Genomic DNA, 57,671 nt, shown 5'->3' on the forward strand with positions numbered 1-57,671 from the left:
CGACCGAGCTTACATGGACGTACTTGCAGCGGCCCCCGCAACCGGACCCACCCCGTCTCCCCACAGGAAATCAGCTTCTGCTGTTGCTGTTGCTCCAGCTCGGAGCGGGTGCAGGGCGCAGCCCTGCCGAACACCCCCCCTCATGCTGCGCCGCAGAATGCATTCGGCTGAACCTGCATGCTCTACTTGAATCGATCTAAATCCACGGTCTGGTGGGTCGGGCGTCATTCCAGGGGGAGCTCTCTGCCAGTTGTGGCGGGACTCAGCGGAACGGTGCCGGACGGCCCCGGCCGTCTGCCTCCGCCTCATCGACTACAGGAACCCGACATGCGTCCAGTGCCGTCCGCTCCCGCCGTCCCAGTGTCCTCGCGCCCGCTGCTGCGCCTGGCCTGCCTGCTCGCACTGTCGTCAGTGCCGGTGCTGCTGCAGGCCGCGCCGGCTGCGCTGGAGCGCGAGGTCAACACCTTCATCGGCAGCAAGGACGACGGCAACACGTTCCCGGGCGCGTCGGCACCGTTCGGCCTGATCCAGGTCAGCCCGATCGGCAGCCACTATTCGGGCTGGCGCTACGACGACGAGAAGATCCGCGGTTTCGGCCACTCCTTCATCTCCGGCGCAGGTTGCTGGGAGCAGGGTGGCCAGGTGTCGGTGCTGCCGGTGACCGGTTCGATCGGTCCCGGCGGCGATTTCGATACCGGCAACGCGAAGAAGTTTGACCACAAGGCCTATGCCGCGTCGTACACGCATGACGGCGAGATTGGCCAGGCGGGCTATTACAAGGTGCGGCTGACCAGCTACGGCGGCATCGATGCCGAGACCACCGCGCGTACGCGTGCCGCCGCCGAGCGCTACACCTTCAGCCAGCGCCAGGGCGATGGCCACGTGCTGGTCAATGTCGGCCAGGCGAACGAGCGCCACTCGGTGATCGGCAGCGTGGTTGATGTGGTCGGCGACCGCGTGGTGGAAGGCAAGCTGGTCACCAAGAGTTTCTGTGGTGGCCATCAGTACACCACCTGGTTCCGCATCGAGTTCGACCGCCCGTTCAAGGCACACGGTACCTGGGGCGAAGGCGGTGGCCTGCCGGGTGCGCGCCACAGCATGGAAGGCGAGCAGAAGCCGAACGGTGCCTGGCTCAGCTTTGACCTGGCCAAGGGGCAATCGGTGACGGCGGTCAGCGCGATCTCGCATGTGGATGCCGAAGGCGCGCGCATCAATCTGCGCGCAGACGGCATGCAGGGTGGGGCGCTGCTCGGTTTCGACCGCATGCGTGCGCTGTCCCAGCAGTCGTGGCGTGAGCAGCTGGGGCGGGTACGTGTGCAGGGCGGTACGGCCGATGACCGCACCGTGTTCTACAGCGCGGCCTACCACGCGCTGCTGCAGCCGATGACCGGCAACGATGCCGACGGCCGCTATCGCGGCTATGACGATGGCATCCACCGTGCCGATGGCTGGACCTACTACGAGTACTTCTCGCTGTGGGATACCTACCGCGCGCAGAACCAGTGGCTGGCGCTGACCCGTCCGGACGTAGCGCGTGACATCGGCCGTACCCTGCTGGCGATCGACGAGCAGGGTGGCTGGCTGCCGCGCTGGGGCTATGCCAACTTCGAGACCAACATCATGACTGGCGATCCCGTCACGCCGTTCATGGTCGACCTGTGGCGCTTCGGTGCGCTCAAGGGCCGCGAATCACAGGCCTGGGACGCGCTGCGTCGCAATGCGTTCGGCACGCCGCCGCTGAACTCGCGCATGGCCGGCCGTTCCGGTAACCCGACCTACCTGGACAAGGGCTATGTGGTCTACGACCGCGCGTTCCCGTCCAAGGGCATGGACGTCGATCCGCACCACGGCGGCTCGGCCACGTTGGAATATGCGCTGGCCGACTGTGCGCTCTCGCAGATGGCCGATGGCCTGGGCCACGCGCAGGACGCGGCGACGCTGCGTGAGCGCGGCCGCAACTGGCGCAAGGTGTGGGACCCGCAGGTGCGTGACGCCGAGTCCGGCTTCACCGGTTTCCCGCGCCCGCGTACCGAAGACGGCCAGTGGTACACGCCGGCCGATGGTCACTACAGCCCGCGCTCGCACCACGGTTTCCATGAAGGCACGGCATGGCAGTACCAGTGGCTGGCGCAGCAGGACGTGCCGGGCCTGGTCGAAGCGATGGACGGCCGCGAACAGGCCGGCCGACGCCTGGATGCGTTCTTCGCGATGGACGCGCTGCAGGCCGATCCGCTCAATGCCGCCCGCAAGGAGTGGGTGGTCGGGCCGTACAGCTATTACAACCAGTTCCGCTACAACCCGAACAACGAGCCGGACCTGCACTCGCCGTGGCTGTACACGCTGATCGGCCAGCCGTGGAAGACCGCCGCCGTGGTGCGCGCCGCGCAGCAGTTGTTCACCAATGCGCCCAACGGCGTGACCGGCAACGATGACCTCGGCACGATGTCGGCCTGGTACCTGTTCAGTGCCATCGGTGTGTATCCGGCGGTGCCGGGCAGCGGCCAGTTCCTGCTGCACACCCCGCGTTTCAGCAAGGTGGAAGTGGACATGGGCAATGGCCGCACGCTGCGCATCGACGCGCCGGGCGCCGATGGCCGCCGCCTGCAGTACGTGCAGGGCGTGCAGGTCGATGGCCAGGTGCATGTACCGGTGTGGCTGGACTGGAACCAGCTGCAGCAGGGCCCGCGCCTGCAGTTCGCGCTCGATGCGAAGGCGCCGGAGCAGGGCTGGGGCACGGCGGTGAAGGACCTGCCGGTGTCCTGGTGTGCGGCACCGGGGAGCCAGCTGCGCTGAGACGGACTGTGCCGTTCGCGGTGACCCAGCGAACGGCACGGCACGACAGGGCCCTGATCCATTAGGCTTGAGCATCCAGCGGAGTCCGGGAAGACGATGAACGACAACGGCAGCAGTCCCAGCAAGCGCGCCGGCAAGGCGGTGACGGTGACCGACATCGCGCGTGCCATCGGCGTGTCACGGGCAACCGTATCGCTGGTGCTGCGCGGCAGCCCGCTGGTCAACGTCGATACCCGCGCCAAGGTCGAGGCCGAACTGCGCCGCCAGCGCTATGTCTACAACCGCGCGGCGGCCAACCTGCGCCGGCGGACCTCGTCGAGCATCGCGCTGGTGATCAACGATCTGTCCAACCCTTTCTTCGCCGAATTCGCCTCCGGTGTGGATGAGGCGCTGGGTGGACGTGGTTACGTGACCCTGCTCGGCAGTACCGGTGAATCGCCGGAGCGCCAGCAGGCGGTGCTGTCCACGCTGATGGAGCACACCCCGGCCGGCCTGATCCTGTCGCCGGCCGAGGGCAGCGATACCGCGCTGCTGCGGCAGGCACTAGGTGCCAATGCCAACGTGCTGCTGTTCAACCGCGAGCTGGACGGGGCCGACTGGGATTTCCTGACCCTGGACAACCAGCACGGCGCCTATCTGGCCACGCGCCACCTGATCGAACGCGGCCATCGCCAGATTGCCTTCTTTGGCGGCCACGCTGCATCGAGCTCGTGCCACCAGCGCCGTGCCGGTTTCCAGCAGGCGCTGGCCGAGGCCGGTCTGTCGCTGCCGCCGGGCTGGATGATCGAGTCGGCGCCGAACCGCCTGGAAGCTGCGGCGCGCACCGATGAGCTGTTTGCCGACGGACATCGCCCGAGTGCAGCGGTCTGCTACAACGACACCGTCGCGCTGGGCCTGATGCTGGGCTTGAACTCGCGTGGCATCCGCCCGGGTGGCGACTTCGCCGTTACCGGTTTCGATGATATTTCCGAGGCGTCGGTCGCGGTGCCGCCGTTGACCACGCTCACTGCCGATCCGCGCGAGCGGGGCCGGCAAGCTGCCGCGCTGCTGCTGCAACGACTGGACGAACCGGATGCGCCGCCACGGCGCACGGTTGCGCCGGTGCAGCTGCGCATCCGCGAAAGCAGTGCCTCACGACCGAACTGATTCCTCCGTACACCCCTTCCACGCAACAACGACCTTCCGCGCATCGAGGCGCGTACCGCATGCCGATCTCCGCAACGCCCCGTCCATCGGGTACCTCCAGCAGCCAGGCGCCGGTCATGAATGTCCGTGCTGCTCTGGCGGTTGCCACCACCATATTCTTCATGTGGGGCTTCCTGACCAGCCTCAACGACGTGCTGATTCCGCACCTGAAGGCGGTGTTCGAACTGAATTACACCCGCGCGATGCTGGTGCAGTTCACCTTCTTCGGCGCGTACTTCCTGATGTCGGTGCCGGCCGGTCGGCTGGTGGCCCACCTGGGCTACAAGAAGGGCATCATCGCCGGCCTGCTGATCGCCGGCGTGGGCGCGCTGGGCTTCTGGCCGTCGGCCGCATTGCGCACCTATGAAGCGTTCCTTGGTTCGCTGTTCGTACTTGCTACCGGCATTACCGTGCTGCAGGTGGCAGCCAATCCCTACGTCGCGCTGCTGGGCCCGGAACAGACCGCATCGAGCCGTCTGACCCTGGCGCAGGCACTCAACTCGTTGGGTACCACTCTGGCGCCGCTGTTTGGTGGTTTCCTGATTCTGAGCACCGCAGTGAAGAGCGGCGACGAGATCAACGCGCTGCCCGTGGCCGAACAGATTGCCTACCGTACCGCCGAAGCGCAGTCGGTGCAGGGCCCGTACGTGGGCCTGGCCATCGCACTGGTGCTGCTGGCAGTGTTCGTCTACCTGTTCCGCCTGCCCAGCCTGACCGAGACCACTGAGCAGGCCGACAGCGGCCACCACACGCTGCTGGATGCACTCAAGCATCCGCACGTACTTTTCGGCGTGCTGGCTATTTTCTTCTACGTCGGTGCTGAGGTGTCCATCGGCAGCCTGATGGTGAACTACCTGGCACTGCCGGAGATCGGCGGCATGACTGAACAGCAGGCCACGCACTATGTGTCGGCCTACTGGGGCTGCGCCATGGTTGGTCGCTTTGCAGGTGCGTGGTTGCTGGCCAAGTACTCGCCGCGCGGCCTGCTGGCCGGATTCGCAGTGGCCAATGTGGTGCTGCTGGGCGTCACGCTGGCGTCGGGTGGCAAGGTCGCGCTGTACGGCATCGTGGCGACCGGTCTGTTCAATTCCATCATGTTCCCGACCATCTTCTCGCTGGCCATCGAACGCCTGGGCCCGCTGACCAACAAGGCGTCCAGCCTGTTGATCATGGCCATTGTCGGCGGCGCGATCATCCCGCTGCTGCAGGGCATGCTGGCCGACCGCATCGGTCTGCACCTCAGCTTCGTGCTGCCGGTGGTCTGCTACGTCTACATCATCTTCTACGGTCTGGTGGGTTCGCGCCCGCCGGCTTCCGCAACGCAGGGAGGCTGAGTCGGAAATGGGTGCCATTGTCTGCTTCGGCGAAATTTTGATCGATCTACTAGCGCAGCCGCCCGCCTCGGCCGATACCCCGCGCGCGTTCCTGCAGTACGCCGGCGGTGCGCCGGCCAACGTCGCGGTGGCGGCTGCGCGGCTGGGGGCGAAGACCCAGTTCGTCGGCATGCTTGGCCGCGACATGTTCGGTGACTTCCTGGCCGACAGTCTGGTCGAGCACGGCGTGGGCACGGATTACATCGTGCGCACCGACGCCGCCAAGACTGCGCTGGCCTTCGTCGCGCTGGATGCCAGTGGCGAGCGCAGCTTCAGTTTCTACCGCCCGCCGGCGGCTGACCTGCTGTTCCGTGACAGTGACTTCCAGGCGGAGTGCCTCGACAGCGCGCAGTGCTTCCACGTTTGTTCCAACAGCCTGACCGAGCCGGCCATCGCCGAGGCGACCTTCGCCGGCATGGAGCGCGCCCGTGCCGCCGGTGCGGTGGTCAGCCTGGACCTCAACCTGCGCCCGGCTCTGTGGCCAGCCAACGAAGATCCGACGCCGCGCCTGTGGCAGGCGCTGGAGCGCGCCGACCTGGTCAAGCTGTCGCGCGAGGAGCTGGATTACCTGGCGGCACCGCTGGGTGCCGATGGCGAGTCAGTGGTGCTCAAGCGCCTTCTGGCCGCGCAGGCGCGCTGGGTAATCGTTACCGATGGTGCGGCCACGCTGCACTGGTACACGCGCGACAACCACGGCACGGTCACCAGCTTCCGCGTGGCCACCGTCGATACCACGGCCGCCGGCGATGCCTTCGTCGGTGGCGTGCTGGTCGGCCTGCTGGAGCGTGGTGGGGCGGGCGCAGGCTTTGCCGCGTTCTGCCAGGACCCGGAGGCGATCACCGCCACGCTGCGCTTCGGTGCCGCCGTGGGTGCGCTGGCTGTTACCCGCAAGGGCGCGTTCGCCGCGATGCCCTCGCTCGATGAAGTGCAGCAGCTGCTGCAGGCCCAGGACATTACCGCATGAGCACCTCGCCCGATTTCCGTTCGCCCGCGTTCCTGCGCGCGCATATCGCCGACACGATGGCGTTCTACCACCCGCGCTGCATCGATCCGGACGGCGGTTTCTTCCACTACTTCCGTGATGACGGCAGCATCTACGATGCCAGCCACCGCCACCTGGTGAGCAGCACCCGCTTCGTCTTCAACTATGCGATGGCCTACCGCGAGTTCGGCAATGCCGAGTACCGGGAGGCTGTCGAGCATGGCGTGCGCTATCTGCGCGAGGTGCACCGCAACCCGGCCACCGGCGGTTATGCCTGGACCCTGCGCGACGGCAAGGTCGAGGACGATATGAACCACTGCTACGGCGTGGCCTTCGTGCTGCTGGCCTACAGTTGCGCGCTGAAGGCGGGCATCGAGCAGGCGCGCGACTGGATGGACGAGACCTGGCAGCTGCTGGAAGCACGCTTCTGGGAGCCGCAGCATGGCCTGTACAAGGACGAGGCTGACGGCCAGTGGAGCTTCACTGGCTACCGCGGCCAGAACGCCAACATGCACATGTGCGAGGCGATGCTGGCCGCGTTCGAGGCCAGTGGCGAGCAGCGCTATGTCGAGCGCGCGCTGCAGCTGGCCGACAACATGACCCGCCGCCAGGCCGCCAAGGCCGGTGGCCTGGTCTGGGAACATTACGATGTGAACTGGGAAATCGACTGGGACTACAACCTGGACGATCCCAAGCACCTGTTCCGCCCGTGGGGCTTCCAGCCGGGGCATCAGACCGAGTGGGCCAAACTGCTGCTGATCCTCGATCGCCATGTACAGGCCGACTGGCTGGTGCCGACCGCGCAGCATCTGTTCGACGTCGCCGTCGCACGCAGTTGGGACGACACCCGTGGTGGCCTGTACTACGGCTTCGCACCTGAATCGCGCCGGCAGCCCGGTATGGACGGCGCCCCGATCGGCGGCGACAGCTTCGTCTGCGACGACGACAAGTATTTCTGGGTGCAGGCCGAAACGCTGGCGACCGCCGCGCTGATGGCCAAGCGTACCGGCGATGACCGCTACTGGCAGTGGTACGAACGCATCTGGGCGTATTCGTGGGAGCACTTCGTCGACCACCAGTACGGTGCATGGTTCCGCATCCTCGATGCCGACAACCGCAAGTACAGCGACGAGAAAAGCCCTGCCGGCAAGGTGGATTACCACACCATGGGCGCGTGCTACGAAGTGTTGAACGTCGTGCGTTGAAGATCGTTCGAATGCAGTAGTGCCAGGCCATGCCTGGCAATCCGAAATCGGTAGCGCTGGGTCACGCCCGGCGGAAAAACAGGAGCGCCACGTGCATCGCATTTCCCTCGTTGTCCGTCTGCTCCTGCTGCTGATCGCAGCGTCCGCTTTCCCAGCAACTGCGGCGCCTCTGCGGGCACAGTGGGAGTTCCGCATGCTGCCCGGCGACGCCGAGGGTGCAGCCCACCCAGGCCTGCAGCAATGGCGGGCGGCGAAGGTGCCGGGCAGCGTGCACACCGACCTGCTGGCGCATGGGCTGATCCGCGATCCGTACGTCGGTGCACCCGAGGCCGAGCTGCAATGGATCGGCCTGGCTGCCTGGGAGTACCGCGCCCGCTTTGACGTGGACGCCACGACGCTGGCCAAGCCGAATGCCGAACTGCGTTTCGACGGGCTGGATACCTACGCCGAGGTCAGCCTCAACGGCAAGCCGCTGCTGCGCGCGGACAACGCGCACCGCACATGGCATGCACGTGTGGACGGGCGCCTGCGCGCGAGCGGCAACGAATTGCAGATCGTGTTCCGCTCACCGATCCGCACGCTGCTGCCGAGCGTACAGGCGATGCCGCACAAGATCGCCGGGAACTATCCGTCGCCCTATGGGGATGAGCCCAAAGACGCGATGGTCGGCAACTTCGCGCGCAAGCCGGCCTATCACTTCGGCTGGGACTGGGGCCCGCGCTATGTCACCGCCGGTGTCTGGCGCGGAGTCGACCTGCAGGCCTGGGACGCGCACCGCCTGACCGATCTGGCCGTGCGTACCGATGCATTGAGCGCGGAGCAGGCGAAGCTGGCGGTGCTGCTGCAGGTGGAGCAGGGTGCTGCAGCGGGTTCGGCCTTGGTGAATGTGGATGTGCGTGATCCGGAAGGCCGCAACGTGGCGCAGGTGCAACGCACGGTGTTGCTGAAGCCAGGCCAGAATACGGTTGAGCTGCCGGTTGAGCTGGCCACGCCGCGGCGCTGGTGGCCGGTGGGCCATGGTGCTCAGGATCGCTATACCGTGCAGGCTCGCCTGGATGGCGGCGGCGATGCAACGCTGGCGCGCGAGCAGCGCATCGGCCTGCGCACGGTCGAACTGCGCCGCGAGGAAGACGCCAGGGGCGGGCAGGGCTTCGCCTTCGTCATCAACGGTGTGGAGATCTTCGCCAAGGGCGCCAACGTCATTCCGTTCGATGCCTTCCCCGCACGTGTCGATGCCGCACGACTGCGCCAGGTGCTGACCGCCGCGCGCGACGCCAACATGAACATGCTGCGCAACTGGGGCGGCGGCTACTACGAGGAAGATGCGTTCTTCGACATCGCCGATGAGCTGGGCCTGCTGGTCTGGCAGGATTTCATGTTCGGCGGCGGCATGCAGCCGGGCTACGATCCGACCTTCCGTGCCAGCGTGGTGGCCGAGGCGCGCGACAACGTGCGCCGGCTGCGCCATCACCCCAGCATCGTGCTGTGGTGTGGCAACAACGAGGAAGAAACCGCCTGGAAGGACTGGGGCCACGGCCGCGACCTGAAGGCGGCTGACCCGGCGTTTGCAGCGAAGGTCTGGCAGGGCTACGTCGACCTGTTCGGCAATGACCTGCGCCAGGTGGTGGGTGAGGAAGGGCTGGGCGTACCGTACTGGTCCAGTTCGCCCAGCAATGATCTGGATGAGAAGGCCAACGACTCGACCCGCGGCGACAAGCACTACTGGCAGGTCTGGGGCAATCCGGCGTTGCCGGTGCAGGCCTACCTGCGCGAAACGCCTCGCTTCATGTCCGAGTACGGGCTACAGGCGTGGCCTTCGGTGGCGACGGTTGACCAGATCGCCACCCGCGCCGAGCAGCGCATCGACAGCCCGGTGATCCGCGCGCACCAGAAATTCATGGCCGGCGAGGGCAACAGCCGCCTGCTGCACTACATCGAACTGGGCTACGGCACGCCGAAGGACTTCGAGGACTTCGTCTACCTCAGCCAGGTGATGCAGGCCGATGGCATCGCGCTGGCGGCGCTGCACCATCGCGCCTCGCGGCCGTACACGATGGGTTCGCTGTACTGGCAGCTCAACGATGTCTGGCCCGGTGCCTCGTGGTCCAGCGTGGATTACTTCGGCCGCTGGAAGGCGCTGCACTTCGCCGCGCGGCGCTTCTTTGCGCCGCTCACGCTGGCGGCATTGCGTGATGAGGGCAGCACGCGGGTGCGCCTGATCAATGATGGCGCCGCGCTGGATGCACGTTGGCGGTTGCGGGTGATGGATGTGGACGGCAAGGTGCTGCGTCGTCGCGAGGACGCGGTGACCCTGGCCGCTGCCGGTGTCACTTCGATCGGTGATTTCCGCGATGCCGAATTGTTGGCCGGTGCCGACCCGAAGCGCACGGTGGCGGTGTTCGAACTGCTGCAGAACGGGGCGGTGAGTGCCCGCCAGGTGGTCGGTTTCGTCGAAGCGAAGGACCAGGTATTGCCCCGACAGAAGCTGAAGGCTGCCTTGAGCATCGAGGGCGACCACTATCGCCTGCGGCTGGAAAGCGCGGCGTATGTGCGCGCGACGTGGATCGATTTCGGCGCGCTGGATGTGCAGGTCGAAGACAACCTGCTGGACCTGCTGCCGGGCGAAACCCGCGATATCGCGGTGCGCGGTCCGGTGGATCTGGTTACCCTTCGCGAAGCGCTGAAGGTGAAGACCCTCAACGACCGTTGAGCAAAAAAGGGGACGGAGGGGATTAAGTCGTTTGTGGCACACATGGGCCCCAAACGACTTAATCCCCTCCGTCCCCTTTTTCTTGCTTACAGCTGGATCTGCTGGAAATTCTCGACCCGCTCGTGGCCGTTGGCGGCCCGGCCGGTGCGCGGCAGCGGGTAGTCATCCAGGCGATCAATCAGGCGGGTCTGCAGGCCGGCTTCGCGGGCAGCATCCAGTTCTTCCACCACATCCGACAGGAACAGGATCTCGCCGGCCGGCACGCCAATGGCCTGCACGATGCGGCGGTAGCTGTCGGCCTCGCGCTTGCCGCCGACTTCGGTGTCGAACCAGCCCGATACCAGCGGGCTGAGGTCACCGGCATCGCTGAAGCCGAAGAACAGCTTCTGCGCCGGCACCGAGCCGGAGGAGTACACGTACAGCGGCAGGCCGGAGGCGTGCCAGCCCTTCAGCACCGGCGCCACTTCCGGGTAGAAGTGCGCGGTGTAGTCGCCGCGGCGGTAGCCTTCGTCCCAGATCAGGCCCTGCAGCGCCTTCAGTGCGGTGTGCTTGCGGTCCTGGTCGATCCAGCCCTGCAGCGTCTCGGCTACCAGGCTGTCCTGGCAGGCGCCGCCGATCTCGGTAGCCACCGCATCCAGCCAACGGCGGACTTCCGGCTGCTGGCCGTGCTCGGCGACGAACGCGGGCAGCGCCTTGCGGGCATAGGGGAACAGCACGTTCTTGACGAACGAGATGCTGCTGGTGGTGCCTTCGATATCGGTCAGGATGACGCGGGGCTGCATGGATCAGGATGCCTGGGTAGGTACGTAACGGGGGAATTTCTGCGCGATGTCGGTGCCGGTGAAGTGACCGACCCAGCCATCCGGCTCGGTGAAGAAGCGGATCGCCACGAAGCTGGGCTCATCGCCCATGTCGAACCAGTGGGTGGTGCCGTCGGGCACGGCGATCAGGTCGTCCTTCACGCACTCGATCTCATAGACCTTGTCGCCCACGTGCAGGGTGAACAGGCCGGAGCCTGCGACGAAGAAGCGCACCTCGTCTTCCTTGTGGAAGTGTTCGTCGAGGAACTTCCTGCGCAGCTCGGCGCGGTTCGGGTTGTCCGGGGCGATCGAGGCCACGTCCACGCTCTTGAAGCCGCGCTCGGCAACCAGGCGGTCGATGTCGGCGCGGTAAGCGGCGAACACTTCATCCTGGCTGGCGCCCGGTGCGACCGGTGCGGTGGCCTGCCAGCGCTCGAAGGTGACGCCGATCTTCTGCAGTTCGGCAGCGATGACCGCGCCGTCCTGGGTATCCAGAAGCGGCGATTCGGGGCGGGTGTCGTCGTAGATGCGCAGTCGGCTCATGGCGGCAGCTTGAACGTCTCGGGGGGAAGACAGGGTAGCAGGGTGGGGGCAGGGCGCAGATTCCGGATCGGCATCTACACCTGCATGCGGGTTCAGCCGCGCAGCTTGCGCAGCTCCAGCTCGCAATGCAGCAGGAACTCGAAGGCTTCCATGTGCCGGCGCGCTTCGGCCATGTCGCGGCCCCAGGCATACAGGCCGTGGCCATCGATCAGGTAGCCCCACAGGTTCTGCCGGTCGAGCAGGTCATCGACCTGCTTCGAAAGCACGTTCATGTCCTGGGTGTTGGCGAACACCGGAACATCGATGGCCATCTCGTGGGTGCTGTTGCCGGCGAAGGCCTTCAGCAGCTCGTAGCCTTCCACTCGGATGTGGCCCTGCGGCGCGTACAGGCGCGAGGCGATGGTCTGCACCGGCGAGTGGGTGTGCAGCACGCAGCCGATCTCCGGGAAGCGACGGTACAGCTGGGTGTGCAGCAGGGTCTCGGCAGACGGGCGCAGCGGGCGGCCGACGGCCTGGCCGTCGAAGTCCACCACCATGATGTCGTCCTCGATCAGGCGGCCCTTGTCCTTGCCGGAGACGGTGATCGCGGCGTGGCGGTCGTCCAGGCGGTGGGAGAAGTTGCTGCTGGTGGCCGGGGTCCAGCCGGCGTGGGCCAGTTCGCGGACGTTGTCGATCAGCAGCTGGGCCAGTTCGCTCAGGCGCGCGGTGTCGTAGGGGAAGGTGGGGGTGTTCATGCGGGCGATTTTACTGGATTCGGCCAACGGCTGAGCCCCTCGTGGCTGGGAGGTGGTTGGTTGGTCACGGAAAGCGATTCATGGGGGTGGCGGGGCGGGTGGGCCGTGCAGGGGACGCTGCAAGTCCCCCTCCGGGGCCAGGCCCAGCCGCTGGCGGCTGGGCGTTCGGTCACTCGCGAAGCAGTGCTTCGCAGGCAAAGCGCCCTCACCCCTGTAAGCTCGATGGCGCCATCCATGGCGCCAACGCCCCTGCACGGCCCACCCGCCCCGCCTCTGACAGGTTCCGGCGTGCGGCCAGCCACGGAGTGAAGAAGGAAAGGCAAAAGCGGGTCGCTTCGCTCGGAGCCGAGCATGGCTCCGCTCTACAGAATCATTGATTCCGGAATATTCGTTCATGAGAACGTCTCATCCACGCATGGCGTGGATCCACCGGATGCGCCGGGAGACTGTCATGGGCGGGGAGGCATGGGTTCGCGGGGGTATCCGCGCCATGGATGGCGCGGCTAAGCCTCCATGGACGGATTCACGGCGTCCCCCGCGAACCCATGCCTCCCCGCCAAACCCCTCAGCCCAGCTGTTGCCGTTGCTCCGGCTTCAAAGGCGGGTGCAGGGCCGCAGGCCCTGCAATCCCTTTACTTCACCCGCAGGCGGCTGTGCCTGAAGCCGTAGCAGAAATAGATCACGAAACCAACGAACGTCCACACGCCCATCAGCATCCAGTTGTGCATCGTCATCGCCGACAGCAGCGCAAGGCAACTCAGCACGCCCAGGCTGCAGATCAGCCACGCCATCGGCATGCGGAACGGACGCGGCAGGTCCGGCTGGGTGCGGCGCAGGATCAGCACGCCCGCGCACACCGCCGCGAACGCGATCAGCGTGCCCATCGAGGTCAGCTCGCCCAGGATGTCCAGCGGGAACAGCGCCGCCAGCAGGGCGATGCCGATGCCGGTGATCACGGTGTTGATGTGCGGGGTGCGGTACTTCGGGTGGATCCTGGTGAACACCGGCGGCAGCAGGCCGTCGCGCCCCATGATCATGAAGATGCGCGGCTGGCCGATGATCATCACCAGCACCACCGAAGACAGGCCGACCAGCGCGCCGACCTCGACCACCCAACGCAACCAACCCAGCTGCGGATGCGCGGCCACCGCGGTCACCACCGGCTCGTCGGTGCCCAGCAGCTGGAACGGCACCAGGCCGGTCATCACTGCGGCCATCGCGATGTACAGCACGGTGCAGATCACCAGCGACAGCATCATGCCGAACGGCATGTCGCGCTGCGGGTTCTTCGATTCCTGCGCCGCCACCGACACCGCCTCGAAACCGATGTAGGCGAAGAACACCATCGCCGCGCCACGCAGCACGCCTTCCATGCCGTACTTGCCGGGGCCTTCGTTGGCCGGAATGAACGGGGTCCAGTTGCTGGTGTCCACGTACTTCCAGCCGACCACGATGACCAGCAGGATCAGGCCGGTCTTCAGCACGACCATTGCCATGTTCATCGCCGAGGACTTGCTGATGCCGACGTAGCACAGCCAGGTCAGCAGCAGTACCAGCGCGGCGGCCGGCAGGTTGGCGATCGCGCCGGTGGGGCGCAGCTGTGCATCGAGTGGGGCACTGACCAGCGCCGCCGGTAGATGGATGTCGAACTGGCTGAGCAGGCTGAGGAAATAGCCGGTCCAGCTGACCGCGACCGCCGAGGCGGAGACGCCGTACTCGAGCACCAGCATCCAGCCGATGAACCAGGCGGAGAGCTCGCCGAAGGTGGCGTAGGTATAGGTGTAGGCGCTGCCGGAAACCGGCACCATCGAGGCGAATTCCGCGTAGGCCAGCGCGCAGAAGGCGCAGCAGATGGCGGCCAGTACGAAGGACAGCATGATGGCCGGGCCGGCGTGGTTGGCGGCGGCCTGGCCGGTGATGACGAAGATGCCGCCGCCGATCACCGCGCCGATACCCAGGGCAGTCAGCCCCCAGGGGCCGAGGTGGCGGCGCAGGCTCAGGCCGTTGGCGTCTTCATGGGCGGCATGCGGGTGCTTGGTGGCCCACAGTTGCTTGAACATGTGTGGTGGTCTTGTCGATGCGCGCCATGACCGGCGCGCGGGGAAAACGGACGGGCCGGCGCGAGGCCGGCCCGTAGGCGGATCAGGGCGACTTGGCCAGCTTGCTGTTGCGGATGCCGTAGCCCAGGTAGATCAGCAGGCCGAGCAGCGTCCAGCCAACGAACAGGTGCCAGTGCACAACGAACGCCTGCCAGAACAGGAACAGGCAGGTGGCTGCGCCGAGCGGGCAGATGATCCACACCGCCGGCACGCGGAACGGGCGGTGAATCTCCGGCTTGGTATAGCGCAGCACCAGCACGCCGATGCAGACCGTGGCGAAGGCCAGCAGGGTGCCCATCGAGACCAGTTCACCCAGCACGTTCAGCGGTACCAGGCCGGCCAGTGCGGCGGCGATCACGCCGACCACGATGGTGGCGACGTACGGGGTGCGGAAGCGGGCGTGGACCCTGCCGAAGAACTTCGGCAGCAGGCCGTCGCGGGAGATGGTGTAGGCGATGCGGGTCTGGCCCATCATCATCACAAGCACCACCGAGGACAGGCCGGCGATGGCGCCGATCTCGACCAGGGTCTTCAGCCAGGACAGGGTCGGGTAGGGTTCCAGCGCGGTGGCCACCGGCTTGTCGGTGCCCAGCAGGTGGTACGGCATCATGCCGGTCAGCACCGCACAGACGATGATGTAGACGATGGTGCACACGGCCAGCGAGCCGAGCAGGCCGATCGGCATGTTGCGCTGCGGGTCCTTGGTTTCGCCGGCGGCGGTGGAGACCGCATCGAAGCCGATGTAGGCGAAGAACACGATGGTGGCCGCACGGAACACGCCGCTCCAGCCGAACTCACCCGCCACGCCGGTGTTTTCCGGGATGAACGGCTGCCAGTTGGCCGGGTCGATGTGGGCCGCGCCGATGCCGATGAACAGGCAGATGACGGTGACCTTGATCGCCACGATGATCGCGTTGACGAAGGCCGACTGGGTCACGCCCACGTACAGCAGGCCGGACACCGCCGCCACGATCAGTACTGCCGGCAGGTTGAACAGCTTGCCCGAGGCGATGAACTCGCTGCCGGTCCAGGCGATCGGGGCTGCGCTGAGCGCATCCGGGAACGGCATGTGCAGCGTGGTGGTGATGAAGCTGATCAGGTATGCCGACCAGCCCACCGCGACCGAGGCCGAGGCGAACAGGTATTCCAGTACCAGGCACCAGCCGATGAACCAGGCCATGCCCTCGCCGAGGGTGGCGTAGGAGTAGGAGTAGGCGCTGCCGGAGACCGGCATCATCGCCGCGAATTCGGCGTAGCACAGGCCCGCCAGGGCGCAGGCGAAACCGGCGATGACGAACGACAGCATCACTGCCGGGCCAGCGTGGTTGGCCGCAGCCTGGCCGGTCAGCACGAAGATACCTGCGCCGATCACCGCACCCACGCCAAGCAGGATGAGGTGTTTAGCCGTGAGGGTCCGTTTCAACGTGGCTTCGCCGTCCAGGCTGCCTTCGATGGGTTCGCCAGCATCGACGTGCCCGGCCGGTTCAACCGGCTTGACCCTCAACAGAGCTTTCAGCATGCAGTACTTCCTAGTGATCGGATTGGGTGGGCCGCCGATACGTTGCCGGCAACCCTGGAATGGTGAAGGCCGCGCGAACGGCCCGCTGTACCTTAGCCAAAGCTGAAGCCAACGCACAAGCGCAATCGCAACAATGAACGGCGATAATGAGCAGTATTTTTCCAAACGCCGCCCATTCATGAGCCAGACCACCGAAACCCTTGCAGTGCTTGACGATCGCCTGCGTGGCCTGCTGCGGGACTACGCCCGCCGCGAGCCCGCCCACGACGCATTGGCTGCCGAATTCGGCACATTGTTGGACGATCCGGAAGATCCGTTCCGGCGCGAGCGGCTGGCCGGCCACTTCACCGCCAGCTGCTGGCTGGTCAGTGCCGACGGCCAGCGCCTGCTGCTGACCCATCACCGCAAGCTGCAGCGCTGGCTGCAGCTGGGCGGCCACGCCGACGGCGACCGCGACCTGGCCCAGGTGGCGCTGAAGGAAGCCGAGGAGGAGTCGGGCCTGAGCGGCCTGGTGTTGGAAGACCCGGCCATCTTCGATCTGGACAAGCATTGGATTCCGGAGCGCAAGGACGTGCCGGGGCACTGGCACTACGACGTGCGTTTCGTGATCCGGGCGCTGGGTGGCGAGGCCTTCGTGCTCAGCGAGGAATCGCTGGAGCTGGCCTGGCGGCCGGTGACCGAGGTCGCGGCCGATCCGGAATCGGACGAATCCATGCAGCGCATGGCGCGCCGGTGGTTGGCGCGTTGATGAAAAAGGGGACGGAGGGGATTAAGTCGTTTATGCCGCAGGTGCCGCAAACGACTTAATCCCCTCCGTCCCCTTTTTTCAGTACAGGATGCGCGTGCGCAGCGTGCCCGGAATCGCGGCCAGCTCGTCGCGCACGGCGGCGGCCTGTTCCTCGCTGGCGGTGATGTCGATCACCACGTAGCCCACCTTCGGGTCGGTGCGCAGGAACTGGCCGTCGATGTTGACGTTGTGGCGCGAGAAGATCTCGTTGACCTTGGACAGCACGCCCGGCACGTTCTGGTGGATGTGCAGCAGGCGCAGGCTGTCGGCGTGCTCGGGCAGGGTCACTTCCGGGAAGTTGACCGCCGACAGGGTGCTGCCGTTGTCGCTGTAGCGCACCAGTTTGGCCGCTACTTCAATGCCGATGTTGTCCTGCGCTTCCAGCGTGCTGCCACCGACGTGCGGGGTCAGGATCACGTTGTCGTGGCGGGTCAGCGGCGATTCGAAGATATCGCCATTGCCCTTCGGCTCGACCGGGAACACGTCCAGCGCGGCGCCGCCGACGTGGCCGCTGGCCAGGGCCGCGTCCAGCGCATCAATGTCGACCACGGTGCCGCGCGCGGCATTGATCAGGTGCGCGCCCTTGCGCATCTTCGCCAGCTCGGTGCTGCCGATCATCCACTGCGTGGACGGGGTCTCCGGCACGTGCAGGGTGACGATGTCGGCGCGCGCCAGCAGGTCGTCCAGGCTGGCCGCCGCACGGGCATTGCCCAGTGCCAGCTTGGTTTCCACGTCGTGGAAGATCACCTGCATGCCCAGCGATTCGGCCAGCACGCCGACCTGGGTGCCGATGTGGCCGTAACCGATGATGCCCAGCGTCTTGCCGCGCACTTCATGGCTGCCGCTGGCCGACTTCGACCAGCCGCCGCGATGGCATTCGGCGTTCTTCTGCGGAATGCCGCGGGTCAGCATGATCGCCTCGGCGATCACCAGTTCGGCCACGCTGCGGGTGTTGGAGTACGGCGCGTTGAACACCGGGATGCCGGCCAGCTCGGCCGCGTCCAGGTCGACCTGGTTGGTGCCGATGCAGAAGCAGCCCACCGCGATCAGGCGCTTGGCCTCGGCCAGCACTTCGGCGCTGAGCTGGGTGCGCGAACGGATGCCGACGATATGCGCCTCGGCGATGCGTGCCTTCAGTTCGTCCTCGGGCAGCGCCTTGGTGTGCGCTTCGATCTGGCTGTAGCCGGCGGCGCTGAATACCTCCACGGCGGTCTGGCTGACCCCCTCCAGCAACAGCACGCGGATATCCTGCTTCGGGAACGAGGTCTTCTTCGGCGACATGGGGCGACACGGCCAGTGGGACAGGGGCTGACCACTATGCCAGATCGCAGCGGCCATGGTGCAGTGCGCAATTGGTTGCATCCGTAGCTATCTGCACGGCTGCGGGGCTGGACGCTGGCGCGTGCCGCTGGCACGCTTGCCCGTTCTTCACGCACCGCGCTGGACCGTCATGACCGATTCCCGCATTGCCTCGCTGCAACAAGCCTGCCCCGGCCTGAAGCTGAAGACCGATCCGTCCGACCTGGAGCATTACGGGCGCGACTGGACCCGGCGCTGGACGCCGGCGCCGCTGGCGATCGCACTGCCGGCCACGGTCGAGGAAGTGCAGGCGGTGATGCGCTGGAGCGTAGGCGAGGGCGTGGCCGTGGTGCCGTCCGGTGGCCGCACCGGCCTCTCGGGTGGCGCGGTGGCCGCCAACGGCGAGCTGGTGCTCAGCCTGGAACGGATGAACAAGGCACTGGCCTACGACGCGGTCGATCGCACCCTGGTGGTGCAGGCCGGCATGCCGCTGGAGGCCGTGCACAACGCTGCGCTGGATCACGGCCTGATCTACCCGGTGGATTTCGCCGCGCGCGGGTCCTGCTCGATCGGCGGTAACATCGCTACCAATGCCGGTGGCATCCGCGTGATCCGCTACGGCAACACCCGCGAGTGGATCGCCGGGCTGAAAGTGGTCACGGCTGATGGCGAGTTGCTGGAGCTCAACAAGGGCCTGATCAAGAACTCCAGCGGCTACGACTTCCGCCAGCTGCTGATCGGCTCGGAAGGCACGCTGGGCGTGATCGTCGAAGCCACGGTGAAATTGACCGATCCGCCACCGGCCAGCAATGTGATGCTGCTGGCCGTACCCAGCTTCGAGGTGCTGATGCAGGTATTCGCCGCGTTCCGCGCGCGCCTGCAGCTGCAGGCCTTCGAATTCTTCACCGACCGGGCGCTGGAGCACGTGCTGGCGCATGGCGCGCAGGCGCCGTTCGACGAAGTGCACCCGTATTACGTGGTGACCGAGTTCGCGGCCGGCGACGAGGCCCAGGAAGCGGCTGCGATGGCCGCGTTCGAGGACTGCATGGGCAATGGCTGGGTCAGCGATGGCGTGATCAGTGCCAGCGACGCGCAGGCCGCGCAGCTGTGGCGCCTGCGCGAAGGCATCACTGAGTCGCTTGCCCGTTACAAGCCCTACAAGAACGATGTTTCGGTGCGGATCTCGTCGATGCCGGCGTTCCTGGCCGAGACCCAGGCGCTGATCGGGCAGGCCTACCCGCATTTCGATGTGGTGTGGTTCGGCCACATCGGCGACGGCAATCTGCACATCAACGTGCTCAAGCCGGACGACACCAGTGACGCTGATTTCGTGGCGCAATGCGAGCACGTAACCAAGCTGCTGGCGCAGGTGCTGGCCCGCTTCGACGGCAGCATCTCGGCCGAGCACGGCATCGGTCTGGTCAAGAAGGGCTACCTGGACAGCACCCGCGGCCCGGCCGAGATCGCCCTGATGAAGGCGGTCAAACGCGCGTTCGATCCCCAAGCGCGGCTGAACCCCGGCAAGCTGTTCGACGTTTGAGCCGGGCAAATCCTTCACGCACCCGTTACGCTCCACGCTTCCTAACAACCGGCTTCGAACCGATGACCCGTCCGCTTCTGCTGCTCGCCCTGCTGTCCCTGCCGCTGGCCGGCTTCGCTTCCAGCTTCGCCGGCACGTCGGCCGGTTCGGCCACGGGTGCTTCCTCCGGTTCCTCGGGCAGCAGCTCGGGTGACGACAAGGTGGTGCTGGCTGCACGCGACGATGCCGCTGCGTTCGTCGCAAGCGATGGCCAGATCCGTGGTGCCCGCCTGCAAGCCGCGCTGGTCCACCTGCGTGAGCAGAGCACTGCCGCGCAGCAACAGAGCGACCTGGAACTGGCCCGCGCGCTGCTGGCGCGTTGATCCGGGCTGCATGACCTCGGCGTCATCGCTTTCTGTAGAGCCGAGCCATGCTCGGCTGAACGCCCAGCGCACGCGGATCCCAACAGCAGCCGAGCATGGCTCGGCTCTACAGTGGTTTGGGCGGTGGAACGCAGCCACGCACGGCGTGGCTCTACTGCTGATCGCTCATGTCGCGCACGCGGCTGATCGCCTGCAGCTCGATCCTGCGGGGCTGAGCCCTGCACAGCAGCAGGTGGCGACGCAGACCCTGGCCGACGTGCAGTCATTGTTGCCAGATGGCCTGCTGCGCGCCCTGCCGGCGCAGGTGCAGGTGCGCTGGAGTGATGGCCTTCCCGCCGAGGTGCATGGCCGCGCCTTCGCCGGCCGCATCACGTTGCGCCGCGATCTGCTGGATGACGGCATGCCCGGTGCGCGGCGTGCGCGACGCAGCGCGCTGGTACACGAACTGACCCATGTTGCAGACCGTACGGGGGCGAACTGGTCGCGCAGTATGCGCTGGCGTGATCTGGCCGGATGGCAGCGCAAGCCCTGGCATATCGGCCGTGGAGACAACGATTTCCGTGACCGTAGTCCGGACGCCTATGAACTGAAGGATCCGGCCGAGTACCTGGCAGTGAACGCCGAGCATTTCGTGCTCGACAGCGAGTTTGCCTGCCGGCGCCCGGCACTGGCGCAGTGGTACCAGGCCCATTTCGGAACCCCGACATCGCTGCCGCAGTCGCACTGCGCGACCACGTTGCCATTGCTGCAGGCCGAACCGGAAGAGGGCGCGGCGTCGTTGCTGCAACTCGACCCGGCACGTGTCTACGCGGTGGACTACCTGTTTGCCGAAGGCAGCGCGCAGCCGATGAGCCGCTGGGGCCACAGCATGCTGCGGCTGGTGATCTGCCGGCCGGGCCGTGCGCCGGGGCCGGACTGTCGCCTGGACCTGGAATACCACCGCGTGCTTTCGTTCCGTGCCTTCGTTGGTGACGTGCAGATTTCCAACTGGCGTGGCCTTACCGGTGGCTACCCGTCGCGACTGTTCGTGCTGCCGCTGCAGCAGGTGGTGGACGAGTACACCAAGGTGGAACTGCGCGGGTTGCAGTCGCTGCCGTTGCAGTTGTCGCCCGGCGAGATCGCCAGCCTGCTCGAGCGCACTGCGCAGGTGCACTGGAGCTATGACGGGCGCTATTACTTCGTCAGCAACAACTGCGCGGTGGAAACCGCCAAGCTGCTGCAGGCGGGTGTGCCGCGGCTGGGGGAGGTCGGGCTGGCCCAGCTGAGTCCGCGTGGTTTGAAGCGTCGGCTGTCGCAGCTGCATGTGCTGGACGAGCAGGTACTCACGGACCGCAATGCAGCACAGGCGCAGGGTTACTACTTCGCCTCGGCACGCGATCACTACCAGCAGTTGTTCGGCGTGGCGGCAGCCCAGCTGGCATTGCCCGCACGCGACGTACGCGGCTGGTTGAAGCTGCCCGCACAGCAGCGTGCGCTGTGGTTGCTGCAGGGCGACCTGCGCGCAAGCGCCGGCCTGCTGCTGCTGGAACAGGCTGCGCAACGCCGCGCCGAGCTGCGCGCGCGCGATGTGCTGAAACGGCGCCTGCTGGCCGCACCGGACAGTGCCGAGACCCGGGGCCTGCGCCAGTTGCTGGAGCAGGGTGGGCAATGGCTGCGCCCGGGTACGCTGCTGGCGGACGGCGGCTACGGGTTGCCGCTGACCGATGAGCAGGCGGTGCTGGCCGAAGCGGTTGCCACCGCCAGCGCACAGGCGGTGCCGGCCTGGCAGGCGCTGCGCGTACAGCTGCGTCAGCAGCTGCCGGAGAAGCAGCGCAACGAAATGGATGCGATCGACGCCAACCTCGCTGCGCTCGGTGCCCGCCTGCGGGAACAGGCAGCCACGCCGGCTATTGGCGCGGCAGCTCGATAACGAAACGGCTGCCACCAGCGTTGCCCGCCGTGCAGTAGACGCGGCCGCCGTGCGCGTCGGCGATGGCCTTGACCACCGCCAGGCCGAGCCCGCTACCGCCACCCTGGCGCGAACGCGAACCGTCGGCACGCATGAACGGAGAGAAGATGTCGGCGTGCAGCTCAGGGTCGATGCCCGGGCCCTCATCCTCGATCGCTACCTGCACATGGCCCGGTGTGTCATGCACGGCAATCCGCACCTTGCCCGGGCTGGCATAGCGGCGCGCGTTCTCCAGCAGCGCCAGCAGCGCCTGGCGCAGGCGGGTCGGGTCGCAGTGCGCGTTGTGTTCTTCGCGGCTGGTTTCCAGCTCCAGCACGAAGCCGGCGGCGCGGAACTGGGGATCGACCAGGGTCATCACCGAATGCACTTCGGCCACCACGTCGGTACGTGCGCGGCGCACGTCCAGCCGCGCATTGTCGGACAGGCTCAGCACGCGCAGATCCTCGATCAGTCGTGACAGGCCCTCGACCTGGGCGAGCAGGCTGCGGAACTGTGATTCGTCCGGCTGGAAGACGCCCTCGGCCAGGCCCTGCAGGCGGCCGCGCAGGATCGTCACCGGAGTCCGCAGTTCATGGGCGATGGCTGCATGCCACATCGCACGCTCGCTCTCCACGTGCTGCAGCCGCCGCGCCATGGCATTGAAGTCCTCGACCAAGGTGGCCACTTCGCCCGGCGAGTTTTCCTCGACGCTGGCACGAGCACCGAGGTCGCCGCCCGCGAGCGCGCGCACGCTGTCCACCAGCGAATTCAACGGCGACAGGATGCGATGGGCAAGACGGAACGAGGCGGCGATGGCCAGCGCCAGGCCGGTCAGGATCACGCCGACCATCCATGCCAGTTCAGGGCCGGTCGGCAGCCAGCTTTCCGGCTCCTCGGTAGTGCCGGGGAAGAATTCGACCAGGACCGCATACAGCAGCCACGATGACAGGATCATCATCACGATGACGCCGATCACCATCAGCGACATCGAGACGATGATGTGGCGGCTGAGCCCGGAGCGGCGCAGGCGGGCCATCAGCGGTCGGCCATCAACCGGTAGCCGACGCCACGCACGCTGGCCGGCACATTGACCATGCCCACTTCATCCAGCTTGCGGCGCAGCTTGCTGACATGGCTGTCGACCGTGCGCTCCAGCGCCTCGCTTTCCGGCAGGCATTCGTGCATCAGTTCGCTGCGGCTGAAGATGCGCGTCGGCGCCAGCGCCATGCAGTGCAGCAGCTTGAACTCGGTGAGCGTGAGCAGCACTTCGTGGCTGTAGCCTTCGCCCTCCACGTGCACGGCGTGGGTGGCCGAGTCGATCAGCAGCGGGCCCGCCCGCAGCGCGGTCGGGGCGTCCACGCGCGAGGCGCGCAACGTACGCCGCAGCACGGCGCGCACGCGCGCCGCCACTTCGGCCGGATTGAATGGTTTGACCACGTAGTCATCAGCGCCCATGCGCAGTGCGGTCAGCTTGTCCAGGTCCTGGTCCAGTGCGGTCAGCATGATCACCGGCGTCTCGCCGCGCTGGCGCAGCTGGGTCAGCACGCTCCAGCCATCCAGCCGCGGCAGCTGCACATCGAGCAGGACCAGGTCGGGGCGGGCGCTGCGATGCAGGTCCAGTGCACTGTGGCCGTCGGCGGCGCGCAGCGTACGCAGTCCTTCGCGTTCCAGATAGGCGGTAAGAATGTCGGCGATCTCGGCCTCATCCTCGACGATCAGGACGAGGGCGGCGAGGGCAGGGGCGGCATGCATGCAGGGGCGGGGCCTTAAGGTGCTTGCCTCCATCGTATCTCCACAGTTCCTCCATCGAAACCCCATCATCGCCACGCACACTGGGTTCTTCAGAACCTATCAGCCGCCCGCGCGGCATTGTGCACAGCAATGAGAACCTTCAGGACTCCGGTCGCGTTGATCGCGGCCCTCGCCCTGGCCATGACGGCCTGCTCCACCCCCGAAGCCACGCCCGAAGCCGCACCCCGCGTGAGCGTGGTTACCGTCGGCCCGCAGGTGGTGCAGCGTGACGACGAACTGCCTGGCCGCGTGGCTGCCGTGCGCACCGCGCAGATCCGAGCGCAGGTGGGTGGCATCGTGCAGCGCCGGCTGTTTGACCAGGGCGCGGAAGTAGACGCCGGCCAGGCCCTGTTCCAGATCGATCCGGCGGCCTTCCGTGCCGATGTCGATTCGGCACTGGCCGCGCTGCAGCGCAGCGAGGCCGCCCTGGGCCGCAGTCGCGTGCAGTCGCAGCGCCTGCATGCACTGGCCGCGGCACAGGCCGTCAGCCAGCAGCATCGCGACGATGCCAGTGCCGAGTACGAACAGGCCCGTGCCGCGGTGAATGAAGCGCGCGCGATCCTGGCCCGTCGCCAGCTCGACCTGCGCTATGCCACGGTCAGCGCGCCGATTGCCGGCCGCATCGATCAGGCGCTGGTGACCGAAGGCGCACTGGTCGGCGTGGCCGATGCCGAGCCGATGGCGGTGGTACAGCAGATCGACCAGGTCTACGTCGATGTGCGCCAGCCGGCGGCCCAGCTGGAATCGCTGCAGCGCAGTGCTGCCGGTGGTGGCGAGCTGCCGGTGACGATCATCGGTGCCGCCGGCAAGCCGCTGTCCGAGCGTGGCCAGATGCTGTTCTCCGGCATCAACGTCGATGCGCGTACCGGTGATGTGATCCTCCGCATCCTGGTCGACAACCCGCAGCGCCAGCTGCTGCCCGGCATGTATGTGCGCGCGAAAGTGCCGCGGGGTGCGCCGGCCAGTGCGCTGACCGTGCCGCAGCAGGCCGTGCTGCGCAGCGCCGGTGGCCAGGCTTATGCCTGGGTGATCGGTGGCGATGGCAAGGCGGTGATCCGTACGCTGGAGGTCGACGGCAGCGTTGATCGCCAGTGGCTGGTGCGCACCGGTCTGAAGGCGGGCGAAAAGGTGGTGGTCGAGGGCCAGGAACGCCTGCAGGAAGGCGTGGTGGTCGATGCGCGCGATTGGCAGGTGCCGGTCGCCAGCGCCGGCGCGGTGCAGGCCGGCAGCAAGGGCTGAGCCTTTCCCGGGCCAGCCCCTCCAGGAAAATCCAACATGGCACGTTTTTTCATCGATCGCCCGGTGTTCGCCTGGGTGCTGGCGATCTTCATCATCCTGGCCGGCGTACTGGCGATTCCGCGCTTGGCCGTGGAGCGCTATCCGGCGGTCGCGCCGCCCAGTGTCAGCATCTATGCCAGCTACCCGGGTGCCAGCCCGCAGACGCTGAATGATGCGGTGGTCGGGCTGATCGAGCGCGAGCTGTCCAGCGTCAAGCACCTGCTGTACTTCGAATCGTCGGTGGACACCTCCGGCGAAGCCTCGATCACTGCGACCTTCAAGCCCGGTACCAACCCGGAGCTGGCGCAGGTGGACGTGCAGAACCGGATCAAGGCGATCGAGCCGCGCCTGCCGCGCAGCGTGCGCCAGAACGGCCTGTTCGTGGAGGCCGCCGATTCCGGCTTCCTGATGCTGGTCGGCCTGCGTTCGCCGGATGCCAGCGTCAGCGAAGCCGCGCTGGGCGATTTCATGGCGCGCAACATCATCGAAGAGCTGCGCCGCATCGATGGCGTCGGCCGCGTGCAGCTGTTCGGTGCCGAACAGGCGATGCGCGTTTGGCTGGACCCGACCCGGTTGACCGGCTACGGCCTGACCATGGGCGATGTGGCCACCGCCATCGAGCAGCAGAACCTGGAGATCTCGCCGGGACGCATCGGTGATTCGCCGGGTGTTCCGGGCCAGCGCATCACCGTGCCGCTCAGCGCCGATGGGCAGCTGTCCACGCCGGAGCAGTTCGCAGCCATCGTGCTGCGCGCCGGGGCAGACGGTTCACGGGTGGTGCTGGGCGATGTCGCCCGCGTCGAACTGGGCGCGCAGAGCTATGCGTGGGGCACCCGCGAGGATGGCCACCCAGCGACCGCCGCCGGCGTGCAGTTGCGTCCTGGCGCGAACGCAGTGCGCACCGCGTCGGCGGTACGCGAGCGCATGGCCGAACTGGCGCCGCTGCTGCCGCGCGGCGTGGAGTCGAGCATTCCGTTCGACACCGCACCGTTCGTGAAGATCTCGATCCAGAAGGTGGTGCAGACGCTGCTGGAGGCCATGCTGCTGGTGTTCGCGGTGATGTACCTGTTCCTGCAGAACTGGCGCTACACGCTGATTCCGGCGCTGGTCGCACCGATCGCGCTGCTCGGCACCTTCGCGGTGATGCTGGCACTGGGCTTCTCGATCAACGTGCTGACCATGTTCGGCATGGTGCTGGCGATCGGCATCATCGTCGACGACGCCATCGTGGTGGTCGAGGGCGTGGAACGGATCATGGCCGAGGAAGGACTGCCGCCGCGCGAGGCCACCATCAAGGCGATGCGTGAGCTGACCGGTGCGGTGATCGGCATCACCCTGGTGCTGACCGCCGTGTTCATTCCGATGGCGTTGGCCAGCGGCTCGGTGGGCGCGATCTACCGCCAGTTCACCGTGGCGATGGCGGTGTCGATCCTGTTCTCGGCGCTGCTGGCATTGAGCCTGACGCCGGCGCTGTGCGCGACCCTGCTGCGCCCGAATACCCATGGACACCATGGTCGTGTCGGGCTGTTCGGTGCCTTCAATCGTGGCTTCGAGAAGATGACCGGGCGCTACCAGCGTGGCGTGGCCTCGGTGCTGCAGCGCAGTGGGCGGGTGATGGGCGTGTTCGCCGCACTGGTGGTGGCGCTGCTGCTGGGCCTGCACTGGTTGCCGGGCGCATTCCTGCCGGAAGAAGACCAGGGCTATTTCATGACTTCGATCCAGTTGCCGGCCGAAGCCACCGCCGAGCGCACGCTGGCCGTGGTCGAAGCCTACGAGCGGCATGTGGCGTCACGCCCGGGCATCGGCTCCAACCAGTCGATCCTCGGCTACAGCTTCTCCGGTTCCGGCCCGAGCGCGGCGCTGACCTACACCATGCTCAAGGACTGGGGCGAGCGCGCAGGCGCCACCGCGGCCGGCGAGGTGGATGCCGCGCAGAAGGCGATGTCCACGATTGCCGAGGGCGAGGTGATGAGCGTGATGCCGCCGGCGATCGACAGCCTGGGCCGTTCGTCCGGGTTCTCGCTCGCCCTGCAGGCGCGTACTGGGCAGAGCCAGGCCGAACTACGCGCGGCCCTGCAGCAGCTGCTGAAGCTGGCCGAGGCCAGCCCGCTGCTGTCCGAGGTGCATGCCGATGGCCTGCCGGCCGGCACCAGCGTGCGGCTGGACATCGACCGGGCCAAGGCCGAGGCGATGGGCGTGGGCTTCGAACACATCAGCAGCACGCTGTCGGCTGCGATGGGCTCGCAGTACGTCAATGACTTCCCCAACAAGGGCCGGTTGCAGCAGGTGATCCTGCAGGCAGACGCCTCGCACCGGATGGAACTGGAGGACGTGCTGAAGCTGTACGTGCGGAACAGCGAGGGCGGCATGGTGGCGCTGTCCGAACTGGTGACCCCGCACTGGACCGAGGCGCCGCTGCAGCTGCAGCGCTATCTCGGCTTCCCGGCGCTGAATCTGTCCGGCGCCCCGGCCTCCGGCGTGTCGACCGGCCAGGCGATGGCGGAGATGGAGCGGTTGGCGGAGAAGCTGCCGTCTGGCTTCGCCCTGCAATGGACCAGCCAGTCGCTGCAGGAGCGCGAATCCGGTGCGCAGGCGCCGTGGCTGTTGCTGCTGTCGATGCTGGTGGTGTTCCTGGTGCTGGCGGCGCTGTACGAGAGCTGGTCGATTCCGCTGGCGGTGATGCTGGTGGTGCCCTTGGGGCTGCTCGGTGCGGTCGCGGCCGTGTTGTTGCGCGGCATGCCCAACGACGTGTTCTTCAAGGTCGGCATGATCACGGTGATCGGGCTGTCGGCGAAGAACGCGATCCTCATCGTCGAGTTCGCACGCCAGCTGCAGCAGCAGGGCCGTGGCCTGGTCGAAGCGGCCTTGGAGGCGGCACGGCTGCGCCTGCGGCCGATCGTGATGACCTCGCTGGCGTTTGCGCTGGGCGTGGTGCCGCTGATGCTGGCACAGGGCGCGTCGAAGGAAACCCAGCAGGCGATTGGAACCGGTGTGTTCGGCGGCATGGTCAGTGCGACCGTGCTGGCGGTGTTCTTCGTACCGGTCTTCTATGTAGTGGTGCAGGGCGCGCGACAGTGGATCGCGCAACGCCTGCGCAGGCGCCGGCCGATGCCGGAAGGATCCGTGGATGGAACGGGACATCGTTGAAGACCTGCATGAGCGGCAGCTGGCAGCGCTGGAACAGCGCCTGCGGCAGGCATTGCTGGATGACGACCACGATGCGCTGACCGCGCTGGTATCGCCGGCCTTGTTCATGATGGATGGGCAGGGCGGGCGCATGCTCGATCTGCCCTGGCTGGGCGACTGGCTGGCCGGGAACCTGCGGGTGAGCAGCCTGCAATCGTACGCGGTGGAAACGCTGCTGTGCGGACGCCTGGCATTGTTGTCCAGTGACGTGCGCTTGTCGGTGCGCGGGCAGGGTCAGGAGCGCGAGCTGAAACTGCGCCTGCTGCGGGTCTGGACCTGCAGTTCCGGCGACAGTGGCGCACAGCTGCTGTCGATGGCGGTGCTGGCCGCGTGAGTGCGGTCAGGCCGCTTTCAGGCCCCGCTCACCGGCAGGTGGTAGGGTCGAAGATCTCTGTAGTGTCGACAAGGAGTCGAGCCATGCGTGTAGTCCCCAGTCTGTTGGCAGCCTCCCTCGGGTTGGTCCTGGCCGCGTGCCAGCCGGCACAGCCACCCGCTGCGGGCGGCACTGATGCCGCGCCGCCGGCCGCGCCCGAACCGGCTGCCAGCACCGGCGCCGGTACCGGCAGCGAGACCATGTACCGGTGTGGTGATCTGAACGTGCGCGCGACCTTCAATGGCGAGGATGCGGCGACGGTAGTGATCGGCGAACGTACCTTCGCCATGACCTCCGAGCGTGCGGCGTCGGGCGCGAAGTATGGCGATGGCCAGGGCAACAGCTTCTGGACCAAGGGCAGCGATGACGGCCTGTTGAGCCTGAAGGGCGAGGCCGATCGCGAGTGCCATGCGGTCGAAGCCACCGAAGGCGATGGCAGCGCCGGCAATGCCGCGTTCCGTGCCACCGGCAATGAACCCGGCTGGCTTGCAGTCGTTGACGGCGGTGCGCCGGGCCTGCAGGTGGAAGTCGATTACGGCGAGCGCCGCTTCGATGTGGCCAAGCCCACCGAGGGGGCCGACGGATGGAGTGGCAAGGCATCCGACGGTACCGACGTCAAGCTCAGCTTCCAGCGCACCACCTGCCAGGACGACATGAGTGGTGAGGCGTTCGAGGCCAAGGTGAACCTGACCATCGGCACCCGCCAGTACCACGGCTGCGGCAATTTCGGCGCGAAGTAACGCCCGATTCCGCGGATCGGTGACGCCGGGCCATGCCCGGCGTGCATCGATCAGCCCCCGCAGGGCTTCAGGTCGAGATCGAAGTCCAGGTCATAGCGACCGTTGATCCCGATCAGCGCTGCGCGGACAGCGCAGTCACCGCGATGACGCGCGACCAGATCGGTGAAGTTCTTCTCGCGGCCTTCGCAGTATTTGGCGCTGGCCTCTTCCAGTTCACGGCGACGCTCGTCGTCGTACGGCTCTTCGCCGGCGAAATGCTGGCAGGTGTTCTCGCGCGCGAGGAAGGCCTGCACGTCGGCCGGCATCGCGCAGTAGATGCGCACGTCGTCGACGTCATACACATCCTCCGGGACCGGACAGCCTGCGGCTGCACGTACCTTGTCCAGGTCCTCTTCGCCCGAGGGCTGCTCGGTAGCGGGCTCCGCTTCGGCGATGGCCTCCACGGCGGCCGGTGCCTCCACCGCTGGTGCGGCGGTCACGGCCGGTTCGGCTGGCGTGGCGTCGGCAGCATTGTCCGCTGCCTGCGGCGAACATGCCGCAAGCAGGGACAGACAACCGATCAGCGCAAGGCGCTTAGTCGGCACGGCCAGCGAATTCGCCGGTGGCGGTGTTCACCAGCACGCGCTCGCCGTTGACGATGTACTCCGGCACCATGATTTCGATGCCGGTGTTGAGCTTGGCCGGCTTCGGGCGCTTGGTGGCGGTGCCGCCCTTCAGTTCCGGCGGCGTCTCGATCACTTCCAGCACCACCGAGGCCGGCAGCTGGATCGCCACCGGCTGCTCGTCGATCACCTGCACGTAGATGCCGGTCAGGCCGTCGGTGATGTAGCCGGCGTCGTCGCCGATCACGTCCGCGTCCAGGGTGTACGGGGTGTAGTCCTCGTCATCGAGGAACACGAAGGCATCGCCGTCCTTGTACGAATAGGTGGACTGGCGGCGCAGCAGTTCGACTTCGACCAGGTTGTCGTCGGCATCGAAGCTGGCGTCGAGCTTGTTGCCGCCCGGCACGCTGTACATGATGAAGCGGAAGCGGACGTTGCCGCCGCGACCCTGCGGCGAGCTGCGCTCGATGTCGCGGATCTGGTACACGCCGTTGTTGTACTCGACGACGTTGCCCTTCTTGATGTCGTTGGCTTTCATGGTGATCTAGGTCGTTGGGGGAGGGCGCCGTCCCGGCGCCCGGGGGGAATCACTTCGGAGCGAGGCGGGTAGCGCCGTCCAGGCGGATGGTCTCGCCATTGAGGTAGGTGTTGCCGAGGATGAAGCCAACCAGGCTGGCGAAGTCTTCCGGCTTGCCCAGGCGCGACGGGAACGGGATCGACGCGGCCAGCGACTGCTGCACGGCTTCGGGCATGCCGTCGACCATCGGCGTCCAGAACACGCCTGGAGCAATCGTATTGACGCGGATGCCGAAGCGCGACAGTTCGCGCGCCATCGGCAGCGTCATCGACACCACGCCGCCCTTGCTGGCGGCATACGCGGCCTGGCCGATCTGGCCTTCATAGGCGGCGATGCTGGCGGTGTTGATGATCACGCCGCGCTCGCCGTCGGTGCCGGCCTCGTTGTGCTGCATGCGGTTGGCCGCGGCCTTGGCGACGTTGAAGCTACCGACCAGGTTGACCATCACCGTGCCCTGGAAGCCGGCCAGCGGCATCGGGCCTTCCTTGCCCAGCACGCGGCCGGCGCCGAGGATGCCGGCGCAGTTCATCGCCACGTTCAGGCCACCGAGGAAATCGTGGGCCTGGTCGATGGCTGCCGAGACGGCCGCTTCATCGCTGACGTTGACGTTGAAATAGCGGGCCTTGTCGGTACCCAGATCGGCAACGGCGGAGGCGCCCTTGTCGTCGTTGAGGTCGAACAGGGCCACCTTGCCGCCCTGGGCGACGAGGTGCTGGGCCACGGCCAGGCCGAGGCCGGAAACGCCGCCAGTGATCACGGCACGTACGGAAGACAGCTGCATTGAACGGTCCTGCAGGTTCGAGAACCGCCGATTCTAACGGAAGCCGCGGCCGCCGCTGTTGTGCACTGCGCCGCCTTTGCAGGGCGTCGCAGTGCAACGGTCAGCCGGCGGCGGCCAGTGCCTGACCGGTGCGGCTGGCAGTGGCGCGGCCGAGCAGACCGGCCAGCCAGCGGCCGGTCTCGGCCAGTGCCGGCAGGTCCACGCCGCTGTCCAGGCCCAGGCCCTGCAGCAGGTAGACCACATCCTCGCTGGCGACGTTGCCGCTGGCGCCCTTGGCATACGGGCAGCCACCGGCGCCGGACACCGCGCTGTCGACCACGCGCACGCCTTCTTCCAGGCAGGTGGCGATGTTGGCAATGGCCTGGCCGTAGGTGTCGTGGAAGTGCACGGCCAGTGCCGCCATTGGAATCTCGGCGGCAACCGCCTGCAGCATCGCCCGTGCCTTGCGCGGGGTGCCGACGCCGATGGTGTCGCCCAGCGAGATTTCGTAACAGCCCATCTGGTGCAGGGCACGCGCCACCCGCACCACGTCGGCCAGTGGCACCTCGCCCTGGTAGGGGCAGCCGAGCACGGTAGAGACATAGCCGCGCACGCGCACGCCATCGGCGGCGGCGCGGCGCAGGATCGGCTCGAACCGGGCCAGCGATTCGTCGATGCCGGCATTGGTGTTGGTGCGGTTGAACGCCTCGGACGCTGCGGTGAACACCGCCACTTCCTCCACGCCCACCGCGCGGGCGCGGTCGTAGCCCTGTTCGTTCGGTACCAGCACCGGGTAGTGGATGCCGGGCCGGCGCTGGATGCCGGCATAGACCTCGGCGGCGTCGGCCAGCTGCGGGATCCACTTCGGGCTGACGAAGCTGGTCGCCTCGATGCTGCGCAGACCGGTGGCCGACAGGCGGTTGATCAGTTCGATCTTGTCGGCGGTGGACACCGACTGCTTTTCGTTCTGCAGGCCGTCACGCGGGCCGACCTCGACGATGCGGACGTAGTCGCTCATGCGGCCACCTCGTTGACGGGGCGATGGCAGACCGCCTCGATGTTGTTGCCGTCCGGGTCGAGCACGAAGGCGCCGTAGTAGTCGGGGTGGTACCACGGGCGCAGGCCCGGAGCGCCGTTGTCGCGGCCGCCGGCGGCGAGGGCGGCGGCATGGAAGGCGTCCACCTGGGCGCGGCTGGCGCAGGCGAAGGCCACATGCACGCCGTGGCTGGCGGTACCGCCATTGCCGAGCCAGAAGAACGGCTTGCCCTCGCTGCCGAAGCCGATGTGGTCGTGCGCGCCGGTCTGTTCGGCGGTCACTTCCATCACCACGCCGATCTGCAGCGGCGCCAGCGCCTGCAGGAAGAAGGTCTTGCTGCGCGCCAGGTCGGCGCTGGTCAAACCAAGATGATCGAGCATGTTCAGGCTTCCGTGACCCAGTGGGGCGCGCGCTTGTCGAGGAAGGCGCTCAGGCCTTCCTGGCCCTCGGCGGACACCCGCAGGCGCGCGATCAGGGCGGCATTATCCCGATCCAGGGCGTCGCGGTCATGGCTGTCGCGGACCTGCCGCACCAGCTGCTTGGCGGTGGACGAGGCGATCGGGCCGGCCTTGTCGAGCAGGGCCAGCTGGCGTTGCACGGCCTCGTCCAGGCGTTCCGGCTCGACCAGCTGGTGGACCAGGCCGATGCGCAGTGCGGTATCGGCATCGAAGTGCTCGCCGGTGGCGAACCAGCGGCGCGCCTGGCGCGGGCCGATGGCCTCGATCACGTAGGGAGAGATCACCGCTGGCAGCAGGCCGAGGCGGCTTTCGGTCAGGCCGAATCGCGCCGCGGTGCTGGCGATGGCGATGTCGCAGCAGGCGACCAGGCCGACGCCGCCACCGAAGGCCGCGCCGTGGACCCGGGCCAGGGTTGGCTTGGGCAGCTCGTCCAGGGTGCGCATCAGCCGCGCCAGGGCCAGCGAGTCCTCGCGGTTGTCGGCCTCGCTGGCGGCGGCCATGCCACGCATCCACTGCATGTCGGCGCCGGCCGAGAAGGAGGCGCCGTGGCCGGCCACCACTACCGCGCGCACCGCGTCGTCGCGTCCGGCGGCTTCGAGGGCGGCGGTCAGCCGCGCTATCAAGCCGGCGTCAAAGGCATTGTGCAGCTCGGGCCGGTTCAGCCAGAGGGTGAGGACGGCGCCGCTGCGCTCGATCTGCAAAGCATCGTTCATGGGATTCCAGGGTCACTCCATACCTGTATGGATCATAGCGGGCCATTGGTCATGGGCCATGACGCGACGCGGGAATGTTAGAATCGAGAACCATTTACATCCAGCAGAGAATGCGCTAGATGACGCTGTCCGAACTGCCGCTGCACGCCTCGGCCGTGGTCGAGTCCGTGCAGGACCTCCATGCCAACGATGCCATCGCCCGTCGCCTGCGCGAGCTGGGTTTCGTGAAGGGCGAGGAAGTGCGCCTGGTGGCCAAGGGCCCGGTCGGTGGCGAGCCGCTGCTGGTGCAGGTCGGGTTTACCCGGTTTGCGCTGCGTATCAGTGAAGCCAAGCGCGTCGTGGTCGACGCCAACCGCCAGGAGCGTCGCGCATGACCGCTGCAACTTCTACCGCGCCCCTGCGCATTGCGCTGGTAGGTAACCCCAACAGTGGCAAGACCGCGCTGTTCAACCAGCTGACCGGCAGCCGGCAGAAGGTTGCCAACTACACCGGCGTCACCGTCGAGCGCAAGGAAGGCCGCCTGCGCGCGCCGTCCGGCCGCGAGTTCGCCGTACTCGACCTGCCCGGTGCCTACAGCCTGCACCCGGCCAGCCTGGACGAGGCGATCACCCGTGACCTGTGCCGGGGCTTCTACCCGGGCGAGGCTGCACCGGACGTGCTGCTGTGCGTGATCGACGCCACCAACCTGCGTCTGCACCTGCGCTTCGCGCTGGAACTGCGCGAGCTGGGCAAGCCGATGGTGGTTGCGCTGAACATGGTCGATGCGGCCCAGCGCCGTGGCATCCAGGTGGACGTGGCCGCGCTGGAGCGCGAGCTGGGCGTGCCGGTGGTGGAAACCGTGGCGGTGCGCAAGCAGGGCGCCAAGGCCCTGGTCGAACGCCTTGATGCGATGGTGCCGCACCTGGATGCGCCGGTGCCGGGCCCGGAAGGTGGCATCGACTACCACGCCAAGGTGCGCGAGATCCTGTCGGTGGCCGTGCGCATGCCGGCACGGACCGCCAAAGTCGACGACGCGCTGGACCGCTGGCTGCTGCACCCGGTGTTCGGCCTGATCAGCCTGGCGGTGGTAATGTTCCTGATCTTCCAGGCGGTGTATGCCTGGGCGACACCGTTGATGGACGGCATCGAGGCCGGTTTCGCCTGGCTTGGTGCGTTTGTTGGCAGCGTGCTGCCGGAAGGCCCGTTGGCCAGCCTGCTGACCGACGGCATCATCGCCGGCGTCGGCGGTGTGGTGGTGTTCCTGCCGCAGATCCTGATCCTGTTCTTCTTCATCCTGGTGCTGGAGGAATCCGGCTACCTGCCGCGTGCGGCGTTCCTGCTCGACCGCATGATGGCGGCCGCCGGCCTGTCCGGCCGTTCGTTCATCCCGCTGCTGTCCAGCTTCGCCTGCGCGGTGCCGGGCATCATGTCCACGCGCAGCATCCAGGACCCGCGTGACCGCCTGGCCACGATCCTGGTGGCGCCGCTGATGACCTGTTCCGCACGCCTGCCGGTGTACGCGCTGCTGATCGGTGCGTTCATCCCGCAGAAGACGGTGTGGGGCGTGTTCAACCAGCAGGGCCTGGTGCTGTTCGGCCTGTATGCGGCCGGCATTCTCAGTGCACTGGCGATGTCGTGGATCATGAAGAAGTGGCGCCGCGACAAGAGCGAGCACCCGCTGATGCTGGAGCTGCCGTCGTACCGCCTGCCGCACGTGCGCGACCTGGCGGTCGGCCTGTACGAGCGCGGCATGATCTTCCTCAAGCGTGTCGGCGGCATCATCCTGGCGCTGACCATCCTGCTGTGGGTGCTGCTGTCGTTCCCGGCGGCCCCGGCCGGCGCCACCATGCCGGCCATCGATTACAGCTATGCGGGCCAGATCGGCCATGCGATGGCGGTGTTCTTCGCGCCGCTGGGCTTCAACTGGCAGATCTGCATCGCGCTGATTCCGGGCCTGGCCGCGCGCGAAGTGGCGGTGTCCTCGCTGGCCACCGTGTACGCGCTGTCGGCGGCCGATGACGATGCCGCCAGCCAGGCGCTTACCCCGCTGATCAGCGATGGCTGGTCGCTGGCCACCGCGCTGTCGCTGCTGGTCTGGTACATCTACGCCCCGATGTGCATCTCGACGCTGGCCACCATCAAGCGCGAGACCAATTCGTGGAAGACGATGGCCTTCTCGGCGTTCTACCTGTTTGCTGCGGCCTACGTGGCGGCGCTGATCACCTACCAGGTGACCAAGGCGCTGGGAGGCGGCTGATGGATACCGGCCTGCTGATCCAGTACCTGATCATCGCGGTGGCCGTACTGGTCAGTGCCTGGGTGGTGCTGAAGAAGCAGTTCCCCGGCACCGTGCGCAAGCTGCGCGGGGCGTTTGCGCTGGCCCTGCTGAAGCCGGGCCGCGCCGCCTGGATGCAGGCGCTGGGGCGGAAGATCGCACCGCCGGTGAGCGGAGGCGGTGGCGCCTGTGGCGGTTGCGACAGCTGCGGGCCGACGTCGCCCAAACAGCACTGAATGTGTCTTGGTAGGTGCGAACCTTGGTCCGCACACTCCTGGAGTCCATCCACGCATGGCGTGGATCTGCTAGACCTCTCTGCGGATGAGCGCGCGGAAGTTCCCGTCCTGATTCAATCGCCGCACCGACTCGCGGTTTCCATGGGTTGCCGCGAAGCCCGCCACGTCGGCAAGGGCACCGAGCAGCAGGCATTTCATCCCATCGCGATTGCCGGCCTCCAGCAGATCATCCAGATCCTGCTGGATAAAAGCCCGGCGCAGGCCGGGCGTCTCTTCGATCCGCCAGTCGACATGAGGCGTGGGAATGCTGGAGCGGTATCTGAAGGCGGTTTCAAGGTCGTCAGGCGCGAGGGGATACGCGAGCAGTTCTGGAAAGTAGAGCCCGGCATTCACATAGAAGCCCCGGCTTTCGCTGGCGCGTTGGTGATTGACGACAAGCAGGGCGGCATCCAGCAAGCGGTAGCGGGTCGTCGACGTGCCGGAAAAGCCGGTCTTCCTGGCGCACTTGCTGAAGACAGTCGAGGATTTCATGGGCTTTGCCTGGGCCGTAAAAAGTGCCCACAGCCTTGAGGCGCAGTGCCTGGCGGTCAATTGGCAAACGCGACACATGGAACGTGGCCGGCATTTCATCCACGCATGGCGTGGATCTACCTGGCGCGTGAACCCAGCTCTGCTGCCAGCGCCAGCCACTTGCTGCGTTGTGCTGGGGTACTGCTGCGCACCGCACCGAGACGGCTGACCCGCACCGGGCGGATGCCGCAGAATTCCAGAATGGTGGCGCGGATCTGGGTGATGCCCGGGTCGCGGTAGATCCAGCGGTAGTACCAGGGCGGCGTATCCAGCGTGGTGATCACCCGCGCGCTGCGCCCGGCCAGCAGCCGGTCCCACCACACCGAATCGCGCCGGTAGCGGAAGGCGTACCCCGGCAGCAGCGCGCGATCGAAGAAGCCCTTCAACAACGCCGGCATCGCACCCCACCAGGTGGGATAGACCAGCACCAGGTGATCGCAGGCCTCGATCGCATCGGCGGCGTCCTGCAGATCGGCTTCCAGCGGCTGGATCTGGCGGTAGCCATGGCGCAGCACGGGATCGAACTCAAGGTCGCCCAGTGCGATCAGTCGCACCCGATGACCGGCGTTCTCGGCGGCGGTGGCATAGCGCTGGGCGAGGGCGCCGCACAGGCTGTCGCGGTCGGGATGGCCGAGCAGGATCAGGATGGAACGGGACACGGCAACCTCGGGCAATGGAAAGTGCGCGAGGCTGCGGTCTGCCCCAAGGGCAGAGTCAAGCCTGGGTCGTGCAGCCGCTGGGTTCCAGCACGCAGTCATTGCTGCCGGAGAGCAGCCACTGCTGCAGTTCGTCGCTGACCTGCTGCAGGTCGAGCTCGACCTGCGCCAGCCGTGCCCGCTCGCTGGCAATGCGGCTGCGCTGCTGCTCAAGCAGGGTCAGCACTGCCTGCCAGTCGAGCCGCCCGTGGCGGCCCTGCAGGCGCGAGATTGCCGCCAGCGTGATACCCAGCCCCAGCGCCTGGCGGATCAGCTGCACCCAGGCCACGTCCTGTTCGCTGTAGTCGCGGTAGCGGTTCAGTCGTGGCACCGGCGGCAGCAGGCCGCGCGCCTCGTACAGTCGGATGGCCTTGGCGCTGGCACCGGTCAGGCGGCTGACCTCGGAGATGCGCATCGGCTCAGTCCCGCACCAGTCCGCCATCCACCACCAGGTTCTGGCCGGTCACCGCGCGTGACCACGGGCTGGCGAAGAACAGCGCGGCATCGGCGAATTCGGCCGGGGTGGTGACGCTGCGCAGCGGGGTGTTGGCGGCGATGTAGTCGAATACTGCTTCCGGCGTGGCGGAACTGGCATCGGTGGTGCGCAGCAGGCCGCCGGACAGCATGTTTACGGTGATGCCATGCGGGCCGAGGTCGCCGGCCAGGGTGCGGGTCAGCGACAGCAGTGCGGCCTTGGCGGCGGTGTAGTCGTGGTAGGGCACCACCGGGTTCTGGAACAGGTTGGTGCCGATGTTGATCACGCGGCCGAAGCGGCGGGCCTGCATGCCGGGCAGGGCGGCCTGCACGGTGTTCAGTGCGCCACGCACGCTGCCCTCGAATTGCGCCTGGAAGGCCGGCCAGCCGATTTCCGCGGCGCCGTCGCGGGCATCGCCATTGAACGAGAAAGCGGCCAGCGCGTTGTTGACCACGGTGGTGACACCTTGGCCGAAGTGGGCCAGTGCGTGCTGCAGCATCGCATCGACCTGGGCGCGGTCGGTGACGTCGGCCGGCAGCGCGATCGCCTGTCCGCCCAGCTCAGTGGCCAGCGTACGTGCGGCGGCTTCGCTGCGGTGGTAGTTGATGATGACGCGGGCGCCCTGGGCGGCGAAGGCGCGGGCGATGTGCTTGCCAAGGCCGCGGCCGGCGCCAGTGACCAGCACCAGCTGTTCGCTGATCTGCATGAAGGAGCTGCCATCCATTGCATGAAAGGGCATGCAGCGTAGCAGCGATGGCGCTTGCCGGAGCGGGCGTGCTGCCGCTAGCCTGCAGGCATGAACCAGACTCCCCTGCGATTGCTCATTCACGGTGCCTCCGGGCGCATGGGCCAGGCCCTGCTGCGGCTGGCCGCCGAACATCCCGAAACCCTGCAGATCGTGGCTGCGGTAACCGGCCGTGCGCCGACCCAGCGCGTGGTCGACGGCGTGCCGTTCTTCGGCGCCAGCGAACTGCCTGGTGCGCCGGTGTTCGATGTGGCGATCGACTTCAGCCTGCCGGAGGGCTTCGACCCGATGCTGGCGCTATGCGTGGAGCGGGGTGCGGGCCTGGTCTCGGGCACTACTGGCATCTCCAGCACACAGCGGCAGGCGCTGGAGGCCGCGGCGGCGTCCATCCCGCTGGTCTGGGCGTCGAATTTCAGCCTGGGCGTGGCGGTACTGGACGAGCTGGTCGAGCGCGCGGCGCAGGCGCTGGCCGGCTGGGACTGCGACATCGTCGAATCGCACCACACGCAGAAGAAGGACGCGCCGTCGGGTACCGCGCTGACCCTGGGCGCGGCCGCGCAGCGGGGTGGGGCGGAGCCGCATTACGCCAGCCTGCGTGCCGGTGACATCGTCGGCGAGCATCTGGTGCAGTTCACCGGCCTGGGTGAGCGCATCGAGCTGGTGCACCGGGCCACCAACCGCGACATTTTCGCCCGCGGCGCGCTGTTCGCCGCCCGCCAGCTGCAGGGCCGCGCCCCGGGCAGCTACCGGGTGCGGGACCTGCTGGACGGCCCCCGGTAACGGTCCAGGCCGATGGTAGATGCCAACCTTGGTTGGCAGGCTTTCCGGGAAGCGCCAACCAAGGTTGGCGTCTACCAGGGTCATGGCGGCCCCGCATACGCCGCCGGATTGAAATGAATGCGCAATCGCCTGTTCATGAAGTGCGATAACCGCTGGCGCGAGCGCCCCGGCAGCGCTACAATTCGCACTCGCCGAATCACGAAAGCCGGACCGGTCCCAGACCGCACGTCCGCGCTTTTTTGCAACCGGATTTCCGTGAAGCGCAGGCGTGACTTCGGCAGCCCCCTCGGTAGCCAAAGTGAGATTCCCGTGACCCAAGCCGCAATCCTCGTCCTCGAAGACGGCACCGTATTCGAGGGCGAATCCGTAGGCGCGCCCGGCCTGTCCGTCGGTGAGGTGGTGTTCAACACCGCCATGACCGGCTACCAGGAAGTGCTGACCGACCCGTCCTACGCCCGGCAGATGGTCACGCTGACCTATCCGCATATCGGTAACACCGGCATGACCGACCAGGACAATGAAGCGTCCAAGGTGTGGTCGGCCGGCCTGATCGTGCGCGATGTTCCCCGCCGTCCCAGCAACTGGCGCAGCCAGGTGTCGCTGCAGGACTGGCTGATCCAGCGCGGCGTGGTCGCCATCGCCGGTATCGACACCCGCAAGCTGACCCGCATCCTGCGCGAGAAGGGCGCGCAGAACGGTGCGCTGATGGCCGGTGACATCGACGTGGAAAAGGCACTGGAAGCTGCCCGCAAGTTCCCGGGGCTGAAGGGCATGGATCTGGCCAAGGTCGTCACTACCGAGAAGACCTACACCTGGACCGAGGGCCAGCTGGACCTGGACGCCAACGCCTTCGTCAGCGTGCCGGCGAAGTTCAAGGTCGTGGCCTACGACTTCGGCGTGAAGACCAACATCCTGCGCATGCTGGCCGAGCGCGGCTGCGAAGTGACCGTGGTGCCGGCGCAGACCCCGGCCGCCGAAGTGCTGGCACTGAAGCCGGACGGCGTGTTCCTGTCCAACGGCCCGGGTGACCCGGAACCGTGCGACTACGCCATCGAAGCGATCAAAACCTTCATCGACGTGAAGATCCCAACCTTCGGCATCTGCCTGGGCCACCAGCTGCTGGGCCTGGCCTCGGGCGCGCAGACCATGAAGATGGGCCACGGCCACCACGGTGCCAACCACCCGGTGCAGGACCTGGACAGCGGCCGGGTGATGATCACCTCGCAGAACCACGGCTTCGCGATCGATGAAGCGACCCTGCCGGCGACCCTGCGCGTGACCCACCGCTCGCTGTTCGATGGCACCAACCAGGGTGTCGCCCGCACCGACGTGCCGGCGTTCTCGTTCCAGGGCCACCCGGAAGCGTCGCCGGGCCCGACCGATGTCGGTCCGCTGTTCGACCGCTTCGTGGTGCTGATGGAGCAGGCCAAGGCGTGATCAGTACGCCGCCGGCCCCCCGGTGGCGTCGCGATGGACCGTAAACCCCGCAACGCTGCTGCCGCTGGCGCGGCGCTGCGGATCAAGATTCCTGATCGACAGCGTGCGATCACCCCCCTTGTCACGCTGTACTGACTTAGAGAAGAAAATGCCCAAGCGCACTGACCTCAAGACCATCCTCATCATCGGTGCTGGCCCGATCGTCATCGGCCAGGCCTGCGAGTTCGACTACTCCGGCGCCCAGGCCTGCAAGGCCCTGCGTGACGAGGGTTACCGCGTGGTGCTGGTCAACAGCAACCCGGCCACGATCATGACCGACCCGGAGATGGCCGACGCCGTCTACATCGAGCCGATCAACTGGCAGACGGTCGAGAAGATCATCGCCAAGGAAAAGCCCGATGCACTGCTGCCGACCATGGGTGGCCAGACCGCGCTGAACTGCGCGCTGGACCTGGCCGACAACGGCGTGCTGGAGAAGTACAACGTCGAGCTGATCGGCGCCAAACGCGAAGCGATCCGCATGGCCGAAGACCGCGAGCTGTTCCGCGTCGCCATGGGTGAGATCGGCCTGGAATGCCCGACCGCCGCCGTCGCCCACACCCTGGACGAAGCGCTGGAAATCCAGACCCGCGTCGGTTACCCCACCATCATCCGCCCCAGCTTCACCCTGGGCGGCAGCGGTGGCGGCATCGCCTACAACCGCGAAGAGCTGGTCGAGATCGTCAGCCGCGGCCTGGAACTGTCGCCGACCACCGAAGTGCTGGTGGAAGAGTCGGTGCTGGGCTGGAAGGAGTTCGAGATGGAAGTGGTCCGCGATACGGCGGATAACTGCATCATCGTCTGCTCGATCGAGAACCTGGACCCGATGGGCGTGCACACCGGTGACTCGATCACCGTGGCGCCGGCGCAGACCCTGACCGACAAGGAATACCAGCGCCTGCGCGATGCCTCCATCGCCGTGCTGCGCAAGATCGGCGTCGATACCGGTGGCTCGAACGTGCAGTTCGGCATCAACCCGAAGACCGGCCGCGTGGTCGTCATCGAGATGAACCCGCGCGTGTCGCGTTCCTCGGCGCTGGCCTCCAAGGCCACCGGCTTCCCGATCGCCAAGGTCGCCGCCAAGCTGGCCGTGGGTTACACCTTGGACGAACTGAAGAACGAAATCACCGGTGGCCTGACCCCGGCCTCGTTCGAGCCGTCGATCGACTACGTCGTCACCAAGATCCCGCGTTTCGCCTTCGAGAAGTTCCCGGCCGCCGATGCCCGCCTGACCACCCAGATGAAGTCGGTGGGCGAGGTGATGGCAATGGGCCGTACCTTCCAGGAGTCGGTGCAGAAGGCGCTGCGTGGCCTGGAAACCGGCAAGGTCGGCTTCGACCCGACCGGCCTGGACCTGAGCAATGAAGAAGACCTGCAGACCCTGCGCCGCGAGCTGAAGGCCCCGGGCCCGGAGCGCCTGTTCTTCGTCGCCGATGCGTTCCGCGCCGGCATGAGCGTGGAAGAGATCTACGCGCTGTCGTTCATCGATCACTGGTTCCTGGACCAGATCGAGGAAATCATCGCGGCCGAAGCCGAAGTCGCTGCCGGTGGCATCGACGCGCTGGACGCCGCCCGCCTGCGCAAGCTGAAGCGCGCTGGCTTCTCCGACGCACGCCTGGCGCAGCTGACTGGTACCAACGAAGCCGCCATCCGCGCGCTGCGTCGTGCGCACAAGGTGCGCCCGGTCTACAAGCGCGTGGATTCCTGCGCCGGTGAGTTCTCCACCGGCACCGCCTACCTGTACTCGACCTACGAGGACGAGTGCGAGGCCGAGCCGAGCAACCGCGACAAGATCATGATCCTGGGTGGTGGCCCGAACCGCATCGGCCAGGGCATCGAGTTCGACTACTGCTGCGTGCACGCGGCACTGGCGCTGCGCGAGGATGGCTATGAAACCATCATGGTCAACTGCAACCCGGAAACCGTGTCGACCGACTACGACACCTCCGACCGCCTGTACTTCGAACCGCTGACCCTGGAAGACGTGCTGGAAATCGTCGAACTGGAACAGCCGAAGGGCGTGATCGTGCAGTACGGCGGCCAGACCCCGCTGAAGCTGGCGCGCGCGCTGGAAGCCAACGGCGTGCCGGTGATCGGCACCAGCCCGGACTCCATCGACCTGGCCGAAGACCGTGAGCGCTTCCAGCAGCTGGTCGACAAGCTGGGCCTGAAGCAGCCGCCGAACCGCATCGCCCGCAACGACCAGGAAGCCCTGCTGCTGGCCCGCGAGATCGGCTACCCGCTGGTGGTGCGCCCGAGCTACGTACTGGGCGGCCGTGCGATGGAAATCGTCTACGGCGAAGCCGACCTGGCCCGCTACGTGCGCGACGCAGTGAAGGTGTCCAACGATTCGCCGGTGCTGCTGGACCGCTTCCTCGACAACGCCGTGGAGTGCGACGTCGACATCATTGCCGATGCCCAGGGCAACGTCCTGATCGGCGGCGTGATGGAGCACATCGAAGAAGCCGGCGTGCACTCGGGCGATTCCTCGTGCTCGCTGCCGCCGTACTCGCTGTCGGCTGAAACCCAGGCCGAGCTGCGTCGCCAGGTGGTGGAACTGGCCAAGGCCCTGAACGTGGTCGGCCTGATGAACACCCAGTTCGCGATCCAGACCAGCGATGAAGGTGCCGACACCATCTACCTGCTGGAAGTGAACCCGCGTGCCTCGCGCACCGTGCCGTTCGTGTCCAAGGCCACCGGCATGCCGCTGGCCAAGATCGCCGCCCGCTGCATGGCCGGCAAAACGCTGGCCGAGCAGGGCGCGACCAAGGAAATCGTGCCGGACTACTACTCGGTGAAGGAAGCGATCTTCCCGTTCGCCAAGTTCCAGGGCGTCGACCCGATCCTCGGGCCGGAAATGCGCTCTACCGGTGAGGTGATGGGCGTCGGCCGCACCTTCAACGCCGCCTTCGCGCGTGCGCAGGAAGCCGGTGGCATCAAGGCGCCGCCGGTCGGCAAGGCCTTCGTCTCGGTCCGCGATCCGGACAAGAAGCGCGTGCTGCCGGTGGCCAAGGCACTGCTGGCGCGTGGCTACAGCCTGGTCGCCACCCGTGGCACCGCCGCGTGGCTGCAGCAGCACGGCATGGACTGCGAGATCATCAACAAGGTGGTCGAAGGCCGTCCGCACATCGTCGACTCGATCAAGAACGGCGAGATCGTCTACATCGTCAACACGACCGAAGGTCGTTCGGCGATCAACGACTCGTTCTCGATCCGTCGCGAGGCGCTGCAGCATCGCGTCACCTACTCGACCACCATTGCCGGCGCCAAGGCGCTGGTGGATTCACTGGAATTCCGCGGCACCGGCCCCGTCTGGTCGCTGCAGGAGCTGCACAAGGAGTTGAATGCATGAGAGCCCCCATCACGATGAAGGGCGCGCAGAAGCTGCGCGACGAACTGGATCACCTGAAGTCGGTCAAGCGCCCGAAGGTGATCGCTGCGATCGCCGAAGCGCGTGAGCATGGCGACCTGAAGGAGAACGCTGAGTACCACGCCGCGCGCGAGGAGCAGGGCTTCATCGAAGGCCGCATCAAGCAGCTGGAAGGCGAGCTGTCGCACGCCGAGATCATCGACGTGAGCAAGCTCAATGCCGGCTCCAAGGTGGTGTTCGGCGCCAGCGTGACTCTGGCCGACGTGGAAACCGACGAAGAGAAGAAGTACCAGATCGTCGGTGACCTGGAAGCGGACATCAAGCTGGGCCTGATCGCCATCTCTTCGCCGGTGGCGCGCGCGATGATCGGCAAGCTGGAAGGCGATTCGATCGTGATCGACGCCCCGGCCGGCCAGCGCGAGTACGAGATCGTCAGCGTCAGCTACGTGGACTGACCCGGTGGCAACGGCGACCCTGCTGTTGCCCGCGCGCAGCCGCTTTGCCGCGGCTGCGCTGCCTGATGACGTGGCGCGTGCCCTGGGCCGCGCCAACGCCTCGCAGTTCGAAGCCGGCGAGCGGGCACAGCTGCAGCGCCATTTCACGGTCGCCGCGCCGCACTGGCCGGTGGCCGCACTGAGCCGCCAGCGTGACGTCGGCGATGCTGCCGGCGCGTGCTGGCTGCGTGCCGATCCGGCCTGCATGGTGCCGGACATGCACGGCGCGCGGATGATGGCCTACGGCGAAACGTTGCGGCCGACCCTGGCCGACTGCCTGGCCCTGCTGCCGGTGCTTCAGCCGTTGTTCGCCGATGCCGGGTTCGTGCTCGACGCACCGGACCCTTCGCGCTGGTACCTGCGGCTTCCGATCGACCTGGCCCTGCCGGACTTCGACAGTCCGGACGAGGTGCTGGGCGATGACCTGTTCTCGCACCTGCCGGAAGGCGAGGGTGGCCGCCGCTGGCGGGCGCTCATGACCGAAGCGCAGGTGCTGCTGCACAACCATTCCTGGAACCAGCAGCGCGCCGCGCAGGGACAACAGCCGATCAATTCGCTGTGGTTCTGGGGTGGCGGCGTGATGCCGGTGTCGGTCAGTACGGCGCATGCGCAGGTGCGCAGTCGTGATGCCCTGCTGCAGGGCCTGGCTCTGGCGGCAGGCGTGGCCGTGGATGGCGAGCAGGCGGTGGATGCACTGGTCGACCTGCGCCAGCTGCGCTCTTTGCAGCAGCTCGGCAATGATGCGATCCGTCCGCTGCTGGCTGCGCTGAAGCGTGGCGAGCTGCAGCGGCTGGTGCTGGATTTCGAGGATGGCCTGCAGTTCCAGCTGGATCGCGGACAGCGCTGGCAGTTCTGGAAGAAGCCGCGGCAGCTTCACGATTGAGCGGGGTCGGATCCGTTTTCCATGGGAAAACGGCTCTGACCCTGGACGTTTGCCGGGGTTGCCGGCCAGCGGCCGGCACTACCGCAGCTGCCGGGCACAATCCCGCCAGCCTCTCCCGCGCGCGGTATCATCCCTCTGTCTTTCGTAGCCGGCGATGCCGATGTCCCTTGCCGCCGATGCCGTGCAGCCCACCTCTGATACGCCGATGATCCGCCGCCGCGATACGGTCGCGCCCGGCAGCTGGCCGGAGGGCACGCTGCCGCTGCTGGCGCGGCTTTACGCCAGTCGTGGCGCAGGCACACCGGAACTGGCGCTGCCGAAGCTGGGCAGCCTGCATGCCCCCGAGCTGCTGACCGGCATCGACGATGCAGTGGGCCTGCTGGTCGAGGCCATCGCCAACGACAAGCGCATCCTGGTGGTCGGCGATTTCGACTGCGATGGTGCTACCGCCTGTGCGGTCGGTGTGCGCGGCCTGCGCATGCTCGGCGCGCAGCATGTTTTCCACGCGGTGCCGAACCGCATGGTGCACGGCTACGGCCTGTCGCCGTCGCTGGTGGAGGAGCTGGCCGAGCTGCAGCCGGACCTGCTGGTCACGGTCGACCACGGCATTGCCTGCCACGCAGGTGTGACTGCGGCCAAGGCGCGTGGCTGGCAGGTGCTGGTCACCGACCATCATCTTCCCGGCCCGCAGCTACCGCCGGCAGATGTCATCGTCGATCCGAATCTGGATGGTGATGCCTTTCCCAGCAAATCGCTGGCCGGTGTCGGCGTGATCTTCTACGTGCTGATGGCGTTGCGCCGGCAGATGCGCGAGGCCGGTGTCTTTGCCGATGGCAAGGGGCCTGACCTGACCACGCTGCTGGACCTGGTGGCGGTCGGCACCGTCGCCGACCTGGTGGCGCTGGATCCGAACAACCGTGCACTGGTCAGCGCGGGCCTGCGCCGGCTGCGCGCGGGGCAGGGCTGTGTCGGCCTGCGTGCGCTGATCGAAGCCAGTGGCCGTGATGCCGCGCGACTGACCGCCACCGATATCGGCTTCGCACTCGGCCCACGCCTGAACGCTGCGGGCCGGCTGGAAGACATGGCGCTGGGCATCGCGCTGCTGCTGACCGAAGACCCGCGCCAGGCGCGCGAGATCGCGCAGACGCTGGAGCAGATCAATTCGGAACGGCGCGCCGTGCAGCAGTCGATGACTGACGACGCCGAGCAGGCGTTGACCCGCGTGGTGCTGGACATGGCCGGCCAGCGCCCGGTGGCGGCCTGCCTGTTCGATGCCGATTGGCACCCGGGCGTGGTCGGCCTGGTCGCATCGAAAATGAAGGACCGCCTGCATCGCCCGGTGATCGCCTTCGCCCCGGCCGAACCCGGTGCCGACACCCTGCGTGGTTCGGCGCGCTCGATTCCCGGCCTGCACATCCGTGACGCACTGGCGCTGGTCGATGCGCGCCACCCGGGACTGATCGAACGTTTCGGTGGGCATGCCATGGCGGCTGGCCTGAGCATGCGGCTGGATCACGTCGATGACTTCAAGACCGCCTTCATCGCCGTGGTGCTGGAGATGCTCGACCCCGCGGCATTGCAGCAGCAGGTTCTCAGCGACGGCGAACTGGCCGCCGACGAGCTGGACCATCGCCACGCCGATGCGTTGCGCCTTGCCGGACCGTGGGGCCAGGGCTTCCCCGAGCCGCTGTTCGACGGCCACTTCGAAGTGGCCAACTGGCGCGTACTGAAGGAGCGCCACCTGAAGCTGGAACTGCGCCTGCCGGGCGTGCCTGGCACGATCAATGCGATCCATTTCGGCGGCTGGCACGGCAACGCACCCGGCCGTCATGTGCATCTGGCCTATCGGCTGGCCTGCGATGACTATCGTGGCGGCAGCGCCATCCAGCTGATCGTCGAGCACTGCCTGCCTGCATGAAAAAAGGGGACGGAGGGGATTAAGTCGCTTGTGCCTTGTTTGCCACTTGCGACTTAATCCCCTCCGTCCCCTTTTTCTGTGGCGTCAGCGGACCTCGCTGACCAGCATCGGCAGATCCCAGGTGCCACCGGGCACGCCCCTGCATAGCCCAGGTGCCACCTCGGACGTCGCGATGAAGTTCGTCCCGTCCCACGTCCAGGTTGCGTGCGACATGCAGTCAGCGAGGCCGCGGCCCTTCTGCGCGGCATTGATCTGGCCGTCGGCGTAGTCGATCGCATCGCTGGTCACCCATTGCGCCTGGAACGGCGCCTGCGGGCGCGCGACCCAATAGCCATCGCCGATGTTGTAGGCCCCGCGCCAACACGGGACCGTGACCAGCACATGCTGCGCGTCCAGGCGCCGGACCTGCAGCGGGGAGTTGCTGAGCGGAACGTCGGCATCAGTTTCCTGCAGGCCTTCGCAGCTGTCGTCCTCCAGCGTGGCACGCAGTGCCGCGCGCAGGGCGGGTGAGACGGCCAGCCGAGCAAACGCAGGATCATCCGGAGTCGAGTCCAGGGTGGCGGCCTTGCGCACAACCGGCACCGGCAGTGCGGCGGGGACGCTGGATTCAGGCGTGCTGCCCTTGCGCATCACGGCGCCGGGCGTACCGAGGCGGCCCTGGTACTCATCGATCTTCAGCAGTGCCGCTGCGGCACCGTTGTCCGACAGCGGCCAGCGATGGCCAGCGCCATCGGTCACGCTGATTCCACCGCCGCGGACCAATGCGGACAGCAGTGCGCTGGTCTGCGCAGCCGTCAAGCTGTGCCTGCCCGCGCTCTTCAAGGGAGCAAGGACACCCAGGTCCTGTTGCTGGATGCGCAGATGCAGCGCGCCCTTGGGCTGGGTCTGGCCTTCTTCCGGCTGCAGCGTCAGGCGGCCCTGGATGGCCTGATCCGGGCCGCTCTTGCGGGTGAGCAGCACACTCAGGGTGCTGTCTTCGTCGGTGGCGTAGCCGGCGGCGCGGCAGGTCAAGGTGTTGTCACAGGCCACGACCCAGTCGTGGTGCTGGAAATACAGACTCTTGGCCGGAGCCGCAGCAAGCGCTGTCAGGGGGCAGGCCAGTGCCAACAGAGTGGCCAGCAGAGGCAATCGCATCGGCATCCTTGCGCGTGTGGGAGCGTAAGGAATGGTGCCTGTGGGTGGGGGCAAAGAAAAGCCGCGCACGGTCCAACCCCATTCCGGCTGTCCGTGCGTTCAAATGTCCACGATCCCACTGGAGCCCTGTCATGGTCTTCGTCCGTTGCTGCGCTGTGTTGTTGCTGGCCCTCGCGGCTGGGCCTGTCGGCGCTCAGTCGCCACGTATTGCCAGGCCGCAAGCCACCACCCCGCTGTTGATTGCGCCCGCCGCCGAACAGCCGGTGCAGCTGCAGCGTGCCCGCATCGAAGGCGAGGTCCAGGCCGGCATCGCCCAGACCAGGATTACCCTCGAATTCCACAACCCGAACCGGCGCGTGCTGGAGGGTGAGCTGCAGTTCCCGCTGGCCGATGGCCAGCAGATCAGCGGCTTTGCACTGGACATCAACGGTGAACTGCGCGATGCGGTGCCGGTGCCCAAGGACCGCGGCCGCCAGGTGTTCGAAGAGATCGCACGCCGTGGTGTGGACCCGGGCCTGCTGGAACAGACTGCCGGCAACCAGTTCCGCCTGCGTATCTATCCGCTGCCGGCCGGCGGCAACCGGCGCGTGCAGCTGGTGATTCGCGAACCGCTGGCCTTCGCCGGCCAGGGCTGGCAGTGGACGCTGCCGCTGCAGTTCGCCGCTGGCGCTGCATCGGTTGAGCTGAAGCTGCAGGCGCCGGAAGCGGCCACCGCAGGTACGGCTCCGTTCCGCATCAACGCGGGCCAGCTGCACTGGCAGGGAAAGGGCGCGCAGTTGCCGACCCAGCTACAGTGGAGCCTGCCCGCAGCACGTCAGGCACAGGTGCAGGTGGCGCCCTGGCAGGACGGGCACTACCTGCTGGCGCAGCTGCCGGTGTCGCCCCGCAGCACGCCGCGCACGCTTCCCAGCGAAATCGGCCTGCTGTGGGACGGCTCCGGGTCCTCGGGTCAGCGCGACCGCACACGTGAGTTCGCATTGCTGGATCGCTATTTCGCCGCGATGGGTGACGGCACCGTGGCGTTGACCGTGCTGCGCGACCGCGCCGAACCGGTGCGTCGCTTCCGTGTCCGTGCGGGCAACTGGAGCGAGCTACGTGCAGCACTGCAGGCCGTACGCCCTGACGGTGCCAGCGCGCTGGCGCAGTGGCAGCCGCAACCGAGCGTGAAGGAATACCTGCTGGTCAGCGATGGCCTGCTGACCTATGGACCGGAAGCATTGCCAGCACTCGCACCGCAGCAGCGCCTGTTCGCGGTCAGCAGTGCTGGTGCGCGAACCGATGCAGTGCGCCTGCGCGGCTGGAGCGAAGCCCATGGCGGACGCTTCGTCGCGCTGGGCAAGGATGTTGACGCGGCTGCGCGGGAACTGCTGTCGTCGCCGTTGGACGTACAGGTGGATGCGGGCCGTGGCGTACAGGATGTTGTGATCGATCGTCGCAGCGAGGCCGAAGGCTGGCTATGGCTGCATGCTCGCCTTGCGGCGGACGGCGTGCCGATGCGGGTACGCGTCGGCGGCGGTGAATGGCAGGCACTGCCGGCAACGCAGATGAGTGACGACGGTAAACTGCTGGCCGGCTTGTGGGCGCAGGCCCGTCTGCAGCAACTCGGCGCCGACCGCCGAGGCAACCGCGAGGCAATGCAACTGCTGTCGCAGCAGTTCGGCCTAGTCGGACCGGACACCTCGCTGATCGTGCTGGAGACGCTGGAGGACTACCTGCGCTATGCGATCCGCCCTTCGGGCAAGCTGCGCGCCGAGTACGACGCCAGGTTTGCAGTGCAGGTAAGTGATCGCGCCGCTGCTGATCGCCGGCGTCTGGATGAAGTGGCGGCACGTTGGAAGGAGCGCCAGCAGTGGTGGAACCGAAGCTGGCCGAAGGGAGCGCCTCCGCAGTTGAAGGGCGGGGCGCTGGAAGTTGCATCCGCGGATTACGCGATGGACTCGGCGCCGGTGGCGATGCTCGCTGCGCCGGCCCCCGCGGCACCGCCCGCGCCGGCACCGATGGCTGCCGCCGAGCAGCGCATGGAAGCCAGCAGCGCGCGTGCACGTCGCTCAGCGTCCGCATCGAACAAGGCCCTGGATTCAATCACGGTCACTGGTGGTCGTGTCGCTGCGCCCGCTGCCGCCAACGAGGGCGAGCTCGGCATCCAGCTTGCCGCCTGGCAGCTGGACTCGGCCATCGCCCAACGCCTGCGCCAGGGCCCGGCGTCGCAACTCTATGACCGCTACCTGGCCGAGCGCGATGCACATGCCGACAGCAGCGCGTTCTTCCTCGATGTGGCCGATCTGTTGCTGGAGCAGGGCCAGCGCGAACTTGCACTGCGCGTGCTGTCGAACCTGGCCGAGATGGACCTGGACAACCGCCACCTGCTGCGTGTGCTCGGCTACCGGTTGATGCAGGCGGATGCCCCCGCGCTGGCGGTGCCGGTGTTCGAGCAGGTGCTGGCGATGGGCCAGGAAGAACCGCAGAGCTTCCGCGATCTTGGCCTGGCACTGGCGGCTGCGGGCAAGCCGCAGCAGGCGTTGGCCCCGCTGTACCAAGTGGTGGTGCGGCCGTGGGACAATCGCTTCGACGGCATCGCCCTGATCGCATTGGACGAGCTGACCAACCTGGTGGCACGCAGCACGCCACGGCTGGATACCCGCAGCATCGACCCGCGCCTGCTGCAGGCGATGCCGCTGGACCTGCGCGTGGTGCTGTCGTGGGATGCCGACAACAGCGACATGGACCTCTGGGTGACCGACCCGAACGGCGAGCGCGCGTACTACGGCAACCGCCTGACCTACCAGGGCGGGCAGATGTCGCAGGACTTCACCGGCGGCTATGGTCCCGAGCAGTTCTCGCTGCGCAATGCCAAGCCCGGCAAGTACAAGGTGGAGGCGAACTACTTCGGCAGCCGCCAGCAGCTGGTGACCGGTGCGACGACCCTGATGCTGCGCCTGACCACGCACTGGGGCACGCCGAAGCAGAAGGACCAGATGGTCACGATGCGGCTGAAGGATCGTGCCGAGACCGTGCTGGTGGGCGAGTTCGAGGTGAAATGATCGATCCCGGGCTTTTGTAGAGTCGAGCTTGCTCGACTGCCTCAAGGTGGAGCCGAGCCCATGCTCGGCTCACGGCAGAAGCAGCCGAGCGCGGGCTCGGCTCTACAACGGCACCGAACTCAGCGCGCCGTTGCGGCGCGTGCAATCGGCGACGCTGGCGGATCGGCACGTAGGCCGAACAGCGGCCGCAGCCAGCGCACGCGTCGGATCAGCAGTTCGTGGATCAGCAGACAACCGCTTATCGTGCCAGCCACCAGTAGTGCAGGTTCCAGCCACGGGCCCAGCTGCAGCGGGCGCAGCGCGTACAGCAGAACGATCAGCACAGTCTGATGCAGGATGTACCAACTGAACACAGCTTCGCGGCAGTAGTTCAGACCGTGCCAGGGGCGGTCCAGTAACACGCGCGCCCAGCCGAACAGCGTCAGCAGCATGCACCATGTATACAACGCGCGGCCGACGCGTTCGGTCTGGGCCCAGGGCAGTGCCAGCACCCAGGCATCCAGATCGCCCACATGCGGCAGGCGGGCCAGCGCGCGGATGCCCAGCTCCAGGCAGAGCCCCAGCACCGCCAGGGCCAGAGTCAGGCGACGCCCGCGCACCAGCAGATCCCAGCCGCGCTGCCAGCGTGCCGCCAGGAAGCCGCCGAGGAACAGTGGCAGCGACTCGGCATGCACATACACGTCGTCCAGCAGGGCATGGGTGGGTGGCCAACGCGGCATCAGCACCAGCAGTGCCCAGGCCAGCCAGGCTACCGGCAGCACCAGCAGCAGGGTGCCGAGCAGGCGATCACCGGGTTGCCAGCGCGGCAGCGCCCTGCGCAATGGTCGGAGCAGGCTGGCCAGCACGACTGCCAGTACGGTGTAGGGCAGAAGGTAGGCCAGGTACCAGAGATGATTCCAGGTGAAGCCGTAGGCGGCACCACTGAAGTGTGCGCCCGGCCACGGCCGGAACTGCCAGTAGCGCCACAGGAAATGGCCCAGCCCCGGTGCCACGTCACCCTTGTCCAAGGCCTCGCAGTAGGCCTGCAGGGACACCGCCGCGACGATACCGAAGACCAGGGGCAGCAGCAGGCGCCAGCTACGGCGGACCGTGTGCTGCAGTCGCCCGTGGTCTGGCAGGGAAAGGCCCAAGGCGATACCACTGATGGCAAACAGCAGCGGCATGCGCCAGCGGTTCAGCGCGATCATCGGCCACTGCAGCCATTCGGCGGTGTAGGCGCTCTTGAGGTGGAAGTCCCAGCCGGCCACATAGGCCATGGCGGCGTGGTAGAGGATCAGCAACGCGAAGGCGGCGATGCGCAGGGTGTCCAGATCGTGGCGACGGTGCATGGCAATGGGCGTCAGGAGGATGCTTCACCTTCCGCCGCAAGGCTCAGCGTCGCCAGCGGATAGGGTGCAATGGCAGCCTTGCAGGGTCCAATGGAGGGGTTGTTGGGACCAATGGCCGATGCGGAAAGGGTCGGATGGGCAACAATGGCGGCATGGAAAATGGAGATCCGGCGGTCGATCCCGCCCTTGTTGCAGATCGTCCCAACCGCGCGGGCATGGCTGCAGTGTTCTGGTCGCTGCTGTTCCTGTGTACCGCTGCGGGCAATGTGCTGGCGCAGTGGATGCGGGCATTGCGGGACGCCCAGCCATTCCCGGGCCTTGCGGCTTCGATCGAGGAGTTCAGCAGTGCGCTTGCCAGCCTGGGCCTGCTGGCACTTCTGCATGCCGCCGCTCACCGCTGGCCGTTGCATGCAGACACCTGGCGGCGCCGGATCGGCTTCTACGTGCTGGGTGGCGTTGCCTGGTGGCTGTTGCATGTCAGTGCCATGGTGCTGATGCGCAAGCTGGCCTTCGCCCTGATTGGCCAGCACTACACCTATGGCGCCTGGCCGGCGCAGTGGTTCTACGAGTTCTTCAAGGACGTGCAGACCTACAGCCTCCTGGTGATTGCCGTGCACGCCGTGGCCTGGTTCGGCCGCCAGCGGCAGGGTGAAGCGCACCTGCTGGCCGAGCCCGATGTCGGCCCGCCGGTGGAACCGGTCGAGCGCCCCCAGCACTTCCTGGTGCGCAAGCTGGGCAAGGAGTTCCTGGTCGCCACTGCCGACGTGGAGTACGCCCAGGCGGCGGGGAACTACGTGAACCTGCGGGTACGCGGCCACGACTACCCGCTGCGGATCACCATGGCGGTGCTGGAGCAGCGGCTGGATCCGGGCGAGTTCCTGCGCCCGCACCGCAGCTGGCTGATCCATCGCGGCCAGCTGCGCTCGATCGAGCCGCTGGACGGGGGCGAGGCCCTGCTGCACATGGCCGATGGAGCCAAAGTGCCCTGCAGCCGGCGCCAGCTGCCGTTGCTGCGGCAGGCGCTGGGGGCAGGGTGAGGCCCTCATTCCGGGCATCCCCGGCCTGCGGTATCATTACCAGTCATCTTTTGAATGCATAACCGCCGACATGATCGAACTGAATCCTGTCCGCCAGCGCATCACCGATCTGACCGATCGCGTGCTGTCGCTTCGGGGGTATCTTTGACTACGACGCCAAGAAAGAGCGTCTTGAAGAAGTAACGCGGGAGCTGGAAAGCCCCGACGTCTGGAATAACGCCGAATACGCCCAGAACCTGGGCCGCGAGCGTTCCAGCCTGGAAAAGACCGTGGGCGGCATCGCCTCGGTGCTGGACGGCCTGGCTGATGCCACCGAACTGCTTGAGCTGGCTGAGTCCGAGCAGGACGAGGACACCGCACTGGCCGTGGTCGCCGACCTGGACAAGCACCAGTCGCACGTGGAGAAGCTGGAGTTCCAGCGCATGTTCTCCGGCGAGATGGACAATGCTGCCGCCTTCGTCGACATCCAGGCCGGTGCCGGTGGCACCGAAGCCCAGGACTGGGCCGAGATCCTGCTGCGCATGTACCTGCGCTGGTGTGAATCGCGCGGTTGGAAGGCCGAGCTGATGGAAGTCTCCGGTGGCGACGTCGCCGGCATCAAGTCGGCCACGCTGCGCGTGGAAGGCGACTATGCCTACGGCTGGCTGAAGACCGAGACCGGCGTGCACCGCCTGGTGCGCAAGTCGCCGTTCGACTCGGACAACCGCCGCCACACCAGCTTCACCTCGGTGTTCGTGTCGCCGGAAATCGATGACAACATCGACATCACCATCAACCCGGCCGACCTGCGTACCGACGTGTACCGTTCGTCCGGTGCCGGTGGCCAGCACGTGAACAAGACCGAGTCGGCGGTGCGAATCACCCACATCCCGACCAATATCGTCGTGGCCTGCCAGACCGGCCGCAGCCAGCACCAGAACCGCGACAACGCGATGAAGATGCTGGCCGCCAAGCTGTATGAGCTGGAGATCCAGAAGCGCAACGCCGAAAAGGACGCCGTGGAAGCCACCAAGTCCGACATCGGCTGGGGCAGCCAGATCCGTAACTACGTGCTCGACCAGAGCCGTATCAAGGACCTGCGTACTGGCATCGAGCGTTCGGATACGCAGAAGGTGCTGGACGGCGACCTCGACGAATTCGTCGAAGCCAGCCTGAAGGCCGGCCTGGCCGTGGGCTCCAAGCGCGTCGATGCCTGATCGACGCGCCTGCGCGGAGATCGTCACCCTCGCGCGCAACGCCGAGGGTGGTTGAACCGGTTTTTTGTAGAGCCGAGCCATGCTCGGTTGCTGTTCGCGCGGTGGCAGATGCGTCGAGCATGGCTCGACGCTACAACGGGTATGGCGGTGGCGATGATGCGCAGCGAAAGTGAACGCAAGGAACTCGGCGGCTTCCTCAAGGCCTGCCGTGCCCGTGTCGACCCCGCCACGCTCGGCCTCCCGGCAGGGCGTCGGCGTACCCCGGGCCTGAAGCGTGAGGAAGTGGCGCTGGCGATCGGGGTCAGCGTCAGCTGGTACACCTGGATCGAACAGGGCCGCGAAGTGCGCGCTTCGCCGGAGGTCCTTGAACGCCTGGCGCAGGTACTGCGCATGAGCGACGACGAGCGTGCCTATGCGTTCGCGCTGTCCGGCTACGGTGTGCCACTGGAATCTCCCGACGAGACAGTGACCGATGGCCTGCGCCAGCTGGTCGAAGCGATGCAGCCGATCCCGGCCTACGTGCGCAATACCCGTTACGACATCCTGGCTTGGAACCCGGCCATCGCCGACCTGTTCGTGGACTACAGCCAGCTGGCGCCGCATGAGCGCAACACGCTGCGGCTGATGTTCCTGTACCCGCCGTACCGCACGCTGATCCTCAACTGGGAAGAAATGACCCGCGGGCTGCTGGCAGGCTTCCGCGCGGCGATGGCGCAGGCGCCGGACAAGGCCCCGTTCCTGGCGCTGGCCGAGGACATCGCCGCGCACAGCGAGGAGTTCCGCCAGTGGTGGCCGGAGCACGACGTGCGCCGGTTCGACGAAGGTGCGAAGAAGCTGAACCACCCCACGCGCGGGTTGCTGGACCTGCAGTACGTGGCGCTGGTGCCGGAGAGCCGGCACGACCTGTCACTGGTTACCTACCTGCCGCGTAGGTAGGGGGTTGTTCGGCAGGGCTTGCAGCCCTGCACCTGCTTCAAGCCGAAGCAACGGCAACAGCAACAGCGAGCTATCCGTGGGTTGGCGGGGCGGTGTCGGAGTGCGGGGGCGCCGCAAGTACGCCCGTGTAGGCTTGGCAGCCGCATCCATGCGGCTGACACCCCGCACTCCGACACCGCCCCACCCCTGACAATTTCTGCGATCTGTCGGAACGGAATGAACTGCTCTTGGTAGGTGTCGACCTTGGTCGACACAGTAGATCCACGCCATGCGTGGATGCTCTTCCGGATTCGCTTTGGTGGTTGCCGACCGTTGGTCGGCACGCCTTCACCCCTTGAACCGCAGCCCGACGCCCGGTTCGGTGAACAGGTAGCGCGAATCCAGCGCTGAATCGCCCAGCTTGTGCCGCAGCTTGCCGACCAGGATGCGCAGGTAATGGGTGTCGTGCTGGTGGGTCGGGCCCCAGATCTCCTGCAGGATCTGTGGCTGGGTCACCACCCGCCCGGCGTTGCGCAGCAGCAGCGACAGCAGCGCGTACTCCTTGCGGGTCAACGCTACCGGCTCGCCATCCAGCGCCACTTCACGGCGGACCAGGTCCACATGCAGGTGGCCATCGTCGAATACCGGCGGCGTGCCATCACTGGGCACGCTGCGCGTGCGCAGCAGCGCCCGCACCCGCGCCATCAGCTCCTGCGTGCCGAACGGCTTGGTCACGTAGTCATTCGCGCCGGTATCCAGCGCACGCACCTTCTCCGCCTCGCCGGCACGCACGGTCAGCATGATCACCGGCACCTGGCTCCACTGCCGCAGTTGTTCCAGCACCTCGTGGCCTTCCATGTCCGGCAGGCCGATATCCAGGATCACCAGATCCATGTCCTCGCTGGCGGCCAGCTGCAGGCCTTCCTGGCCGGTGGCGGCCTGCCGCACCTGGTAGCCCTGCGCGCGCAGGCTGATGTCCAGGAACCGGCGGATCTGGGTTTCATCATCGATCACCAACACGCGCGCGGCCGGCACGCTGGCATCAATCGGGGTCGGGCTCATCGTGGGAGGCTGGCTTGAGCAGGGGCAGGGTGATGCGGATCAGGGTACCGCGACCGTCGCGTCCGGGCAGCGCCTGCACGCTGCCGCCATGTGCGCCGATCATGCCCTGGCAGATGGTCAGGCCCAGGCCGGTGCCATGGCGGCCACGGTCGCCACGTTCAACGCTGTAGAACATGTCGAAGATGCGCGCACGCTCGTCGTCGGGAATGCCGGGGCCGGCATCGATCACGTCGATGCGCAGCTGGCCGTCCAGTTCACGCGCCTGCACCTGCACGGCAGCATCCGGCGGTGAGAACTTGGCCGCGTTTTCCATCACGTTGAACACCGCCTGTTCGACCAGCGCCGGGTGTACCCAGATCGGCGCCAGCGTGGCTGGAATGTCCAGCTCAAGCCGCACCTTCGGCTGGTAGCGCTGCAGGCGCCGTGCGGCCGAACCGATCAGTTCGTCCACGCCGATCCAGTCGCGGTTGATCTTCAATCCCTCGTGGCCGAGGCGGGTCATGTCCAGCAGGTTCTGGATGTAGCGGTCCAGCCGTTCGCCCTCGACCAGGATGGTGTCGAGCAGGGCACGGCGATCGGCCGTATCCATTGCCGCACCATAGCTGGCCAGGCTGTCGGCCGAGCCGATCATCGCCGCCAGTGGCGAGCGCAGGTCGTGCGACACCGAAGAGAGCAGCGCCGAGCGCAGTC

49 protein-coding genes (1 of these 49 running past the window's edge) are annotated in these 57,671 nt (G+C 67.0%); 27 read left to right on the plus strand and 22 right to left on the minus strand.

Translation table 11 applies throughout. From position 1 onward, the window contains the following. The first annotated feature begins 327 nt into the window (after positions 1-327). From R1L06_RS11735 to R1L06_RS11760, 6 genes are all read left to right on the plus strand, one after another. Positions 328-2,793: a GH92 family glycosyl hydrolase gene (locus R1L06_RS11735; protein ID WP_317217788.1), complete on the plus strand. Its 2,466-nt coding sequence runs from the start codon at positions 328-330 to the stop codon at positions 2,791-2,793. Between the two features lie 96 nt (positions 2,794-2,889). Next, positions 2,890-3,939 (plus strand): LacI family DNA-binding transcriptional regulator, encoded by a 1,050-nt coding sequence (locus tag R1L06_RS11740; RefSeq protein ID WP_032130346.1) that lies wholly within the window; start codon positions 2,890-2,892, stop codon positions 3,937-3,939. A 116-nt stretch (positions 3,940-4,055) separates the two neighbouring features. Continuing rightward, positions 4,056-5,312, plus strand: a complete 1,257-nt coding sequence (fucP, locus tag R1L06_RS11745; RefSeq protein WP_373695424.1) for an L-fucose:H+ symporter permease — start codon at positions 4,056-4,058, stop codon at positions 5,310-5,312. A 7-nt stretch (positions 5,313-5,319) separates the two neighbouring features. Beyond that, positions 5,320-6,315, plus strand: a complete 996-nt coding sequence (locus R1L06_RS11750; RefSeq protein ID WP_032130344.1) for a carbohydrate kinase family protein — start codon at positions 5,320-5,322, stop codon at positions 6,313-6,315. Then, entirely contained in the window at positions 6,312-7,538 is a 1,227-nt protein-coding gene (locus R1L06_RS11755; protein ID WP_100468325.1) for an AGE family epimerase/isomerase, read from the plus strand. Before R1L06_RS11750 ends, R1L06_RS11755 begins: the two co-directional genes overlap by 4 nt. 91 nt (positions 7,539-7,629) lie before the next feature. Then, a complete protein-coding gene (locus R1L06_RS11760; RefSeq protein WP_317217789.1) occupies positions 7,630-10,248 on the plus strand; it encodes a beta-mannosidase in 2,619 nt (872 codons plus the stop codon). An 86-nt stretch (positions 10,249-10,334) separates the two neighbouring features. Here R1L06_RS11760 and mtnC read toward each other — a convergent pair whose 3' ends face one another. The 5 genes from mtnC to R1L06_RS11785 all read right to left on the minus strand — a co-directional run bounded on the left by mtnC (position 10,335) and on the right by R1L06_RS11785 (position 15,943). Next, complete coding sequence (gene mtnC, locus R1L06_RS11765) at positions 10,335-11,030, minus strand: acireductone synthase (RefSeq protein WP_317217790.1); 696 nt, start codon at positions 11,028-11,030, stop codon at positions 10,335-10,337. Between the two features lie 3 nt (positions 11,031-11,033). Then, the gene (locus R1L06_RS11770) at positions 11,034-11,591 is read right to left on the minus strand and encodes a 1,2-dihydroxy-3-keto-5-methylthiopentene dioxygenase (protein WP_014037028.1); all 558 of its coding nucleotides are present in this window, start codon (positions 11,589-11,591) and stop codon (positions 11,034-11,036) included. A 92-nt stretch (positions 11,592-11,683) separates the two neighbouring features. After that, positions 11,684-12,325, minus strand: coding sequence for a methylthioribulose 1-phosphate dehydratase (locus R1L06_RS11775; RefSeq protein ID WP_317217791.1), 642 nt, complete (start codon positions 12,323-12,325; stop codon positions 11,684-11,686). Positions 12,326-12,957: 632 nt separating this feature from the next. After that, the gene (locus R1L06_RS11780; protein ID WP_049407148.1) at positions 12,958-14,385 is read right to left on the minus strand and encodes an amino acid permease; all 1,428 of its coding nucleotides are present in this window, start codon (positions 14,383-14,385) and stop codon (positions 12,958-12,960) included. A gap of 82 nt (positions 14,386-14,467) precedes the next feature. After that, complete coding sequence (locus R1L06_RS11785) at positions 14,468-15,943, minus strand: amino acid permease (protein ID WP_121503164.1); 1,476 nt, start codon at positions 15,941-15,943, stop codon at positions 14,468-14,470. Positions 15,944-16,076: 133 nt separating this feature from the next. On the opposite strand from R1L06_RS11785, the gene R1L06_RS11790 reads away from it, so the two are divergent. Beyond that, positions 16,077-16,691: an NUDIX hydrolase gene (locus tag R1L06_RS11790; RefSeq protein WP_317217792.1), complete on the plus strand. Its 615-nt coding sequence runs from the start codon at positions 16,077-16,079 to the stop codon at positions 16,689-16,691. A gap of 78 nt (positions 16,692-16,769) precedes the next feature. On the opposite strand, the gene serA is transcribed toward R1L06_RS11790, so the two are convergent. Beyond that, positions 16,770-18,011 (minus strand): phosphoglycerate dehydrogenase, encoded by a 1,242-nt coding sequence (serA, locus tag R1L06_RS11795; protein ID WP_012510908.1) that lies wholly within the window; start codon positions 18,009-18,011, stop codon positions 16,770-16,772. Positions 18,012-18,180: 169 nt separating this feature from the next. Between serA and R1L06_RS11800 the strand changes: the two genes are divergently transcribed. The 3 genes from R1L06_RS11800 to R1L06_RS11810 all read left to right on the plus strand — a co-directional run bounded on the left by R1L06_RS11800 (position 18,181) and on the right by R1L06_RS11810 (position 21,840). Next, positions 18,181-19,569 (plus strand): D-2-hydroxyglutarate dehydrogenase, encoded by a 1,389-nt coding sequence (locus R1L06_RS11800; protein WP_317217793.1) that lies wholly within the window; start codon positions 18,181-18,183, stop codon positions 19,567-19,569. A 62-nt stretch (positions 19,570-19,631) separates the two neighbouring features. Next, a complete protein-coding gene (locus R1L06_RS11805) occupies positions 19,632-19,931 on the plus strand; it encodes a DUF2388 domain-containing protein (protein WP_014037036.1) in 300 nt (99 codons plus the stop codon). 10 nt (positions 19,932-19,941) lie between these two features. Continuing rightward, positions 19,942-21,840: an Lnb N-terminal periplasmic domain-containing protein gene (locus R1L06_RS11810; RefSeq protein ID WP_498371070.1), complete on the plus strand. Its 1,899-nt coding sequence runs from the start codon at positions 19,942-19,944 to the stop codon at positions 21,838-21,840. Here the strand turns inward: R1L06_RS11810 and R1L06_RS11815 are convergent. Next, a complete protein-coding gene (locus R1L06_RS11815) occupies positions 21,818-22,894 on the minus strand; it encodes an ATP-binding protein (RefSeq protein ID WP_032128780.1) in 1,077 nt (358 codons plus the stop codon). The genes R1L06_RS11810 and R1L06_RS11815 overlap by 23 nt on opposite strands. Next, positions 22,894-23,610 carry a response regulator gene (locus tag R1L06_RS11820; protein ID WP_020424480.1) on the minus strand — a complete coding sequence of 239 codons (717 nt, stop codon included), beginning with the start codon at positions 23,608-23,610 and terminating at the stop codon, positions 22,894-22,896. The genes R1L06_RS11815 and R1L06_RS11820 overlap by 1 nt, the downstream gene beginning before the upstream one ends. Positions 23,611-23,739: 129 nt before the next feature. Between R1L06_RS11820 and R1L06_RS11825 the strand changes: the two genes are divergently transcribed. From R1L06_RS11825 to R1L06_RS11840, 4 genes are all read left to right on the plus strand, one after another. After that, on the plus strand, positions 23,740-24,888 hold the full coding sequence (locus tag R1L06_RS11825) for an efflux RND transporter periplasmic adaptor subunit (RefSeq protein ID WP_032128781.1): 1,149 nt from the start codon (positions 23,740-23,742) through the stop codon (positions 24,886-24,888). A gap of 36 nt (positions 24,889-24,924) precedes the next feature. Continuing rightward, positions 24,925-28,074 (plus strand): multidrug efflux RND transporter permease subunit, encoded by a 3,150-nt coding sequence (locus tag R1L06_RS11830; protein WP_317217795.1) that lies wholly within the window; start codon positions 24,925-24,927, stop codon positions 28,072-28,074. Then, positions 28,055-28,447 carry a nuclear transport factor 2 family protein gene (locus R1L06_RS11835; RefSeq protein ID WP_032128783.1) on the plus strand — a complete coding sequence of 131 codons (393 nt, stop codon included), beginning with the start codon at positions 28,055-28,057 and terminating at the stop codon, positions 28,445-28,447. Before R1L06_RS11830 ends, R1L06_RS11835 begins: the two co-directional genes overlap by 20 nt. A gap of 83 nt (positions 28,448-28,530) precedes the next feature. Continuing rightward, on the plus strand, positions 28,531-29,226 hold the full coding sequence (locus R1L06_RS11840) for a COG3650 family protein (protein ID WP_317217796.1): 696 nt from the start codon (positions 28,531-28,533) through the stop codon (positions 29,224-29,226). Between the two features lie 50 nt (positions 29,227-29,276). On the opposite strand, the gene R1L06_RS11845 is transcribed toward R1L06_RS11840, so the two are convergent. The 6 genes from R1L06_RS11845 to R1L06_RS11870 form a co-directional block, all read right to left on the minus strand. Continuing rightward, positions 29,277-29,705, minus strand: coding sequence for a hypothetical protein (locus R1L06_RS11845; RefSeq protein ID WP_317217797.1), 429 nt, complete (start codon positions 29,703-29,705; stop codon positions 29,277-29,279). A gap of 94 nt (positions 29,706-29,799) precedes the next feature. Continuing rightward, positions 29,800-30,366 carry an elongation factor P-like protein YeiP gene (gene yeiP / locus R1L06_RS11850; RefSeq protein ID WP_005409468.1) on the minus strand — a complete coding sequence of 189 codons (567 nt, stop codon included), beginning with the start codon at positions 30,364-30,366 and terminating at the stop codon, positions 29,800-29,802. 49 nt (positions 30,367-30,415) lie between these two features. Beyond that, positions 30,416-31,186 carry an SDR family oxidoreductase gene (locus R1L06_RS11855; protein WP_075674580.1) on the minus strand — a complete coding sequence of 257 codons (771 nt, stop codon included), beginning with the start codon at positions 31,184-31,186 and terminating at the stop codon, positions 30,416-30,418. A 100-nt stretch (positions 31,187-31,286) separates the two neighbouring features. Further along, entirely contained in the window at positions 31,287-32,183 is an 897-nt protein-coding gene (locus R1L06_RS11860) for a hydroxymethylglutaryl-CoA lyase (protein ID WP_008268685.1), read from the minus strand. Then, a complete protein-coding gene (locus R1L06_RS11865) occupies positions 32,180-32,581 on the minus strand; it encodes a VOC family protein (protein ID WP_317217798.1) in 402 nt (133 codons plus the stop codon). The genes R1L06_RS11860 and R1L06_RS11865 overlap by 4 nt, the downstream gene beginning before the upstream one ends. Before the next feature lie 2 nt (positions 32,582-32,583). Then, a complete protein-coding gene (locus R1L06_RS11870; protein ID WP_317217799.1) occupies positions 32,584-33,372 on the minus strand; it encodes an enoyl-CoA hydratase/isomerase family protein in 789 nt (262 codons plus the stop codon). A 119-nt stretch (positions 33,373-33,491) separates the two neighbouring features. Here R1L06_RS11870 and R1L06_RS11875 point away from each other — a divergent pair, with 119 nt between their 5' ends. Genes R1L06_RS11875 through R1L06_RS11885 form a run of 3 tightly spaced genes read left to right on the plus strand, consistent with a single transcriptional unit; the run spans position 33,492 to position 35,862 of the window. Then, positions 33,492-33,746, plus strand: coding sequence for a FeoA family protein (locus R1L06_RS11875; RefSeq protein WP_032128790.1), 255 nt, complete (start codon positions 33,492-33,494; stop codon positions 33,744-33,746). After that, complete coding sequence (gene feoB / locus R1L06_RS11880; RefSeq protein ID WP_049400127.1) at positions 33,743-35,608, plus strand: ferrous iron transporter B; 1,866 nt, start codon at positions 33,743-33,745, stop codon at positions 35,606-35,608. Before R1L06_RS11875 ends, feoB begins: the two co-directional genes overlap by 4 nt. Continuing rightward, positions 35,608-35,862 (plus strand): DUF6587 family protein, encoded by a 255-nt coding sequence (locus R1L06_RS11885; RefSeq protein ID WP_317217800.1) that lies wholly within the window; start codon positions 35,608-35,610, stop codon positions 35,860-35,862. Before feoB ends, R1L06_RS11885 begins: the two co-directional genes overlap by 1 nt. Before the next feature lie 69 nt (positions 35,863-35,931). Here the strand turns inward: R1L06_RS11885 and R1L06_RS11890 are convergent, their stop codons facing one another. From R1L06_RS11890 to R1L06_RS11905, 4 genes are all read right to left on the minus strand, one after another. Next, a complete protein-coding gene (locus tag R1L06_RS11890) occupies positions 35,932-36,393 on the minus strand; it encodes a DUF4304 domain-containing protein (protein WP_317217801.1) in 462 nt (153 codons plus the stop codon). A 116-nt stretch (positions 36,394-36,509) separates the two neighbouring features. Then, positions 36,510-37,091 (minus strand): NAD(P)H-dependent oxidoreductase, encoded by a 582-nt coding sequence (locus R1L06_RS11895; protein ID WP_134952024.1) that lies wholly within the window; start codon positions 37,089-37,091, stop codon positions 36,510-36,512. Between the two features lie 55 nt (positions 37,092-37,146). Next, positions 37,147-37,542 carry a MerR family transcriptional regulator gene (locus R1L06_RS11900; protein ID WP_317217802.1) on the minus strand — a complete coding sequence of 132 codons (396 nt, stop codon included), beginning with the start codon at positions 37,540-37,542 and terminating at the stop codon, positions 37,147-37,149. Between the two features lie 4 nt (positions 37,543-37,546). After that, positions 37,547-38,308 carry a 3-oxoacyl-ACP reductase gene (locus tag R1L06_RS11905; protein ID WP_428992381.1) on the minus strand — a complete coding sequence of 254 codons (762 nt, stop codon included), beginning with the start codon at positions 38,306-38,308 and terminating at the stop codon, positions 37,547-37,549. A 90-nt stretch (positions 38,309-38,398) separates the two neighbouring features. On the opposite strand from R1L06_RS11905, the gene dapB reads away from it, so the two are divergent. From dapB to recJ, 6 genes are all read left to right on the plus strand, one after another. Beyond that, positions 38,399-39,127, plus strand: a complete 729-nt coding sequence (gene dapB, locus R1L06_RS11910; protein ID WP_080291787.1) for a 4-hydroxy-tetrahydrodipicolinate reductase — start codon at positions 38,399-38,401, stop codon at positions 39,125-39,127. Positions 39,128-39,436: 309 nt separating this feature from the next. Next, positions 39,437-40,564: a glutamine-hydrolyzing carbamoyl-phosphate synthase small subunit gene (carA, locus tag R1L06_RS11915; protein ID WP_042358678.1), complete on the plus strand. Its 1,128-nt coding sequence runs from the start codon at positions 39,437-39,439 to the stop codon at positions 40,562-40,564. 148 nt (positions 40,565-40,712) lie between these two features. Further along, complete coding sequence (gene carB / locus R1L06_RS11920; protein WP_317217803.1) at positions 40,713-43,955, plus strand: carbamoyl-phosphate synthase large subunit; 3,243 nt, start codon at positions 40,713-40,715, stop codon at positions 43,953-43,955. Between the two features lie 8 nt (positions 43,956-43,963). Next, a complete protein-coding gene (greA, locus tag R1L06_RS11925; protein ID WP_026347191.1) occupies positions 43,964-44,428 on the plus strand; it encodes a transcription elongation factor GreA in 465 nt (154 codons plus the stop codon). Positions 44,429-44,432: 4 nt separating this feature from the next. Continuing rightward, the gene (locus R1L06_RS11930) at positions 44,433-45,350 is read left to right on the plus strand and encodes a phosphoglycerate mutase (protein ID WP_189719519.1); all 918 of its coding nucleotides are present in this window, start codon (positions 44,433-44,435) and stop codon (positions 45,348-45,350) included. A 160-nt stretch (positions 45,351-45,510) separates the two neighbouring features. Further along, entirely contained in the window at positions 45,511-47,268 is a 1,758-nt protein-coding gene (gene recJ / locus R1L06_RS11935; RefSeq protein ID WP_317217804.1) for a single-stranded-DNA-specific exonuclease RecJ, read from the plus strand. 84 nt (positions 47,269-47,352) lie between these two features. Here recJ and R1L06_RS11940 read toward each other — a convergent pair whose 3' ends face one another. After that, on the minus strand, positions 47,353-48,402 hold the full coding sequence (locus tag R1L06_RS11940; protein ID WP_317217805.1) for a DUF1176 domain-containing protein: 1,050 nt from the start codon (positions 48,400-48,402) through the stop codon (positions 47,353-47,355). Between the two features lie 131 nt (positions 48,403-48,533). On the opposite strand from R1L06_RS11940, the gene R1L06_RS11945 reads away from it, so the two are divergent. Then, the gene (locus R1L06_RS11945) at positions 48,534-51,443 is read left to right on the plus strand and encodes a DUF2135 domain-containing protein (protein ID WP_317217806.1); all 2,910 of its coding nucleotides are present in this window, start codon (positions 48,534-48,536) and stop codon (positions 51,441-51,443) included. A 119-nt stretch (positions 51,444-51,562) separates the two neighbouring features. On the opposite strand, the gene R1L06_RS11950 is transcribed toward R1L06_RS11945, so the two are convergent. Further along, positions 51,563-52,771, minus strand: coding sequence for an acyltransferase family protein (locus R1L06_RS11950; protein ID WP_317217807.1), 1,209 nt, complete (start codon positions 52,769-52,771; stop codon positions 51,563-51,565). A gap of 134 nt (positions 52,772-52,905) precedes the next feature. On the opposite strand from R1L06_RS11950, the gene R1L06_RS11955 reads away from it, so the two are divergent. From R1L06_RS11955 to R1L06_RS11965, 3 genes are all read left to right on the plus strand, one after another. Then, positions 52,906-53,808, plus strand: coding sequence for a LytTR family DNA-binding domain-containing protein (locus R1L06_RS11955; RefSeq protein ID WP_285302832.1), 903 nt, complete (start codon positions 52,906-52,908; stop codon positions 53,806-53,808). 70 nt (positions 53,809-53,878) lie between these two features. Further along, a protein-coding gene (gene prfB, locus R1L06_RS11960; protein WP_317217808.1) for a peptide chain release factor 2 occupies positions 53,879-55,004 on the plus strand; the annotation gives its coding sequence in 2 pieces (ribosomal slippage) (positions 53,879-53,953 and positions 53,955-55,004; 1,125 coding nt in all). Between the two features lie 153 nt (positions 55,005-55,157). After that, entirely contained in the window at positions 55,158-55,940 is a 783-nt protein-coding gene (locus R1L06_RS11965; protein ID WP_046985666.1) for a helix-turn-helix transcriptional regulator, read from the plus strand. 327 nt (positions 55,941-56,267) lie between these two features. Here R1L06_RS11965 and R1L06_RS11970 read toward each other — a convergent pair whose 3' ends face one another. Together R1L06_RS11970 and R1L06_RS11975 are read right to left on the minus strand one after the other, a co-directional pair. Next, entirely contained in the window at positions 56,268-56,981 is a 714-nt protein-coding gene (locus tag R1L06_RS11970; RefSeq protein WP_004153862.1) for a response regulator transcription factor, read from the minus strand. Then, a protein-coding gene (locus R1L06_RS11975) for an ATP-binding protein (protein ID WP_317217809.1) crosses the window boundary here: on the minus strand, positions 56,962-57,671 show its 3' end. Its footprint extends 1,951 nt past the window's final position; 710 of the gene's 2,661 nt are visible here — the last part of the coding sequence; its start codon lies off the right edge, out of view; it ends in the stop codon at positions 56,962-56,964. The genes R1L06_RS11970 and R1L06_RS11975 overlap by 20 nt, the downstream gene beginning before the upstream one ends.

The sequence above is a fragment of the Stenotrophomonas mexicanensis genome (assembly GCF_032911605.1).
GTDB classification, from domain to species: domain Bacteria; phylum Pseudomonadota; class Gammaproteobacteria; order Xanthomonadales; family Xanthomonadaceae; genus Stenotrophomonas; species Stenotrophomonas maltophilia_A.

Coding starts and splice junctions, on each gene's coding strand:
- R1L06_RS11735 (WP_317217788.1), top strand. CDS start 328: ATGCGTCCAGTGCCGTCCGCTCCCGCCGTCCCAGTGTCCTCGCGCCCG.
- R1L06_RS11740 (WP_032130346.1), top strand. CDS start 2,890: ATGAACGACAACGGCAGCAGTCCCAGCAAGCGCGCCGGCAAGGCGGTG.
- fucP (WP_373695424.1), top strand. CDS start 4,056: ATGAATGTCCGTGCTGCTCTGGCGGTTGCCACCACCATATTCTTCATG.
- R1L06_RS11750 (WP_032130344.1), top strand. CDS start 5,320: ATGGGTGCCATTGTCTGCTTCGGCGAAATTTTGATCGATCTACTAGCG.
- R1L06_RS11755 (WP_100468325.1), top strand. CDS start 6,312: ATGAGCACCTCGCCCGATTTCCGTTCGCCCGCGTTCCTGCGCGCGCAT.
- mtnC (WP_317217790.1), bottom strand. CDS start 11,030: ATGCAGCCCCGCGTCATCCTGACCGATATCGAAGGCACCACCAGCAGC.
- R1L06_RS11770 (WP_014037028.1), bottom strand. CDS start 11,591: ATGAGCCGACTGCGCATCTACGACGACACCCGCCCCGAATCGCCGCTT.
- R1L06_RS11775 (WP_317217791.1), bottom strand. CDS start 12,325: ATGAACACCCCCACCTTCCCCTACGACACCGCGCGCCTGAGCGAACTG.
- R1L06_RS11780 (WP_049407148.1), bottom strand. CDS start 14,385: ATGTTCAAGCAACTGTGGGCCACCAAGCACCCGCATGCCGCCCATGAA.
- R1L06_RS11785 (WP_121503164.1), bottom strand. CDS start 15,943: ATGCTGAAAGCTCTGTTGAGGGTCAAGCCGGTTGAACCGGCCGGGCAC.
- R1L06_RS11790 (WP_317217792.1), top strand. CDS start 16,077: ATGAACGGCGATAATGAGCAGTATTTTTCCAAACGCCGCCCATTCATG.
- serA (WP_012510908.1), bottom strand. CDS start 18,011: ATGTCGCCGAAGAAGACCTCGTTCCCGAAGCAGGATATCCGCGTGCTG.
- R1L06_RS11800 (WP_317217793.1), top strand. CDS start 18,181: ATGACCGATTCCCGCATTGCCTCGCTGCAACAAGCCTGCCCCGGCCTG.
- R1L06_RS11805 (WP_014037036.1), top strand. CDS start 19,632: ATGACCCGTCCGCTTCTGCTGCTCGCCCTGCTGTCCCTGCCGCTGGCC.
- R1L06_RS11810 (WP_498371070.1), top strand. CDS start 19,942: ATGACCTCGGCGTCATCGCTTTCTGTAGAGCCGAGCCATGCTCGGCTG.
- R1L06_RS11815 (WP_032128780.1), bottom strand. CDS start 22,894: ATGGCCCGCCTGCGCCGCTCCGGGCTCAGCCGCCACATCATCGTCTCG.
- R1L06_RS11820 (WP_020424480.1), bottom strand. CDS start 23,610: ATGCATGCCGCCCCTGCCCTCGCCGCCCTCGTCCTGATCGTCGAGGAT.
- R1L06_RS11825 (WP_032128781.1), top strand. CDS start 23,740: ATGAGAACCTTCAGGACTCCGGTCGCGTTGATCGCGGCCCTCGCCCTG.
- R1L06_RS11830 (WP_317217795.1), top strand. CDS start 24,925: ATGGCACGTTTTTTCATCGATCGCCCGGTGTTCGCCTGGGTGCTGGCG.
- R1L06_RS11835 (WP_032128783.1), top strand. CDS start 28,055: ATGGAACGGGACATCGTTGAAGACCTGCATGAGCGGCAGCTGGCAGCG.
- R1L06_RS11840 (WP_317217796.1), top strand. CDS start 28,531: ATGCGTGTAGTCCCCAGTCTGTTGGCAGCCTCCCTCGGGTTGGTCCTG.
- yeiP (WP_005409468.1), bottom strand. CDS start 30,366: ATGAAAGCCAACGACATCAAGAAGGGCAACGTCGTCGAGTACAACAAC.
- R1L06_RS11855 (WP_075674580.1), bottom strand. CDS start 31,186: ATGCAGCTGTCTTCCGTACGTGCCGTGATCACTGGCGGCGTTTCCGGC.
- R1L06_RS11860 (WP_008268685.1), bottom strand. CDS start 32,183: ATGAGCGACTACGTCCGCATCGTCGAGGTCGGCCCGCGTGACGGCCTG.
- R1L06_RS11865 (WP_317217798.1), bottom strand. CDS start 32,581: ATGCTCGATCATCTTGGTTTGACCAGCGCCGACCTGGCGCGCAGCAAG.
- R1L06_RS11870 (WP_317217799.1), bottom strand. CDS start 33,372: ATGAACGATGCTTTGCAGATCGAGCGCAGCGGCGCCGTCCTCACCCTC.
- R1L06_RS11875 (WP_032128790.1), top strand. CDS start 33,492: ATGACGCTGTCCGAACTGCCGCTGCACGCCTCGGCCGTGGTCGAGTCC.
- feoB (WP_049400127.1), top strand. CDS start 33,743: ATGACCGCTGCAACTTCTACCGCGCCCCTGCGCATTGCGCTGGTAGGT.
- R1L06_RS11885 (WP_317217800.1), top strand. CDS start 35,608: ATGGATACCGGCCTGCTGATCCAGTACCTGATCATCGCGGTGGCCGTA.
- R1L06_RS11890 (WP_317217801.1), bottom strand. CDS start 36,393: ATGAAATCCTCGACTGTCTTCAGCAAGTGCGCCAGGAAGACCGGCTTT.
- R1L06_RS11900 (WP_317217802.1), bottom strand. CDS start 37,542: ATGCGCATCTCCGAGGTCAGCCGCCTGACCGGTGCCAGCGCCAAGGCC.
- R1L06_RS11905 (WP_428992381.1), bottom strand. CDS start 38,308: ATGCAGATCAGCGAACAGCTGGTGCTGGTCACTGGCGCCGGCCGCGGC.
- dapB (WP_080291787.1), top strand. CDS start 38,399: ATGAACCAGACTCCCCTGCGATTGCTCATTCACGGTGCCTCCGGGCGC.
- carB (WP_317217803.1), top strand. CDS start 40,713: ATGCCCAAGCGCACTGACCTCAAGACCATCCTCATCATCGGTGCTGGC.
- recJ (WP_317217804.1), top strand. CDS start 45,511: ATGTCCCTTGCCGCCGATGCCGTGCAGCCCACCTCTGATACGCCGATG.
- R1L06_RS11940 (WP_317217805.1), bottom strand. CDS start 48,402: ATGCGATTGCCTCTGCTGGCCACTCTGTTGGCACTGGCCTGCCCCCTG.
- R1L06_RS11945 (WP_317217806.1), top strand. CDS start 48,534: ATGGTCTTCGTCCGTTGCTGCGCTGTGTTGTTGCTGGCCCTCGCGGCT.
- R1L06_RS11950 (WP_317217807.1), bottom strand. CDS start 52,771: ATGCACCGTCGCCACGATCTGGACACCCTGCGCATCGCCGCCTTCGCG.
- R1L06_RS11955 (WP_285302832.1), top strand. CDS start 52,906: ATGGGCAACAATGGCGGCATGGAAAATGGAGATCCGGCGGTCGATCCC.
- R1L06_RS11965 (WP_046985666.1), top strand. CDS start 55,158: ATGATGCGCAGCGAAAGTGAACGCAAGGAACTCGGCGGCTTCCTCAAG.
- R1L06_RS11970 (WP_004153862.1), bottom strand. CDS start 56,981: ATGAGCCCGACCCCGATTGATGCCAGCGTGCCGGCCGCGCGCGTGTTG.